This window comes from Azospirillum sp. TSO35-2 (assembly GCF_003116095.1).
In the GTDB taxonomy this organism is placed as follows: Bacteria; Pseudomonadota; Alphaproteobacteria; order Azospirillales; family Azospirillaceae; genus Azospirillum.
Genome location: NZ_LGRA01000008.1, coordinates 992,601 through 1,047,630 on the forward strand (window position 1 = coordinate 992,601; position 55,030 = coordinate 1,047,630).

Annotated in this window: 57 protein-coding genes and 2 tRNA genes (1 of these 59 running past the window's edge); 26 read left to right on the forward strand and 33 right to left on the reverse strand. The window is 68.5% G+C overall.

Annotated elements, in window-relative coordinates; all coding sequences use genetic code 11:
* Together TSO352_RS05960 and TSO352_RS05965 are read left to right on the forward strand one after the other, a co-directional pair.
* A partial coding sequence (locus TSO352_RS05960) for a glycosyltransferase (protein WP_109106694.1) occupies positions 1–759 on the forward strand: 759 nt, incomplete at its 5' end.
* A 135-nt stretch (positions 760–894) separates the two neighbouring features.
* Positions 895–1,362 (forward strand): helix-turn-helix transcriptional regulator, encoded by a 468-nt coding sequence (locus TSO352_RS05965; RefSeq protein ID WP_109106391.1) that lies wholly within the window; start codon positions 895–897, stop codon positions 1,360–1,362.
* Here TSO352_RS05965 and TSO352_RS05970 read toward each other — a convergent pair.
* Genes TSO352_RS05970 through TSO352_RS05990 form a run of 5 tightly spaced genes read right to left on the reverse strand, consistent with a single transcriptional unit; the run spans position 1,272 to position 6,421 of the window.
* A complete protein-coding gene (locus tag TSO352_RS05970) occupies positions 1,272–2,261 on the reverse strand; it encodes a glycosyltransferase family 2 protein (RefSeq protein WP_247871915.1) in 990 nt (329 codons plus the stop codon). The two genes, TSO352_RS05965 and TSO352_RS05970, sit on opposite strands and share 91 nt — an antisense overlap.
* A complete protein-coding gene (locus TSO352_RS05975; RefSeq protein WP_247871916.1) occupies positions 2,258–3,259 on the reverse strand; it encodes a hypothetical protein in 1,002 nt (333 codons plus the stop codon). Before TSO352_RS05975 ends, TSO352_RS05970 begins: the two co-directional genes overlap by 4 nt.
* On the reverse strand, positions 3,252–4,586 hold the full coding sequence (locus TSO352_RS05980; RefSeq protein WP_109106392.1) for a glycosyltransferase family 4 protein: 1,335 nt from the start codon (positions 4,584–4,586) through the stop codon (positions 3,252–3,254). The genes TSO352_RS05975 and TSO352_RS05980 overlap by 8 nt, the downstream gene beginning before the upstream one ends.
* Positions 4,587–4,605: 19 nt before the next feature.
* On the reverse strand, positions 4,606–5,871 hold the full coding sequence (locus tag TSO352_RS05985; protein WP_247871917.1) for a hypothetical protein: 1,266 nt from the start codon (positions 5,869–5,871) through the stop codon (positions 4,606–4,608).
* A 46-nt stretch (positions 5,872–5,917) separates the two neighbouring features.
* A complete protein-coding gene (locus TSO352_RS05990) occupies positions 5,918–6,421 on the reverse strand; it encodes a DUF3299 domain-containing protein (protein ID WP_109106393.1) in 504 nt (167 codons plus the stop codon).
* A gap of 367 nt (positions 6,422–6,788) precedes the next feature.
* Here TSO352_RS05990 and hutG point away from each other — a divergent pair, with 367 nt between their 5' ends.
* Positions 6,789–7,613, forward strand: a complete 825-nt coding sequence (hutG, locus tag TSO352_RS05995; protein WP_109106394.1) for an N-formylglutamate deformylase — start codon at positions 6,789–6,791, stop codon at positions 7,611–7,613.
* A gap of 76 nt (positions 7,614–7,689) precedes the next feature.
* On the opposite strand, the gene TSO352_RS06000 is transcribed toward hutG, so the two are convergent.
* The 7 genes from TSO352_RS06000 to TSO352_RS06030 all read right to left on the reverse strand — a co-directional run bounded on the left by TSO352_RS06000 (position 7,690) and on the right by TSO352_RS06030 (position 15,168).
* Complete coding sequence (locus TSO352_RS06000) at positions 7,690–9,327, reverse strand: ATP-binding protein (protein ID WP_247871918.1); 1,638 nt, start codon at positions 9,325–9,327, stop codon at positions 7,690–7,692.
* 619 nt (positions 9,328–9,946) lie between these two features.
* The gene (locus tag TSO352_RS06005) at positions 9,947–10,429 is read right to left on the reverse strand and encodes a MarR family transcriptional regulator (RefSeq protein ID WP_247871919.1); all 483 of its coding nucleotides are present in this window, start codon (positions 10,427–10,429) and stop codon (positions 9,947–9,949) included.
* 255 nt (positions 10,430–10,684) lie between these two features.
* The gene (locus tag TSO352_RS06010) at positions 10,685–11,464 is read right to left on the reverse strand and encodes an SDR family oxidoreductase (RefSeq protein WP_109106396.1); all 780 of its coding nucleotides are present in this window, start codon (positions 11,462–11,464) and stop codon (positions 10,685–10,687) included.
* A 24-nt stretch (positions 11,465–11,488) separates the two neighbouring features.
* Positions 11,489–12,196, reverse strand: a complete 708-nt coding sequence (locus tag TSO352_RS06015; protein WP_109106397.1) for a DnaA/Hda family protein — start codon at positions 12,194–12,196, stop codon at positions 11,489–11,491.
* Between the two features lie 13 nt (positions 12,197–12,209).
* Entirely contained in the window at positions 12,210–13,277 is a 1,068-nt protein-coding gene (locus tag TSO352_RS06020) for an AI-2E family transporter (RefSeq protein ID WP_109106398.1), read from the reverse strand.
* Complete coding sequence (locus TSO352_RS06025) at positions 13,274–13,834, reverse strand: CDP-alcohol phosphatidyltransferase family protein (protein WP_109106399.1); 561 nt, start codon at positions 13,832–13,834, stop codon at positions 13,274–13,276. Before TSO352_RS06025 ends, TSO352_RS06020 begins: the two co-directional genes overlap by 4 nt.
* Positions 13,831–15,168 carry a DUF2066 domain-containing protein gene (locus tag TSO352_RS06030; protein ID WP_247871920.1) on the reverse strand — a complete coding sequence of 446 codons (1,338 nt, stop codon included), beginning with the start codon at positions 15,166–15,168 and terminating at the stop codon, positions 13,831–13,833. Before TSO352_RS06030 ends, TSO352_RS06025 begins: the two co-directional genes overlap by 4 nt.
* Before the next feature lie 142 nt (positions 15,169–15,310).
* Between TSO352_RS06030 and purM the strand changes: the two genes are divergently transcribed.
* The 3 genes from purM to TSO352_RS33160 all read left to right on the forward strand — a co-directional run bounded on the left by purM (position 15,311) and on the right by TSO352_RS33160 (position 17,303).
* Positions 15,311–16,372, forward strand: a complete 1,062-nt coding sequence (purM, locus tag TSO352_RS06035; protein WP_109106401.1) for a phosphoribosylformylglycinamidine cyclo-ligase — start codon at positions 15,311–15,313, stop codon at positions 16,370–16,372.
* A 25-nt stretch (positions 16,373–16,397) separates the two neighbouring features.
* Entirely contained in the window at positions 16,398–17,051 is a 654-nt protein-coding gene (purN, locus tag TSO352_RS06040; protein WP_109106402.1) for a phosphoribosylglycinamide formyltransferase, read from the forward strand.
* Between the two features lie 108 nt (positions 17,052–17,159).
* Positions 17,160–17,303: a hypothetical protein gene (locus tag TSO352_RS33160; RefSeq protein WP_158284538.1), complete on the forward strand. Its 144-nt coding sequence runs from the start codon at positions 17,160–17,162 to the stop codon at positions 17,301–17,303.
* A 262-nt stretch (positions 17,304–17,565) separates the two neighbouring features.
* Here TSO352_RS33160 and TSO352_RS06045 read toward each other — a convergent pair whose 3' ends face one another.
* The 5 genes from TSO352_RS06045 to TSO352_RS06065 all read right to left on the reverse strand — a co-directional run bounded on the left by TSO352_RS06045 (position 17,566) and on the right by TSO352_RS06065 (position 23,572).
* Positions 17,566–20,214, reverse strand: coding sequence for a valine--tRNA ligase (locus TSO352_RS06045; protein WP_199231494.1), 2,649 nt, complete (start codon positions 20,212–20,214; stop codon positions 17,566–17,568).
* Between the two features lie 79 nt (positions 20,215–20,293).
* Positions 20,294–20,821: a DUF2497 domain-containing protein gene (locus TSO352_RS06050; RefSeq protein WP_247871921.1), complete on the reverse strand. Its 528-nt coding sequence runs from the start codon at positions 20,819–20,821 to the stop codon at positions 20,294–20,296.
* A gap of 273 nt (positions 20,822–21,094) precedes the next feature.
* Positions 21,095–22,486: a TolC family outer membrane protein gene (locus TSO352_RS06055; protein WP_109106405.1), complete on the reverse strand. Its 1,392-nt coding sequence runs from the start codon at positions 22,484–22,486 to the stop codon at positions 21,095–21,097.
* 2 nt (positions 22,487–22,488) lie between these two features.
* The gene (locus tag TSO352_RS06060) at positions 22,489–22,815 is read right to left on the reverse strand and encodes a rhodanese-like domain-containing protein (RefSeq protein ID WP_109106406.1); all 327 of its coding nucleotides are present in this window, start codon (positions 22,813–22,815) and stop codon (positions 22,489–22,491) included.
* 100 nt (positions 22,816–22,915) lie between these two features.
* Positions 22,916–23,572 (reverse strand): protein-L-isoaspartate O-methyltransferase, encoded by a 657-nt coding sequence (locus TSO352_RS06065; RefSeq protein WP_109106407.1) that lies wholly within the window; start codon positions 23,570–23,572, stop codon positions 22,916–22,918.
* Between the two features lie 292 nt (positions 23,573–23,864).
* Between TSO352_RS06065 and TSO352_RS06070 the strand changes: the two genes are divergently transcribed.
* From TSO352_RS06070 to TSO352_RS06080, 3 genes are all read left to right on the forward strand, one after another.
* Positions 23,865–23,938: transfer RNA gene (locus TSO352_RS06070), tRNA-Cys, on the forward strand.
* A 433-nt stretch (positions 23,939–24,371) separates the two neighbouring features.
* Positions 24,372–24,447 (forward strand) — tRNA-Asn (locus TSO352_RS06075).
* 252 nt (positions 24,448–24,699) lie between these two features.
* A complete protein-coding gene (locus TSO352_RS06080; protein ID WP_109106408.1) occupies positions 24,700–24,945 on the forward strand; it encodes a hypothetical protein in 246 nt (81 codons plus the stop codon).
* A 39-nt stretch (positions 24,946–24,984) separates the two neighbouring features.
* Here TSO352_RS06080 and TSO352_RS06085 read toward each other — a convergent pair whose 3' ends face one another.
* Entirely contained in the window at positions 24,985–25,224 is a 240-nt protein-coding gene (locus tag TSO352_RS06085) for a hypothetical protein (protein ID WP_109106409.1), read from the reverse strand.
* Between the two features lie 49 nt (positions 25,225–25,273).
* On the reverse strand, positions 25,274–25,450 hold the full coding sequence (locus tag TSO352_RS33435) for a hypothetical protein (RefSeq protein ID WP_199231495.1): 177 nt from the start codon (positions 25,448–25,450) through the stop codon (positions 25,274–25,276).
* A gap of 250 nt (positions 25,451–25,700) precedes the next feature.
* Here TSO352_RS33435 and TSO352_RS06090 point away from each other — a divergent pair, with 250 nt between their 5' ends.
* The 8 genes from TSO352_RS06090 (at position 25,701) to TSO352_RS06125 (ending at position 31,783) form a co-directional block, all read left to right on the forward strand.
* A complete protein-coding gene (locus TSO352_RS06090; protein ID WP_109106698.1) occupies positions 25,701–26,783 on the forward strand; it encodes a S1C family serine protease in 1,083 nt (360 codons plus the stop codon).
* Between the two features lie 82 nt (positions 26,784–26,865).
* The gene (locus tag TSO352_RS06095; protein ID WP_109106410.1) at positions 26,866–27,477 is read left to right on the forward strand and encodes an NUDIX domain-containing protein; all 612 of its coding nucleotides are present in this window, start codon (positions 26,866–26,868) and stop codon (positions 27,475–27,477) included.
* Between the two features lie 174 nt (positions 27,478–27,651).
* Entirely contained in the window at positions 27,652–28,653 is a 1,002-nt protein-coding gene (locus TSO352_RS06100; RefSeq protein ID WP_109106411.1) for a cysteine synthase A, read from the forward strand.
* 18 nt (positions 28,654–28,671) lie between these two features.
* On the forward strand, positions 28,672–29,379 hold the full coding sequence (locus TSO352_RS06105; protein WP_109106412.1) for an alanyl-tRNA editing protein: 708 nt from the start codon (positions 28,672–28,674) through the stop codon (positions 29,377–29,379).
* A 33-nt stretch (positions 29,380–29,412) separates the two neighbouring features.
* A complete protein-coding gene (locus tag TSO352_RS06110) occupies positions 29,413–30,312 on the forward strand; it encodes a rhodanese-like domain-containing protein (protein WP_109106413.1) in 900 nt (299 codons plus the stop codon).
* Positions 30,309–30,764, forward strand: coding sequence for a GNAT family acetyltransferase (locus tag TSO352_RS06115; protein ID WP_109106414.1), 456 nt, complete (start codon positions 30,309–30,311; stop codon positions 30,762–30,764). Before TSO352_RS06110 ends, TSO352_RS06115 begins: the two co-directional genes overlap by 4 nt.
* Positions 30,737–31,357, forward strand: a complete 621-nt coding sequence (locus TSO352_RS06120; protein ID WP_109106415.1) for a GNAT family N-acetyltransferase — start codon at positions 30,737–30,739, stop codon at positions 31,355–31,357. Before TSO352_RS06115 ends, TSO352_RS06120 begins: the two co-directional genes overlap by 28 nt.
* 171 nt (positions 31,358–31,528) lie before the next feature.
* Positions 31,529–31,783, forward strand: a complete 255-nt coding sequence (locus TSO352_RS06125) for a hypothetical protein (protein WP_247871922.1) — start codon at positions 31,529–31,531, stop codon at positions 31,781–31,783.
* Positions 31,784–32,098: 315 nt separating this feature from the next.
* Here the strand turns inward: TSO352_RS06125 and TSO352_RS06130 are convergent, their stop codons facing one another.
* The 5 genes from TSO352_RS06130 to TSO352_RS06150 form a co-directional block, all read right to left on the reverse strand.
* On the reverse strand, positions 32,099–33,184 hold the full coding sequence (locus tag TSO352_RS06130) for a histidinol-phosphate transaminase (RefSeq protein WP_109106417.1): 1,086 nt from the start codon (positions 33,182–33,184) through the stop codon (positions 32,099–32,101).
* Positions 33,185–33,345: 161 nt separating this feature from the next.
* Positions 33,346–34,134 (reverse strand): amino acid ABC transporter ATP-binding protein, encoded by a 789-nt coding sequence (locus TSO352_RS06135; RefSeq protein WP_109106418.1) that lies wholly within the window; start codon positions 34,132–34,134, stop codon positions 33,346–33,348.
* 25 nt (positions 34,135–34,159) lie between these two features.
* Positions 34,160–35,266 carry an amino acid ABC transporter permease gene (locus tag TSO352_RS06140; protein ID WP_109106419.1) on the reverse strand — a complete coding sequence of 369 codons (1,107 nt, stop codon included), beginning with the start codon at positions 35,264–35,266 and terminating at the stop codon, positions 34,160–34,162.
* A gap of 5 nt (positions 35,267–35,271) precedes the next feature.
* Positions 35,272–36,471 (reverse strand): amino acid ABC transporter permease, encoded by a 1,200-nt coding sequence (locus tag TSO352_RS06145; RefSeq protein WP_109106420.1) that lies wholly within the window; start codon positions 36,469–36,471, stop codon positions 35,272–35,274.
* Between the two features lie 207 nt (positions 36,472–36,678).
* Positions 36,679–37,698, reverse strand: coding sequence for an amino acid ABC transporter substrate-binding protein (locus TSO352_RS06150; protein WP_109106421.1), 1,020 nt, complete (start codon positions 37,696–37,698; stop codon positions 36,679–36,681).
* 317 nt (positions 37,699–38,015) lie between these two features.
* Between TSO352_RS06150 and metC the strand changes: the two genes are divergently transcribed.
* The 4 genes from metC (at position 38,016) to TSO352_RS06170 (ending at position 41,503) form a co-directional block, all read left to right on the forward strand.
* Positions 38,016–39,194 (forward strand): cystathionine beta-lyase, encoded by a 1,179-nt coding sequence (gene metC, locus TSO352_RS06155; protein WP_109106422.1) that lies wholly within the window; start codon positions 38,016–38,018, stop codon positions 39,192–39,194.
* A 38-nt stretch (positions 39,195–39,232) separates the two neighbouring features.
* Complete coding sequence (hisI, locus tag TSO352_RS06160) at positions 39,233–39,679, forward strand: phosphoribosyl-AMP cyclohydrolase (RefSeq protein ID WP_109106423.1); 447 nt, start codon at positions 39,233–39,235, stop codon at positions 39,677–39,679.
* A gap of 520 nt (positions 39,680–40,199) precedes the next feature.
* Positions 40,200–40,880, forward strand: coding sequence for a calcium-binding protein (locus tag TSO352_RS06165; RefSeq protein ID WP_109106424.1), 681 nt, complete (start codon positions 40,200–40,202; stop codon positions 40,878–40,880).
* A gap of 137 nt (positions 40,881–41,017) precedes the next feature.
* A complete protein-coding gene (locus tag TSO352_RS06170; protein ID WP_109106425.1) occupies positions 41,018–41,503 on the forward strand; it encodes a hypothetical protein in 486 nt (161 codons plus the stop codon).
* A gap of 115 nt (positions 41,504–41,618) precedes the next feature.
* Here TSO352_RS06170 and TSO352_RS06175 read toward each other — a convergent pair whose 3' ends face one another.
* Together TSO352_RS06175 and TSO352_RS06180 are read right to left on the reverse strand one after the other, a co-directional pair.
* Positions 41,619–43,124, reverse strand: coding sequence for a TRAP transporter large permease subunit (locus TSO352_RS06175; protein WP_109106426.1), 1,506 nt, complete (start codon positions 43,122–43,124; stop codon positions 41,619–41,621).
* 17 nt (positions 43,125–43,141) lie between these two features.
* Entirely contained in the window at positions 43,142–43,759 is a 618-nt protein-coding gene (locus TSO352_RS06180) for a TRAP transporter small permease subunit (RefSeq protein WP_348770553.1), read from the reverse strand.
* Between the two features lie 239 nt (positions 43,760–43,998).
* Between TSO352_RS06180 and TSO352_RS06185 the strand changes: the two genes are divergently transcribed.
* Positions 43,999–45,690, forward strand: a complete 1,692-nt coding sequence (locus tag TSO352_RS06185) for a methyl-accepting chemotaxis protein (RefSeq protein WP_109106428.1) — start codon at positions 43,999–44,001, stop codon at positions 45,688–45,690.
* 37 nt (positions 45,691–45,727) lie between these two features.
* On the opposite strand, the gene TSO352_RS06190 is transcribed toward TSO352_RS06185, so the two are convergent.
* From TSO352_RS06190 to TSO352_RS06205, 4 genes are all read right to left on the reverse strand, one after another.
* Complete coding sequence (locus tag TSO352_RS06190; protein WP_109106699.1) at positions 45,728–46,477, reverse strand: arginyltransferase; 750 nt, start codon at positions 46,475–46,477, stop codon at positions 45,728–45,730.
* A 68-nt stretch (positions 46,478–46,545) separates the two neighbouring features.
* Complete coding sequence (locus tag TSO352_RS06195) at positions 46,546–47,523, reverse strand: alpha-E domain-containing protein (protein WP_109106429.1); 978 nt, start codon at positions 47,521–47,523, stop codon at positions 46,546–46,548.
* Positions 47,520–48,908 (reverse strand): circularly permuted type 2 ATP-grasp protein, encoded by a 1,389-nt coding sequence (locus tag TSO352_RS06200; protein ID WP_247871923.1) that lies wholly within the window; start codon positions 48,906–48,908, stop codon positions 47,520–47,522. The genes TSO352_RS06195 and TSO352_RS06200 overlap by 4 nt, the downstream gene beginning before the upstream one ends.
* 289 nt (positions 48,909–49,197) lie before the next feature.
* On the reverse strand, positions 49,198–50,349 hold the full coding sequence (locus TSO352_RS06205; protein ID WP_109106431.1) for a flagellar motor protein MotB: 1,152 nt from the start codon (positions 50,347–50,349) through the stop codon (positions 49,198–49,200).
* A 301-nt stretch (positions 50,350–50,650) separates the two neighbouring features.
* On the opposite strand from TSO352_RS06205, the gene TSO352_RS06210 reads away from it, so the two are divergent.
* Positions 50,651–51,142 (forward strand): flavin reductase family protein, encoded by a 492-nt coding sequence (locus tag TSO352_RS06210; protein ID WP_109106432.1) that lies wholly within the window; start codon positions 50,651–50,653, stop codon positions 51,140–51,142.
* A 30-nt stretch (positions 51,143–51,172) separates the two neighbouring features.
* Here the strand turns inward: TSO352_RS06210 and TSO352_RS06215 are convergent, their stop codons facing one another.
* Genes TSO352_RS06215 through TSO352_RS06225 form a run of 3 tightly spaced genes read right to left on the reverse strand, consistent with a single transcriptional unit; the run spans position 51,173 to position 52,478 of the window.
* The gene (locus TSO352_RS06215) at positions 51,173–51,457 is read right to left on the reverse strand and encodes a DUF1488 domain-containing protein (protein WP_109106433.1); all 285 of its coding nucleotides are present in this window, start codon (positions 51,455–51,457) and stop codon (positions 51,173–51,175) included.
* A gap of 21 nt (positions 51,458–51,478) precedes the next feature.
* The gene (locus TSO352_RS06220) at positions 51,479–52,132 is read right to left on the reverse strand and encodes a DUF6134 family protein (protein ID WP_109106434.1); all 654 of its coding nucleotides are present in this window, start codon (positions 52,130–52,132) and stop codon (positions 51,479–51,481) included.
* Between the two features lie 43 nt (positions 52,133–52,175).
* A complete protein-coding gene (locus tag TSO352_RS06225) occupies positions 52,176–52,478 on the reverse strand; it encodes an SCP2 sterol-binding domain-containing protein (protein WP_109106435.1) in 303 nt (100 codons plus the stop codon).
* Positions 52,479–52,622: 144 nt separating this feature from the next.
* On the opposite strand from TSO352_RS06225, the gene TSO352_RS06230 reads away from it, so the two are divergent.
* The 3 genes from TSO352_RS06230 to TSO352_RS06240 form a co-directional block, all read left to right on the forward strand.
* The gene (locus TSO352_RS06230) at positions 52,623–54,356 is read left to right on the forward strand and encodes a long-chain fatty acid--CoA ligase (RefSeq protein ID WP_199231496.1); all 1,734 of its coding nucleotides are present in this window, start codon (positions 52,623–52,625) and stop codon (positions 54,354–54,356) included.
* 114 nt (positions 54,357–54,470) lie between these two features.
* A complete protein-coding gene (locus TSO352_RS06235; RefSeq protein WP_109106436.1) occupies positions 54,471–54,875 on the forward strand; it encodes a MerR family DNA-binding transcriptional regulator in 405 nt (134 codons plus the stop codon).
* Between the two features lie 137 nt (positions 54,876–55,012).
* On the forward strand, positions 55,013–55,030 hold the beginning of the coding sequence (locus TSO352_RS06240) for a thioesterase family protein (protein ID WP_109106437.1). 513 nt of this gene lie beyond the right edge of the window; 18 of the gene's 531 nt are visible here — the first part of the coding sequence; it begins with the start codon at positions 55,013–55,015; its stop codon lies off the right edge, out of view.

Below are 55,030 nucleotides of genomic sequence, written 5' to 3' on the forward strand. Positions count from 1 at the left end.
ACCGTGGTCCGCGACGACCGCGCCGGCTTGGCCGACACGTTCGACAGCCTGCGCGGCGGGTTGGGTCCGGACGTGGTCTGGATGGTCGCCGACGGCGGCTCCACCGACGGGACGGCGGACTGGCTGGACGACCATGCGACGCGGCTGCGCTGGTGGCGCTCGGCCCCCGACTCGGGGCTCTACGACGCGATGAACCACGCGCTGGACGCCGCCCGCGCCGCCGGCTGCGGGCACGCGCTGTTCCTGAACGCCGGCGACCGGCTGGCGGCGGACGACACCGTCGCCATGCTGCTCGCCGCCCTCGACCGCCATCCCGATGCCGCCCTGTTGTACGGCGATGCGCTGGAGCGGCAGGGGGACGGACGTATCCTGTTGAAGCGCGCCCGGTCCCACCGCAGCGCGCCACTGGGCATGTTCACGCACCATCAGGCCATGATCTACCGCCTCGCCCCGCTGCAGGGCCTCCGCTACGACCTGAGGTTTCGGATCGCGGCGGACTATGACTTTACGCTGAAGGCACTTTCGCGCGGAAACGCGGCGAGGTTGCCGTTTCCGCTCTGCCTGTTCGCGCCCGGCGGCCTGTCGCAGCGCGACGCGGTGCGGGGGCGCCGGGAACAGGCGACGGTCCGGCGGCAGCTCCTGGGCCACGGCACGATTCGCGAGGCTTTGATCTCCAACACCCAGCGAGTCGCACTGGCGTTGCGCCTTCACTTCCCCACCGCTTACGCGAAATTACGTTTCCGACGCCCGGAAACTTAATGTCTTTCGCACAACCCCTCCTGCTTCCACCGAAACGGACCATTGATACGCACAAATGGTTGCATAGAATTTACTTTCTGAACTAAGCATTCTCGCGGCGCCTTCCCTCCGGCCTTTCCCTTCGAGGTATGACTTATGAGCGCGACCAAGACCAAACTCGCCCCCGCCCACACTCTGTCGCGCCGCGGCGAAGGACCGAACCCCATCGACATCCACGTCGGCGCCCGTCTGCGGCTCCGTCGCACCCTGCTGGGCCTGAGTCAGGAAAAGCTGGGCGAAGCGGTGGGGATCACCTTCCAGCAGCTCCAGAAGTACGAGCGCGGGTCCAACCGCATCAGCGCCAGCCGCCTGTTCAACCTGTCCCAGGTTCTGGGCGTGCCGGTCAGCTACTTCTTCGACGACATGCCGTCGCCGGATCAGATCACCGCCGAGTCGGCGGTCGAGTCCGCCAGCGAAACCGACGAGTTCGAATCGATGGCCCGGCGCGAGACGCTGGAGCTGGTGCGTGCCTACTACCGGATCGAGGATCCGGGCGTGCGCAAGCGCACCTTCGACCTGCTGAAGGCGCTGGGCGGCGACCGAATCGCGCTGGTCGAGGAATAAGCCCTCAAGTCCGGAGCCGGCGCCGGCCCGTTCGCACGGCTGTGCGCGGCGGCCCGCATCTTGAGCCCGACCTGCCAGTAGTAGAACGCGCGTCCCAACGCGTGGTCCAGCCCGACTGCGCCGTCGAGCAGGCCCAGGCGCAGGACGTAGGCGTGCAGGAAGGCCCACAGCGGGCGGCCCGGCAGGCGCTGAAACAGCCGTTTGAGCAGCCGCCGGTCCACCAGCCGCCCGCCGGCCGGTTCGCCGTCGATCAGCCGGTCCATCCGGCCGTCGGCGCGCAGGACCGCCTCCCAATCGGAATAGCGATTGTGGCGGTCGAACCAGGCCGCCGCCGGTTTGGCGTCGCCATGCTCCATCGGGTGGCGCAGCCGGCCGGTCGTGCCGTCGACCCGTGGCTGGTAATGCCCCTCCACCTCCCACATCGTCGCGACGTCGAGGTCGGGCAGGTCGGGAAAGCGGACGCGCCGGTGATCGACCAGCGCCAGCTTGCGGTTCCAGCAGCCGAAGCGCAGGGCCCGGCCGCGCAGCACCGGCCGGCCGTCGATCCAATAGGCGGCGTGGGTTGGCCCCGCCGCCATCAGCCGGGCGATCTCGTCGACCAGGGCGGGGGTCGGCCGCTCGTCGGCGTCGACGAACAGCACCCAATCACAGAGCCCCTCCGTCGTGGCGGGCAGATGGTCCAGGCACCATTGCTTCTTCTTCGGATAGCGGCCGTCCCACCGGAACGGCACCACCCGCGCCCCCAGGGACCGCGCGATCTCCGGCGTGCCGTCGTCGCTGCCGCTGTCGACCACGACGCGATCGGCGAAGCGGGTCAACGCCGGCAGGCAACGCGGCAGGTTGACCGCCTCGTTGCGGGTCATCACCACGACCGAAACGGGGATGGGCACGGGGATCACGCGACGCCCTCCCCCGCGCTCCGGCCGCGCGGACCGTCATGGCCGCCCCAACCGGCGGGTCGGACCGACAGCGCGAAGGACGCCGCCAGGAGCCCGGCCAACCCGGCCAGCGGCACCACCACCGCCGGGTTCGGCCAATCGGGCAGCGACGCGGCGGTCGGCGGCTGGATCAGGTCGGCGGCAAAGGGCAGATCGACCCCGATCATCATCGCCACCCGTTCCTGATCGAGCAGCAGTTCGCTCAACGCCTGCCGATGCTCGGCCGCCATGACGGCGGAAAGCCGCGTCTTGATGTGCGCGATCTGCGCGGCGCTGCGCCGGGCCGCTTCGGCCCGCAGATGGGCGTCGGTGGCCGCCGCGACCCGCCCCAGCAGGTCGAGCGCCGTCGCCCGGTCGGCGTGGCGCAGGGTGATCCGCCGCATCGGCCCCGACCGCAGCATGTCGACCACCAACCGGTCGCGCAGGGCGCGCGCCACCCGCTCGCCGTCCGGTTCGGTCCAGTCGCCCCGCCCGACCAGGGCCAGCAACGCCCGTTTCACCATCGCCGGCAGCCCGGGCGGCGGACGCCAGCGCCCGGCCTCCGCGTCCCAGCGGTCGGGGAACAGCGCGCGCAGGACGGCGGGGTCGCGCTGCAACGCCTCCGCCACCGGGCCGGCGCCGAACAGTTCCAGATAGCGGGCGTAGTCCGACAGCGATTCGTCGCCGGCGCCGGGCTCCGCCACCGACGAGGCCGTCTCGCGCCCGCTCAGCGTCGGCACCCGCGCGCCCATGGCGGCCGACCCGACCCGCGCCGTCGGGCCGACGATGATCGCCGCGCTGTAGCTCGGCGTCACCAGCCACAGCGCGGCGACGGCCAGCGCCAGCCCGCCAAACCCGCCGGCCAGCAGCCAGCGCCAGCCGCCGCGCAGGACACGAACCAGCGTGCGCAGGTCGCTCTCCCCGCCGGCCGGTGCGACGCGCAGGGTCATGGCACTGGGGGAAACGGCGCCGTCAGGCATGCGGCACCCGGCAAGCCGATGCAGAACAATCGGGCGCGGGGCACTCCGGTGCCGTGCGGCCCGGTGCAATCCATTCCCGGGCAGGCCGCGGACCGTGCCGCCGAACGAGCGACGGCACCAGCTGGGCGAAGGCCACCGCGGCCCGATCGGCGGTCCAGTCGGCGGCACGCTGCGCCGCCCGCTCACCCTCCCGCGCGCAACGGCCGGGGTCGGCGGCGTAGGCGCGGACCGCCTCGGCGATGGCCGCGCCGTCGAACGGATCGATCACCACACCGCAGCCCGCCACCCGCGCCGCGGCCTCGCTGCCGTCCGGGCCCAGGAACAGGCAGGGGCGACCGGCCGCCTGTACGCCGGACAGCTTGCTCGGCACCAGCATCCCCTCGGCGGCCGGGTCCATCGCCACCAGATGCAGATCGGGGGCGGACAGGCTTTCCGCCAGACGCTCGGACGGCTGCCAGGGCAGGCGCCGCAAGTTGCGCAAGCGGCGACGGGCGGCCTCCGCCTCCACCGCGGCGAAGCCGCGCCCGTCGCCGACCAGCAGAAACAGAACGCCGGGGTCGCTGTCCTGGAGGCGGGCGGCGGCGTCGAGCACGCCGTCCATCGGATGGGCAAGCCCGAGCGTGCCCGAATAGGCAACGATGAAGCGGCCGCCCTCCGTCCCCGTCTCCGCCGCCAGAGAGCGGCGGAAGCGGTTGTCGGCGTGGCGCACCGGCATGACCGCCGGATCGGGCCAGTTGGGCAGCACCGTCAGCCGGTCCGCCGGGACGCCCATGTCGGTCAGGCGGTCGCGCATGCAGCGGCCGATGGCGACGATCCCGTCATGGCGGCGCAGCGCCCGGCGCATCGCCCGGGCGGCCAGACCGCGCAACGCCTCCGGCACCCGCACCCCCAGCACCGGCAGCAGGTCGGGGTAGAGGTCGTGGCACCAGTGCAGGGCGGCGGCGCCATGGCGGGCCGCCAGCGTCGGCCCGGCGAGCGCCAGCAGCGGCGGATCGGTCATGGTGACGATCACGTCGTGGCGCGGCAGCCGGACCGCGCGCCAGACCAGCCGACCCAGCGACTCGAGATAGGCGCGGGCGTCCGGCCGCTCCCCTTCCGGAACGGCGCTGCCGGTCCGGTGCACGGTCACGCCCGCCGGGGCGTCCCGGTGCGTTCCATCGGCAATCCCATCCGCGACCACGGTCACTCGCCATCCCGCCGCGGCCAGCCGGCCGCCGAGGTCGGCGAGGCAACGCCCGGTGGCTCCGCGGTCCGGCGGAAACACCCGGTTGACGAACAGGATCGACGGGGCTGCGAGCGACACGGCGCACCAGAGCGTGAATTGCACGCGAAAGTATGATCAAGCCTCAGGAGCGCGACAACCCTTTCCTGCATTCCGACGCCAGAAGCAACAGCGACAAGACGACGCCGGTGTCGAGATACTTGAAGCTGGTGTGCAGCCCCAGCGCCATCAGCAGCGGCGGCACCACGGCGAAGGCCAGCGGCGGATCCAGGGCCAGCAGACGGCGCCAGGGCCGGACCAGCAGCGTGCCGAGATAGGCGACCAGCGCCAGCGTGCCGAGCAGCCCGGTCTTCAGCAGGCTGTAGCTGGCCAGCGTGTGGGTGTAGCCGACGCGCCAGCCACCAACCGCCGGGTTGGCGATACGAGCCCCCCAGCCGTCGCCGAGCAGCAGCGTCCAGGGCGAGGCGGTGACATGGTCGATGACCGCCACCGCCTCATCCCATCGGGCGTTGACGCCGGTCAGCCGGGTTTTTTCCGCCGCCTGCTGCCATGCGCCGACCAGCGCGTCGCCGGCCACCAGGGTGGCCAGCCCGAGACCGAGGGCGACCGGCACCGCCAGCCAGGGCCGCCGCCGCACCCACCACAGCGCCGTCATCGCCAGCGACAGCGCCGCCAGCCCCAGCGCCGTCCGGTGCACCGCGCCAGCCAGCGCACCAAGGCACAGCGCGCCGCCGACCGTGCAGAGCGGCACCCCGATCCAGCGCCCCAGCCACACCCAGCGGCCGGTCCCGCCGCCGGCGACCAGCGTGATGGCCAGCGCCGGCAGCGCCACCGCGGCGAACAGCACCGACGGCGCGTTCAGCAGATAGGCGTCGCCGTCGGCCATCGCCCGCGCACCAACGGCGCCGAACCCCCACCGCACCTGATCCCACCAGCGCACCGCCAGCAGCAACCCAGCCAGCGCCAGCCCAGCCGCCAGCCCGCGCACGCCGGACGGGCCGGCGCGGCGCAGCGCCGGCACCAGCAGCAACGGCAGGAACAGGTAGAGCAGCGGGACGACGTCGCGCAGAATCTCCACGCCATCGGCACCGACCGCCGCCCCGCGCAGCAGCGGCACCCACAGCAGCCACGCCAGCGCGGCAACGGCGACCGGTCGGTCGACCGCCTCCCCCTGCTCCGGCGATTCCGCGCGCAACGCGTGGCCGGTGATGACGGCCAGCGGCCAACGCCAACCGACCGCCAGCGCCAGCAGCGCGCCGATGGCGGCCTCCGCCCAGCCCAGCGCCGGCGGCGCCGGCACGCTGAAGCCGCCATAGAGCAAAAGCGCCAGCGGCGGCGCCCACACCGCGATCGCCGACGGGCGGCGGGATGGTTCGCCGGCCATCAGCATGGCGACGCACCGTCCGCCGCTCTGCTACGGCCCGGCGGCGAGCCGGTCAGGCCCAGCGCTGCTCGGCGCGGTCGAGGCGGTAGAACAGCCCCTCCTGCGGGTTCAGGCGCAGGGTGCCGGCGAGGGTCAGCGGCTCCTGCGTCGCGGCCAGCGGGATCTGGCTGTGGACGTGGATCATGCTCGACGGGCCGGGCTTCTGGCAGGCCGGGCAGCCCATCGGGTTGGCCGACAGGATGAAGCGGTTGTGCGACGCCCCGTCCGACAGCGGGATCATGAAGCCGCGAACCGTCACCGGCCGGCCGTCCAGCGCCGACACCCTGGTCGGAAATTCCGGGTCGCCGGCAAGGCCGCCCAGCCGCACGGCACCCAGGTCGCGCCACAGGGCGGTGGTGTCGTCCAGCGGCAGGTGGAACGGGCCGGCCGGATGGGTCGGCACCTCCGCCGCGCCGGCGGCCCAGACCGCCCAGCCGGCGACGGGGGCGAGCGCAAGCGGCAACAACAGCTGGCGCCGACCGGGCATGGTCGGGCCGAACCGGGTGGAGGTGGTCATGGTCGCTTCTCCCCTGCTGCGTTGTTCTCTCACCGGGGCTGCGAACAGGTGGCGCCGTGTGTTGCAGAACGCTTTCGGCCGGTCGCCGGGGGACAGCTTGATCCGGTGCGGGGCGCCGCCTTCTAGGGGGCGGTCGCCGATTGCGCGGAAGTCTCCGGCAAGGGGCGCCGATGGTCAACCGGCAAATCGGCGCGTTCGGATAACCCGACCGGCGCCGACGGACAGGTTCGTCGCCGGGCCGGTCACCGGATCGACGCACAACTGCAATCTGTTTGACGGGATGCCGCACGGCGCTCCATAGTCCAAACGCTGTCTGTGCCGCACCGCACACAGATCCGCGCCAGCCGTTCCGGTGACGAGACGAGCCATGGAATCCATACGCTTCCAGCCGGGCGAAACCCCGGTTCTGCTCAGCATTCCGCATGTCGGGACCATGATTCCGCCGGACATCGCCGCGACGATGACGGATGCGGGGCTGGCGCAGCCCGACGTCGACCGGCATCTGGACCGGTTGTATCATTTCGCTCCGGCGCTCGGAATCGGTTTCCTGACGTCGCTGTGTTCGCGCTACGTCGTCGACCTCAACCGCGATCCCGACGGCAACCGCTCCCACCCCGGCATCGACCCCACCGAGATCTGCCCGCTCACCACCTTCGACCACTCCCCGGTCTACCAGCCGGGGCGGGAACCCGACCAGGCCGAGATCGAACGGCGGGTCGGCGCCTATTGGCGGCCCTATCACGACCAGCTGGGCCGCGAGCTGCGGGCCCTGCGCGACCGGTTCGGCGTCGCCATCCTGTTCGACGCCCATTCGGTGCGCCGTCAGGTTCCGCGCTTCTTCGACGGCACGCTGCCCGACTTCAACCTGGGCACCGGCGACGGCCGCAGCGCCGCCCAGTCGCTGGTCGTCCGGCTGATGAACGTCCTGTCGGCGTCGGAACACTATTCGGCGGCGCTGAACGGCCGCCTGCGCGGCGGCTACATCATCCGAAGCTATGGCCACCCGGACGAGAACATCCACGCCATCCAGCTGGAGCTGACCCAGTCCACCTACATGGACGAGGACGCGCCCTACGGCTTCCGCCCCGACCGCGCCGCCGAAGTCCGCCCCTCGCTGGAGCGGCTGATGAGCGTGATCGTCGAATGGTCGTGGGAAAAAGCCAGCGGCCGGCGCCGGGCCGGGTATCTGTAAAAGCCCCCCTCGCAGAAAGAGAGGCCCCTCCCCGTTGCCGGGGAAGGGCCCGAAGAACGGCCTGATCGGGGATGGATCAGATCTGGCCGCGCTCGCTGGCCTGACGCATCAGGACATACTGGCGCATCATCTGGTTGCGGAAGCGGTAGCGCTCCAGCCCCGGCTCGATCACCGGAGCCAGCACGCCGCCATGGTCTTCGCGCACCAGCCGCTTCAGCAGGTCGAGCGTGGCGGCGCTGGGCGGCACGCCGTCCTCGCCCGCCAGATCGACCGGGTCGAAGGTGCCGTAGGCATCGGCCGGGCACAGCGCCGCGGCCAGCAGCGCGTCCTCCAGCTCGGTCCGGCGGTCGGCGGCCAGCGCGCGGGCATAGCTGTCGACGATGCCGCGTTCGGCCTCCTGCAGACAACGGGCAACGGCGTAGGCGAGGTCGGGGCGTTCCACCAGCTTGCTGCCCCGGCTGACCGCGCTGCGCGCCGCGTGCAACCCGAGAAGCTGGGCGTAGTACGGCAGACCACGCACGAACTCGGCGATGCGCCGCACCACGTCGGGCGCGAACTCGATCCCGGCGTTCTGGGCGCCGGCCTGGATCAGCCGGCCGATCTCCTGGTCGGTCATCAGCGGCAGATGCACCGGCACCAGCGAGCGCTGGATCGACGGGTGCTTGCCGAGCAGCTGGTCGAGATTCTCGGCGACGCCGACCACCAGCAGGGTCACCGGGATGGAGCTGTCGGTCAGGTTCTTGAACAGCTCCGCCAGCTTGTTGCGGAAATCCTCGTCGGTGACGCGGTCATACTCGTCGAGGATCAGCAGCACATGGGTGGCGTGGATGCCGGCCAGCACCTCGTTCAGCTCGGTGACACTGAAGGTGCCATCCGGCAGCAGCTCGTTGAAGCTGGCGAAGTTGCGCCGCGCCGCGAACGGGTTGTCGAGCGCCGAGCGGTAGTAGGTCGACGGGATCTTCTTCAGGAAATGGCGGAAGATCTCCTCGAAGCTCAGCTCGCCGCTGCAGGTCAGCTTCAGCGACAGGTAGCCGGCCTGCCCGGCGATCTTCTCGATGGCGTTGGCGACCGACGTCTTGCCGCGCCCACGGTCGCCGTAGAGGATGACGTGCGCCCGCTCCTCCTCGATGGCGGAGATGATGCGGCGCAGCGTGTCGTTCCGGCCGATGAACAGGCCGTTCAACTGCTGCTTCGGCCGCGTCGGCGTGAAGGCCTCGCGCAACAGCCCGTTCAGCTCCGGCGTCAGACCCTTCAGCATGGCCGGGGCGTTGCCGCCACCGACACCGGCACGATAGCCGCCGTTCACCGTCATGGTGAAGCGCGGCAGCTCGAACTCACCCTCGGCGTCGCGGCCACCGGGCTGCGGGAACATCAGGCCGCGGCGGTCGCCGGTGGCGTCGCCGTCGATGATGTCGGGCGGCGGCGGTGCCGCCGGACCACGCATCGCCTCGAACCCGCCGCGAGCGCCGTCGATCGGCCGCAGATGGGACCCCACCGGCCGGCCGAAGCCGGGCGCGTTGGGAAAGCCGGTGTTGGACGGAGCGGGGCCGGCCATGCCTGGGCCGGCCATGCCTGGACCGCCCTGAAGCGGCGCGTTGTAAGCCTGGTTGTTGTGCAGCGGCCCGCCATGCACGGGACCGCCATGAGCCGGCGCGGCGGCCAGACCATTGCCGGTGATGCCGCCGCCGAGGCCAACGCCTCCGGCCGCCGGCATCCGCTCGTCCGTTTCGGCGGCCGAGCGACGCTTTCGAAAGAAATTCCGCATCCGTCCCAATCCCCACGCGTTGTCGGCGTTCGCGGAACCGGACCCGTTTCGGCTTCTCGGGTGGGCCAGGGTCGGTTCCGCGTGTTCCCGATGTAAGCGCTGAGCCGGCCGGGGTGGCCTGGGATTTCGGATATCATACCGACGCGGCATCCCCCATCCGGGGATCTCTTCCGAAGGAGGCATCCCCCTCCGCCCGCCGGACCATCTCCGCATCGCCGGGCATCGCCCGCCCCTGGGCGGGTCAGCCCATCAGGATCGGGCCGACGGTCGCCCAGCCGTAGAGAACGGCCAGGAAGAATGCCAGGGTCATGCACTCGCGCAGGAAAGCCAGAACCGACATGCCAACCTCCATCGTTCGTGTCTTGTTCCAACATACCTAACAGAACGCATGGAGAACGGCAACGCCTACGTTCGTTATACGTTCTTCTTGTGGTCCCGCATGTTCTCCTCCGCGCACAGATCGCAAAGCTTGAACATCACATAATGTCGTGATGCGGCGTATGGGCACAGCCAGGGAAGCGGACCGGAAACAGCCGGTGGCGCGACGGCAACGCGTCGAGCGGACGGGTCAGACCGGGTCGGGGTCGTCGTAGCGGATCAGGTCGGTCCAGGCGCGTTCCAACCGCCGCAGCGTGCGGTAGGTGGTTTCGAAATCGGCGCCGTCGGTGTCGGAGCGCAACAGGCTGTCGGCGCGCATCGCCTCCAGCCGCTTCAGCGCCTCGCAGGTGGCCAGCCCCTGGTCGGACAGCCTCAGCCGGGCGGCCCGGCGGTCGCGCTGCGAGGCGGTGCGGTCGACATAGCCGGCCTCCACCAGATGCTTCAGATTGTAGGAGGCGTTGGAGCCGAGATAATAGCCGCGTTCCAGCAGGTCGCGGACCGACAACTCCTCGCCGCCGATGTGCAACAGCATCAGCGCCTGGGTCGGGCTGAGGTCGGTCACGCCGACTCGGGCCAGTTCCATCCGCAGCACGTCGAGGAAGCGCCGGGTGATGCTTTCCATGACGCGGCCAAGGTCGGTGTAGACCGCCGGGATCGCCACACTCTGCTGCATGCTCATCGTTCCTATCGCCCGTTCCTATCGCCGTCGGCCGGCCGCGGCGGCGCATGGCCGCGATGCGGACCGGCAGGACATGGGGGGAGCGGCGCCAACCCGGCGCCCTCCCCAATCCAATCCTTTAAGGCCTGTGACGATGAGCGGATTTTGAAACGAATTGGAGGGACAAACTTGAGACGCTAACCCTTTCGGTGTTTCTCGGAGACAGTCCAATGCGGTCGGGCGGCAAGCCGGAACGTTCCGGACCCGGTACTACAGCGTCCCGGCGAAGGCCCCGCCGTCCAGCAGCATGTTCTGCCCGGTCATGTAGCCGGCCTGCGCCGAGCACAGGAAGGCGCAGGCGGCACCGAACTCCTCCGGATCGCCGAACCGTCCGGACGGGTTGCCCTTGCGGCGCACCTCCAATTCCTCGTCGATGGTCCGGCCGGCGGCCTTGGCGCCGCCCTCCATCGTCATGCGCAGGCGGTCGGTCTCGAAGGGGCCGGGCAGCAGGTTGTTGATGGTGACGTTGTGCCTCACCGTCTGGCGCGACAGGCCGGCGACGAAACCGGTCAGCCCGGTCCGCGCCCCGTTCGACAGCCCCAGGATCGGGATCGGCGCCTTCACCGCGGCGGAGGTGATGTTGACGATGCGGCCGAACCGCCGGCCGATCATGCCGTCCACCGTCGCCTTGATCAGGAAGATCGGCGCCAGCATGTTGGCGTCCAGCGCGCGGATCCAGTCGTCGCGGTCCCAGTCGTGGAAGTCGCCCGGCGGCGGCCCGCCGGCGTTGTTGACCAGGATGTCGGGCTCCGGGCAGGCGGCGAGCGCCGCAGCCCGCCCCTCCTCCGTCGCGATGTCGCCGACCGCGGTGGTGACGGTCACGCCGGTGGCGGCGCGGATCTCCGCCGCGGTGGCCTCCAGCGCGTCGGCGCTGCGGGCGGTCAGCGTCACATGCACCCCTTCACGGGCCAGCGCAAAGGCGCAGGCGCGGCCCAGCCCCTTGCTGGCGCCGCAGACGATGGCGTGCCGGCCGGCGATTCCCAGATCCATGATTGTCCCTTTCCCTCCCTATGGTCAGCGGGTCGTTTTGCTGCCGGATCGTTGCAGGTCCGCAAGGACCTCGCGCGCCAGCGGCACCGTCACCCCACGATGCGCGGCGAGCGAGGCGTGGTCGAGCGCCGCCACCAGCCGGCGGGCGAAATCCAGCGAGCGCTCCATCCGCGCCAGCAGATAGGTGATGACCTCCAGCCCCGGCCGCAACTGGCGGTCGGCGAACAGCTTGACCAGCACCGCGGCGAGCAGCGCGTCGTCGGGCGGCCGCACCTCCACCGCCGGGGCGCCCTTGATGCGCGACCGCAGGTCGGCCAGCCGGGCCCGCCAGCGCGACGGCGCCTTGCGCGACAGCAGCAGCAGATGGCCGTTCTGCTCGCGGGCGAGGTTGTAGAGGTGGAACAGCGCCTCCTCCCGCGCCGGGTGACCGGCGACTCGGTCGGCCTCCTCGACCACCACGGCGTTGGCGGCGGCGAGCAGCCCCGGCAGGTCCGCCTTGTCGAGCGCGTCACCACCGGTGACCACGGCGCGGCTGCGGGCGCGCCAGACCTGGGCGAGGTGGGTCTTGCCGCAGCCGGCGGGACCATGGACGGTCAGCGCCGGGGCCGGCCAGGACGGCCAGCGGTCGAGCCACGCCACCGCGTCGGCGTTGCTGGGCGCCACGAGGAAATCCTCGCAGCCCATCGCCGTCCGGTGGCCGAGGTCGAGCGGTATCTGCGCCGGCAAGCTCATGCGGACACACCCATCAGCGTTCCGCGTCGATGCCGCGGTAGTACGGGCTTGAGAGATACTGGCGCAACGCGAAGCGGGTCAACACGCCGATCACCGCTGCCACCGGCACCGCCAGCAGCACACCGACGAAACCGAACAGGCTGCCGCCCGCCAGCAACGCGAACATCACCCACACCGCGTGCAGCCCGACCTTGTCGCCGACCAGCTTGGGCGTCAGGACGTTGCCTTCCATCGCCTGCCCGAACAGGAAGACGCCGATGACGATGGCGACCCGCCAGAACTCGTCGAACTGCAACAGGGCCAGCCCGGTGCTGGCGACAAAGCCGAACAGGCTGCCGACATAGGGAATGAAGGACAGAAGCCCGGCGACCAAGCCGATCACCAACCCAAAATCCAGCCCGGCCGCCGACAGCGCCAGGGCGTAGAACACGCCCAGCACGACGCAGACCGTCGCCTGCCCGCGCACGAAGCCGGACAGGGTGACGTTCACCTGCCGCGCCTGCTCGCGCACCGTCTCGACGTGCTGGCGCGGCAGCCAGCCGTCGACCTTCGCCACCATCACGTCCCAGTCGCGCATCATGTAGAAGGCGACGATCGGCGTGATGAACATCAGCGTCACGATGTCGAACAGCGCCAGACCACCCGACAGGATCCGCGTCACCACCCGGCCGACCAGCCCGGCCACCTCGCCGGCGTAGCTGCCGGCGGCGGCGCGCAGCCGCTCCACGTCGTCCGGTGGCAGCCGGTGGATCAGCCGGTCGAGCGCCGGGATCAGCCGCTCCTTCACCACCGTGGCGTAGCTCGGCAGAACCTCCAGCAGATGCGACACCTGCCCCTGCACCAGGGGCAGCAGCAGCAGCGACATCAGCACCAGCACCAGCAGGAAGGACAGCAGCACCAGCGTGGTGCCGAGCCAGCGCGGCAACCCCAGCGCCTCCAGCCGGTCGACCATCGGGTCGAGCAGATAGGCGATCGCCAGCCCGACCACGAAGGGCAGCAGCATGTCGGCCAGCAGCCACAGCGCCAGGATGAACAGCCCCAGCCCGATCAGCCAGAACCGCAGCTGCTTGGCCGACGTCACGAAACGCCACCCAGCCGGTTGAACAGCAGCGCCCCCCGCCGGGCGTAGGCGAGGCCGGAGGCCACCGTCGTCGCCGTGCAGGCGTAGACCAGCGCCTCCACCAGCTCCCAGCCGAACAGGTGGATCTGCGGCAGGCCCAGCGCCGGCGGCGCCAGCACCGCGGCGGCAAGCGCGATCTGCACCACCGTGTTCACCTTGCTGATGTAGAGCGGCTGCATCGCCAGCGTCTCCTTCAGGGTGAACAGCAGGATGACGCCGCCGATGATCATGATGTCGCGGAACACCACCATCATCGCCAGCCACAGCGGGATCGCGCCGACCCAGGCCAGCGCCACATAGACGCCGACGATCAGCGCCTTGTCGGCCAGCGGGTCGAGATAGCCGCCCAGCACGGTGCGCGCCCGGAACATCCGGGCGATGGCGCCGTCCAGCGCGTCGGACAGACCGGCGGCGACGAACAGGGCGAAGGCCCATTCCATGTTGCCGATCAGGATCATGTACATCGCCGCGGGAACCGCAACGATGCGCAGGAAGGTGATGATGTTGGGAACGCTCACGGCACGCTCTTGCCCGGCAGCGTTCCCAGATTGCGCGGCGCGGCGCCCATCACGCCGGTCGCCGGCGCGGTGGCCATCGGATCGGACGGCGCCAGGGCGCCCGGAGCGGTGCTGCCACCGCCGGGGGCCACGGCGCCCGTGGCCGAGGCGCCCGACCCGCGCGGCAGCAGCGTCAGTTGCCAGTCGGCACCGCCGGTCGCGGCGGCCACCGGCACCGGTGCGCCCGGATAGGCGCCCTGCAGCGGAGCCGACCCGCCGGCCCGCGTCAGGCCGAGGTCGTTGCGGCCCAGCGCCTGGGCCAGTTGGTCGGGCTCGCCGCGGTGGGTCAGGCTGACCAGCGCCTCGCTGCGGCTGATCGACAGCAGGGTGCTGCGCGACACGGCGTTGACGCCGGCCAGCCGCTTGCGCGTCTCGACCCAGTCGTTCACCGCGGTCAGCGGCACGCGGACCAGCGTCGTCTGCTCCGGCCCGGTCGGGGTGGTGTGCTCGCGCCGCCAGGAATCGTCGAGCTGGTTGCCGACCGCGGCGACGGCGCGGGTCAGCAGGTCGCCGGCGGTGCCACCGCCCTTCACCTGGACGGTCTGGCTGTCGCGCGTGCCGTCCAGCCCATAGCGGGTGACGTCCACCGTCAGGCCGCGCGCCGGATCGGCGCCGGCCGCCGGCAGCTCGGTGCGGGCGACGACGACGCCGCCGGCCTTGTAGCGCTGGGCCATGCGGGCGATGGCGTCGGCGTTGCCGCTCACCGCGTCGGCGGCGCCGATCGCCTGGGCGTCGGCCAGCTCGCCGTCCGGCACCACCAGCGGCACCAGCGAGGCGGCGGGCTGCCGCGCCTCCCACGCCTCGCGCCAGGGGGTGCGGTCCTCCCACAGGATGGTGCGGCCGTCGGTCATCGTCACCGGCAGCACGACGAAGGGACGGGCCGGCGGTTCCACATACTGCGCGGTGCCGCCACCCTGGCCCAGCGCGTCGCGCACGGCGTTGGGGCGGAAGCGCACGGTGATGGAGCCGACATAGCGGGTGGCCGACACCTTCTCGTCGTCGATCTCGAAGCCCTGGACCAGCCGCGCGACATCGTTGTCCGACAGGCGCGGCGGGTTGCCGCCACCGGGGACGAGACGCCGGTACAGCTCCGCCCACGCCTTGGCCTGCGCCTCGCGGATCGCCTGGTCGCGGACCGTCGTCGGGTTGGAGCCGTTGATGTCGACCGTCACGCCGGACACGGCGAACGCGTCGGCCGAGGACGGGGTGGCGGCGGAGGTGGCGGCGGCCGGCGGCGGGGAACCGGTCTGCGCGAACACCGGCCCGGCCGTCGAGACGGCGAGAACGGCGGACATGGCAGCAAGACCGGCGAGGAGCGGCGCGCGGCGGCGGTGGAGCATTGCAAAGCCTTCCGATTCGAGTATGTTCGGCCCGAGCCCAAGGCCCGGTATATAGCTCAGCCCAAGCGAGGATACCATCAGCACCCAGTCCTATAACATGTCCGACGCCTACAAGCAGGCCGGTGTGGACATCGACGCTGGCAACGCGCTTGTCGAAGCGATCAAGCCCCTTGCCCGTTCCACCGCGCGTTCCGGCTCCGACGCGGGCCTGGGCGGTTTCGGCGCGCTGTTCGATCTGCGCGCCGCCGGCTACCAGGATCCGCTTCTGGTCGCGACGACCGATGGCGTCGGCACCAAGCTGAAGGTGGCGATTCTCGCCAACCGGCACGACACGGTCGGCATCGACCTGGTGGCGATGTGCGTCAACGATCTGGTCGTCCAGGGCGCCGAGCCGTTGCTGTTCCTGGATTATTACGCCACCGGAAAGCTTGACGTCACCGCCGGCCGCGCCATTGTCGCCGGCATCGCCGAAGGCTGCCGTCAGGCCGGCTGCGCGCTGGTCGGCGGCGAGACCGCCGAGATGCCGGGCATGTATTCGGATGGCGACTACGATCTCGCCGGCTTCTCGGTCGGTGCGGTGGAACGCCAGCACGCCCTGACCGGCTCGACCGTCCAGGCCGGCGACGTGGTGCTCGGCCTCGCTTCGACCGGCGTGCATTCCAATGGCTATTCGCTGGTGCGCAAGCTGGTGGAGAAGTCCGGCCTCGGCTACGACTCCGCCTGCCCGTGGGACGCGTCAAAGACCCTGGGCGAGGCGCTGCTGACCCCCACCCGCATCTATGTGAAGAGCACGCTGGCGGCGGTGCGCGCCGGCACGGTGCGGGCGCTGGCCCACATCACCGGCGGTGGCCTGATCGAGAACATTCCGCGCGTCCTGCCGGACGGGCTGGGTGTCGCGCTCGACGCCGCGACCTGGACCCTGCCCCCGGTGTTCTCCTGGCTGATGAAGACCGGCGGCATCGCGCCCTACGAGATGGCCCGCACCTTCAACGTCGGCCTCGGCATGGTCGTGGTGGTTCCGGCCGACAAGGCCGACGAGGCGGCCCGGATCCTGCGCGAGGGTGGCGAGACGGTCTACACCGTCGGCACCGTCACCGCGCTGAAGGACGGCGACGCCCGCGTCACCGTGGCCGGCATGGACGCGGCCTGGGCGTCGTAAGGGACCGCGTAAAAAGGGTCGGGTGATGGGTAAGTTGAAGCTCGGCGTCCTGATTTCCGGACGCGGCAGCAATCTGCAGGCGTTGATCGACGCCTGCGCCGCGCCGGACTTCCCGGCCGAGATCGCGCTGGTGCTGTCGAACAAGGCCGACGCCTTCGGCCTGGAACGAGCCGCCAAGGCCGGGATTTCCACCGCGGTGGTCGGCCACCGCGACTTTCCCGGCGACAAGCCCGCCTTCGAAGCGGCGATGGACGCGACCTTGAGGGAGGCCGGTGTCGAGCTGGTCTGCCTCGCCGGCTTCATGCGCATCCTGTCGGAATGGTTCGTCGGGCGCTGGCAGGATCGGTTGATCAACATCCACCCGTCGCTGCTGCCCTCCTTCAAGGGGCTGGACACGCATGAGCGGGCGCTGGCCACCGGCGTCCGTTTCCACGGCTGCACCGTGCATTACGTGCGGCCGGCGATGGACGACGGCCCCATCGTCGCCCAGGCCGCCGTGCCGGTCCTGCCCGGCGACGACGCCCACCGGCTGTCCGAGCGCGTGCTCGAGTCGGAGCACCGGCTCTACCCCCACGCCGTCCGTTTGATCGCCGAGGGCCGCGCCCGTGTCGACGGCGACCGGGTGCGGATCGAGGGACCGGCGCCGGAACTGGCGTCCGTCATCAACCCACCGCTCTGAGCGCTCCGCGTCTCCGACTTGGTTGACGATTCCACTCGGAATCTGTTGCGTTTCTAGACGCCTGCGGCAAGATCGTCGGCAAAAGAAACAGTTGGAGGGCTTATCGATATGGCAGCCGTCGGTTCCAATCCGGTCAGCGAAGAGACCGTCCGCGCCCACATGGCGAACTGGATCGCCTTCACCAAATTCATGAAGCTCAGCATCACCGGCATCATCGCGGTGCTGGTGCTGCTGGCGGTGTTCACGCTGTAGGCGGCGTTTCGCGGCGCGTTGCCCCCTCCCCATCCCTCCCCCTCTTCAAGGGAGAGGGGACTGCCGCCGCTTTGACAATTTCGTGCCGCCGACAAGCGTCCTGCCCCCTCTCCCGCAACGCGGGGGAGGGATGGGAAGGGGGCACCCGTGGCCACAACTCCCCACACCCCAAAACAAAAAGCCCCTTCCCCGCTCCCGGCCGACCAAAGGTCGTCCGATCGCGAGAAAGGGGCTTCTTCACCTCATTCCCGGCGGGCTACCGTCACCCCGCCAGCATCTCCAACGCCTTCTGCAGCTTGTCGCGGGCCTGGTCGGCGGCCTCGCGGCGGTCGCGCTGCTCCTCGATCACCTCTTCCGGAGCCTTGGCGACGAACTGCTCGTTCGACAGCTTGGCGTCGATCTTCTTGATCTCGCCGGCCAGCTTGTCGATCTCCTTGGACAGGCGCGCCCGTTCCTTGTCGAGGTCGACGATGCCTTCCAGCGGCAGCACCAGCGTCGCTTCGTCCTGCACCGCCTGAAGCGCGCTCTTCGGCACCGGGCCGGACAGCGGTTCGGCGCTCGACAGCCGGGCCATGCGCAGGATCAGGTCGCGGTGGGTGTCGAGCCGCTTCAGGCTGGCCTCACCGGCGTCCTTCAGCTTCAGCGCGATCTGCGCCGCCGGCGGGACGTTCATCTCCGACCGCATGGAGCGGACCGAGGTGATCAGCCGCACCACCCAGTCCATCTCGTCACGCGCCGCCGGGTCGACGATGTCGGCGGCGAACTCCGGCCATTCCGCCGAGATCAGGCGGTTGGCGCGGGCCGGCGACAGCTGTTCCCACAGCTCTTCGGTGATGAAGGGCATCAGCGGGTGCAGGACGTGCAGGATCTGGTCAAGCACCCAGGCCGTGGTCGCCCGGGTCTCCGCCTTCGCCGCCTCGTCGGTGCCGGCCAGGATCGGCTTGGTGAACTCCATGTACCAGTCGCAGAAGGTGCCCCAGGTGAACTGGTAGGCCGCGCCGGCCGCCTCGTTGAACTTGTAGGCGTCGATCGCCTCGGCGACCTTCTTCGACGCGTCGGCCAGGGTGCCGACGATCCAGCGGTTGACCGTCTGGGTCAGGCCGACCGGCTGGTAGCCGGCAACCGGCTCGCAGCCGTTCATCTGGCAATAGCGGGCGGCGTTCCACAGCTTGGTCGCGAAGTTGCGGTAGCCCTCGACCCGGTTCACCGCCAGCTTGATGTCGCGGCCCTGCGCCGCCATCGCCGACAGGGTGAAGCGCAGCGCGTCGGTGCCGTACTGGTCGATGATCTCCAGCGGGTCGATGACGTTGCCCTTCGACTTCGACATCTTCTGGCCCTTCTCGTCGCGGACCAGGGCGTGGATGTAGACGGTGCGGAAGGGGACATCCTTCATGAAGTGCAGGCCCATCATCATCATCCGGGCGACCCAGAAGAAGATGATGTCGAAGCCGGTCACCAGCACGTCGGTCGGGTAATAGCGGTCCAGCTCCGGCGTCTGGTCGGGCCAGCCGAGCGTCGAGAACGGCCACAGCGCCGACGAGAACCAGGTGTCGAGCACGTCGGCGTCGCGCGTCAGCTCGACGTCCCGGCCGTAATGCGCCCGCGCGGCGGCCCGCGCCTCCTCCTCCGTCTCCTCGACGAAGAAGATGCCGTCCGGACCGTACCAGGCCGGAATCTGATGGCCCCACCAGATCTGGCGGCTGATGCACCAGGGCTGGATGTTGCGCATCCATTCGAAATAGGTGTTTTCCCACTGCTTGGGCACGAACACCGTCTTGCCGGTCTCGACCGCCTCGATCGCCGGCTTGGCGAGAGTCGCGGCGTCGACATACCACTGGTCGGTCAGCCACGGTTCGATGGCGACGCCGGAGCGGTCGCCGTGCGGCACCATGTGGGTGTGCGGCTCGATCTTCTCCAGAAGCTCCAGCGCCTCCAGCTCAGCCACGATCCGCTTGCGCGCCTCGTAGCGGTCGAGCCCGCGGTAAGCCTCGGGAACGTTGTCGTTCAGCCGGGCGTCGCGGTCCATGATGTTGATCTGCTCGAGCCCGCAGCGCTTGCCGACCTCGAAGTCGTTGAAGTCGTGGGCCGGCGTGATCTTCACCGCACCGGAGCCGGTCGCCGGATCGGCATACTCGTCGCCGACGATCGGGATCAGCCGGCCGACCAGCGGCAGCCGGACCATCTTGCCGATCAGGTCCTGGTAGCGCTCATCCTCCGGATGGACGGCCACGCCGGTGTCGCCCAGCATGGTTTCCGGACGGGTGGTGGCGACGGTGATGAAGCGCCCCTCCTCGCCATCGATCTGGTAGCGGAAGTGCCAGAGGTTGCCCTTGACCTCCTTCTGCTCGACCTCGAGGTCGGAAATGGCGGTGTGCAGCTTGGGGTCCCAGTTGACCAGCCGCTTGTCCTTGTAGATCAGCCCCTGGCGGTGCAGCTCGACGAACACCTTGCGAACGGCGCGGCTCAGCCCCTCGTCCATGGTGAAGCGCTCGCGCGGCCAGTCGGGCGAAGCCCCCAGGCGGCGGAGCTGGCGGGTGATGGTGCCGCCCGATTCGGCCTTCCACTCCCACACCTTGTCGATGAAGGCGTCACGGCCGAAGTCGTGGCGGGTCTTGCCTTCCTTCGCCAGATTGCGCTCCACCACCATCTGGGTGGCGATGCCGGCGTGGTCGGTGCCCGGCTGCCACAGCGCGTCGCGACCGCGCATGCGGTTGTAGCGGGTCAGCACGTCCTGGATGGTGAAGGTCAGCGCGTGGCCCATGTGCAGGCTGCCGGTGACGTTCGGCGGCGGCATCATGATGGTGTAGGGCTTGCCGTTCCCCTGCGGCTGGGCGGCGAACGCGCCCGAGTCTTCCCACAGGCGGTAGTGCTTCTCCTCGACCTCGGCGGGCCGGTACGTCTTTTCCAACATCACCAGAAACTTTCGCTAGAAACGTCTCGATCAGGCCTAGAAAGGGCGGGCTCAGAACAGCGGGCTTGGACAGGCGGAGTTAGAATTTCTGCGACCGCCGGATCATCCGGTCGATCTCCTGCTGCACGAGTCGCTCGACGACGGTCGGCAGATTCTCGTCCAGCCACTCCTTCAACAGCGGCTTCAGCAATTCGCGCACCACCTCTTCCACCGTGCGGATGCCGATGGGCATCGGGCCGATCGACAGGTCGTCGCCCAACTCGCGCGCCAGATGGGTCAGATGGTGCGACGCATCCTCCGCCGTCCGGCGGGAGATCAGCCCGATGTCCGGGTCAACCGTGCGGCGACGGGGCCGCGGCGGCGGCGGCGGTTCGTCGTCCTCGAAATCATCGAAGGCCGGCGTCGGCGGACGCCGGGCCGGACGCGGCGGCGGCGGCGGTTCGGGCTCCGGCTCGTCCCAGCGCGGCGGCGACGGAGGCTCCGGAAAGGCGGGCTCGTCCGGCCATGGCTCGGGCTCCGGCCGACCGAAGTCGGGCCGGTCGTCGACCGGTTCGTCCTCCACCATCTGGGTGAGTTCCAGCACGTCGTCGTCCTCGTCCTCCATCATCGGAGGCGGGGGTGGCGGCGGAGGCGGCGGAGGTGGGGGCGGTGGCGGCGGAGGTGGAGGCGGCGGTGAAGGCGCCTGAGTTTCCGACTTGGCGGGTTCGCCGTCCTCGGAAATGATCCGCCGGATGGAGGCGAGGATCTCCTCCATCGAAGGTTCTTGCTGGCCCTTATCGCTCATCGTGGCAACCCGAGACGTCAACCTGCCCCAAACCTAGGGCAGGACTGGCTAAAAAGCCACAATACAAAAACGGCCCGCTTGCGCGGGCCGTGTCGTTCATTCGGTCACCGAAGTTCCGAACCACTTGCCCCGCGTCTTGTCGTAATTCGCCTGCGGGTCGTAATACTGAACCGGAAGATTGAGCCGGTCGGCGGTCAATTGTCCGCTGGCCGCCAGCACATTGAAGGCCGCGACCATTTCGTCGTGCTGGGCGCGGACCAGGAACACACGGGCGTTCAACAGTTCCTGTTCCTGGTTCAGCACGTCGAGCACGGTGCGCGAGCCGACCTGCGCCTCCTGCCGGACGCCTTCCAGGGCGATCTGCGCCGCCTTGATCTGCGCCTTGTAGGACTCGATGCTGGCGCGGGCGGTCTGCAGGCTCTGCCAGGCGCTGATCGCCGATTCGGTCACCTGCCGACGGGATTCCTCGATCTGCAGGCGGGCCTGGTTGGCGGTCTGCTTGGCCTCGCGGACCAGGGCTTCCGGCTGGCCGGCCTGATAGAGCGGGATGGTCACCTGGGCGGTGACCTGCGCGCTGTCGGACCGGTTCAGGTCGATGCCCGACGACCGGCCGGGGTCGTAGGTGCGGGTGCCGGAGGCCGACAGGCTCACCGACGGCAGCAGGCGGCCATATTGCTGGTCCACCGCCTCGCGCTGCGCCGCCTCGGTGTAGGAGGCGGACAGGACGTTCGGGTTGTTGGCGCGCGCCAGCTCGACCAGTTCGTCGATCGTCTTCGGCAGCTTGAACGCCGGCTTCGGCGCCTTCAGCTCACCCGGCATGGCGCCGACCAGACGTTCGTAGGTCGCGCGCGACGCCTTCAGCTGCCCTTCGGCCGAAATCTTCGAGGCGATGGCGGCGGACAGGCGCGACTCGGACTGGCTGACGTCGGTGCGGGTGTACTCGCCGACGCGGAAGCGGTCGCGGGCGGCGTCGAGCTGACGGCGCAGCACCTGCTCGTTGTTGGTCTGGAGCTGCAGGATCGCCTGGTTCTGCACAATGTCCAGGTAGGCCTGGGCGGCAGCCAGCAGAACCGACTGTTCCGACGCGATCAGGGTGGCGCGCTGCGCCTCGATCAGCCGTTCGGCACGGCGGACCGCCGGAGCGACCGTCGCGTCGTAGATCGGCTGGGTGGCGGTGACGCCGAGCTGCTTGGGGTTCGACTCCGATCCGGTCGAACCGCCGTCATACTTGCTCTCGCCCATCGACCGCGAGATGCCGGCGGTGACGCGGGCCGTCGGGCGATAGCCGGACATGGCCTGCGGCACGCCTTCGTCCACCGCACGCAGGCGGGCACGCTGGGCGCCGATCGTCGGGTTGTTGGCGTAGGCCTGAGCCAGCGCCTGTTCGAGGGACTGCGCCCAGGCGACGCCGGACCCGCCACCCACGGTGACGGTCAGGGTCAAGGCCGTCGCCAGCCAGCGGCGCGCAAAACGGCTTCGCACGGTCATGTTCAGTAGACCTTCATGTTCGGGTCGATCAGGCGCGCCCAGGCATCCACGCCGCCATCCAGGTTGATGGCGCGGTCGAAACCCTTCGAGCGCAGCCACATGGTGACCTGCGCGCTGCGGCCACCGTGATGGCACACGACGACGATGTCGCGGTCCTTCGGCAGTTCGTCCACCCGGGCGGGAATCCCGCTCATCGGGACGTGGAGGCTGCCGTCGATGGCGCACAGCGCGAACTCCCACGGCTCGCGCACATCGAGGACGAGCGTGTCGTCGCCGGCCTTGCGGCGGCGGTCCAGTTCGTCGACCTCGATCTCAAACGGTGCGGCCATGGGTGTTCACTTTCGTGCAAGTGCGGCGACGACGGTAACGCAGAACCGCGCGAATGTGAACTGCACGGTTCAGTTCAAAGCACAAGAGACCGAAAAATGCTTAGAACACGAACGACGCCTTCTTTTCGAAGCCCGGCAGCGCGTGCGGCTGGGCCTCGAACAGGATTCGGCTCGACACGACTCCGCCGGAGCGCTGGAACAGGCGCACCTCGCCGACGCCGCGGTGGTCCTGGACGACGGCGACCAGACGGCCTTCTTCCGCGAGCTGCCCGGTCAACGCGGCCGGGACCTCCGGAACGGTACCTTCGATCACGATGACATCGTAAGGGGCGCCTTGGGCGTACCCCTCCGCCAGCGGACCGGTGACGAGCTTGGCGTTGGCGATGCCCTGCCCGGCCAGCGCGGTGCCGGCGGCGGCCGTCAGGTCGGCGTCGCAGTCCAGCCCGACCACCGAGGCGGCCAGACGGGCCAGCACCGCGGTGGAGTAGCCGCCGGCGGCGCCGACGTCGAGCACGCGGTCGGTGTCCTGCACCGACACGGCCTGGAGCATGCGGGCGAAGACCATCGGCTCCAGCAGGAAGCGGCCCTTGCCGATGGGGAGATCGTCGTCGACATAGGCGACGCCGCGCGCCGACTCCGGCACGAAGGCTTCCCGCGGAAGCTCCGACAGGACATCGACGAGACGATGGTCCGTCACCTTGTTCGGACGGATCTGTCCCTCGACCATGAAATAGCGTGCGGCGGCGAAATCGGTCATGGCGGTCGCTTATTTGATGTGTTGTGACGACACCGGCACCAAGCCGAACAGCGAACGGCTTCCTGCCATGGCGGTATATAGCCGCAAAGCCCCGGCGAACACAACGTCACAAGGCAGCGCAGCCGCGGCCTTCCCGCCGACGGACCGCGGGTCCCCGCGGGGGCCCCGACCGTCGCCGATCCCCTTGGACAAAAAAGCGTCACCATTCGCCTTGACCACCCGGTTCGGTGTCGTTATACCAGCGCTCCACACGACGGCGCACCGGCAACGGACGCGCCGGTGCCGATAGGATGGCGCGGTGGCAGAGTGGTGATGCAGCGGACTGCAAATCCGTGTACGTGGGTTCGATTCCCGCCCGTGCCTCCATCCTAACGAATCAGTCCGACCATACGACCAGCCCCGCTCCGGCGGGGCTTTTTGTTTGCCCGGCTCGGGCGCCCCTCCCAATCAGTGGCTTCCCGCGCCCATCGGGGTTCGGTCCCGGGCCTCATTGTAGCCTTGACCGTCTGGGCGGAAGGGGCAATGTCGGGGGTAGGCGGGTCGAGGTTGCAGCCTCGGCCCCGTGCCGAACATGCACCACCAGAAGCTGCGCTTTGAACGAACTCGGCTGCGGCATTCCCGCAAGCCGGCACGGGTTTCCCGTGCCGATTCCGCGGGCGACCCCGTCCAGCCCCACCCCTTCGCCCGGTTCGAAAAAAGAAGTGCGGATTTCTGTCGGAATGGGCTTGGCAGGGTCGATCGGTTCGGCTATACAGCCGCCCACGCCAACAACGGCGGCCGCCGAAAGGTCGGTCACCGATCCCGGTTAGCTCAGTTGGTAGAGCAGCGGACTGTTAATCCGCTTGTCGCTGGTTCGAGTCCAGCACCGGGAGCCAGATTGAAAAAGCCGGATGCCCAGCGCATCCGGCTTTTTCGTTTATGGCTTGTCTTGCCGCTTGACTGTGACTTAACGGCATCCGCATTCGGTTTACAGCCACCGGCTTAGATCCAAAAGTTGGCCACTAGGCCCAAAAGACGATCCTGACTTGCCGGAAGCGAAGTCCTCAGCACCGCGGCACAGGCGTAGACTTGATAACAATTCCGGGCCGTATTGTCGGCCGGGCGTCTCCAGCCGATGGAGGACCGCCGTGCTTCTACCGCTTCACTCCAACCCGTTCCGCCCGGCCCCGCTGATCGACGGCTCGGGCGGCCCGAACACCAGCCACCGGCCAATGCGGGCCAGCGACTGCGTGTCGGCCGTCCTGCTGTTCCTGGCCGCGGCCATGCTCGCCCTGCTGGTGCTCAGCGCCAACTGGCAGGATCTGGTGTCGGACGCCCGTCCGCCCGCCTACGAGAACACGCCGATGCTGGTCATTCCGCCCCACCCGCGCTGACGGGTCCGGCGGTCATCACATGGCGGTCATAGATGGCGGTCATTCGACCAGATCGTCGTAGATGCTGTCGGCCGGATCACCCGTGCCCGGGCTGGGCTGGCTGGCGACCCGTTTCCACTCGCCGCACCAGTCGGTGGACAGGGTGATGGGAAAGTCGCCCTCCGGACTGCGCGGGGTCACCACCGGCGGATAGCGCCGGCAGGTGCCCTTCGGCCCGCGCTGGCGGAGCCCCTGCCCCTCCCAGAAGCGGCAGGTGTAGCAGGTGTCGAGTCGCTTCATGGCGGACCGGTCTCCCTTCGGTTCCCGATCGCGCGAGCGCCGGGCCGCGTCAGGTGGCGGGCGGTTTGGCGGGTCTCAGCGTGTCGGCGCACGTGGCGTAATACGCCTTGATGTCCGCGTCCAGATCCCTGCGGCGGCGTCCGTCCGCCGACTCCTCCGGCGCGTCGGCCAAACGTTGGAACTCCTGGACGGCACGTTCCAGCTCGCGTTCGCTGGTGATGGGCATCGCATCGCCTTTCCTGCTGATGTCGCGGTGTGTCGCCAAGGACAACAGCAGCCGGCACCGGTATGTTTCCGCAATTCGGGCGGCGCAACCCGGCACGACGGGCGACGCGACGGGGCCATGCCGCAACGATGACGGCTTGATGCGCCGCGACTCGAGCCAATGTCATCAGGGTGTCACCCGAGTCGCGGCGGCCGGGGCTGCGCCCAACCCGGGTTCCCTTCGAACCTGCCTCGTGCGGGAGGGCGGCGTCATGCGGGTCGTCTCAACACCGGTCGGGCTGCGGGGTGCCGCCGGCATCCTGATTCTTCTGGCGGCGCTGATGCTGGCGCTCTCCGGCGCGCGGGCACCGGCGGCGGAACCCGAGCCCGGACCGTCGAAGGCTGAACCGCCGAGCAACGCCGCCCCCGCTGCCCCGGGCGGGCTCGATCCCGAGCGGGTGGTCCGCGCCGTCGTCGGCATCCGCGCCGTGGTGCCGCCCGACAGCCAGAGCGCGGCCACGCTGGGCACCGAGCGCAACGGCAGCGGCGTGGTGATCGACGGCTCCGGCCTGATCCTGACCATCGGCTACACGGTGATGGAGGCCTCGCAGATCGAGGTCACCGCCGCCGACGGCAAGAGCTGGCCGGCGACGATGATCGCCTACGACCCGGTCAGCGGGTTCGGGCTGCTGCGCGCCGGGCTGGGCTTCGCGGCGCCATGGCTGCGGCTGGGCGACTCGAACGCGGTGGCGGAGGGCGACACGCTGCTGGTGCTGAGCGGCGGCGAGAACCGCGGCGCGACCGCGGTGCACGTCGTCGGCAAGCGCGAGTTCGCCGGCTATTGGGAGTATCTGCTGGACGAGGCGCTGTTCACCTTCCCGCCGGTCCGCGCCTTCAACGGGGCGGCGCTGGTCAACCGCGACGGCCGTCTGGTCGGCGTCGGATCGCTGCTGGTGATGGAGGCGGTGCAGGGACGTGGCCTGCCCGGCAACATGTTCGTGCCTGTTTCGGCGCTGGAGCCGATCCTGGCCGACCTGCTGGCCTATGGCCGGCGGCAGGACCCGCCGCGCCCCTGGCTGGGCGTGACCCTGCGCGAGGAGATGGGGCGGCTGCTGGTGGAGAAGGTGTCGCCGCGCGGTCCCGCCGAGTCGGCCGGCATCAAGGCCGGCGACTGGATCGTCGGGGTGGGCGGGCAGCGCTTTTCCGGTCTGGCCGACTTCTACCGCAAGCTCTGGGGACTGGGGCCGGCCGGGACCGTGGTGCCGCTGGAGGTCATGCGCGGCGCCACGCTGACCCCGGTGCCGGTGCCGTCGGCCGACCGCGTGCGTTTCCTGCGGCTCAACCCGACTCTCTGAACGGATGGCGGCCGGTGGTGCTTGTGATGCGCGGACCGCCGTTGCACCCTGCTGGCGACAGACATCGCGGGACAAGCGGACCATGAACCATCCGGACATCGAGATTCTCGACAAGAAGACCGCCTACAAGGGGTTCCTGACGGTCGACGTCTACCGCCTGCGCCACAAGAAGTTCGACGGCACCTGGACCGACGTGCTGCCGCCGCGCGAGGTGTGCGATCGCGGACCGGCCGTCGGCGTGCTGCTGTACGACCCCGACCGCGAGGCGGTGGTGATGATCGAGCAGTTCCGCGTCGGCTCCGCCGCGGCCGGCGGCCCGGCCTGGATGACCGAAATCGTCGCCGGCATGGTCGGCGAGGGCGAGACTCCGGAACAGGTCGCCCGCCGCGAATCGATGGAGGAGGCCGGCTGCACCGTCCAGGAGATCGAGGAGATCTGCGACTATTACGTCAGCCCCGGCGCCTTCACCGAGGTGGTCACCGTCTTCTGCGGCCGCGTCGACAGCCGTGGCCTCGCCGCCACCGGCGGCCTGGAGGAGGAGCATGAGGATATTCGCATCCTGGTCCTGCCGACCGACGAGGTGATCCGCATGATGGACGAGAACCGGTTGCGGAATTCGGTCGCGATCATCGCCGTCGGCTGGCTGGCGCGCCATCGCGACACGCTGCGGAAACGCTGGCTGGGCGAGGGATGAGCGTTCAGATACGGCGCCCCTCCCCTCCAGCGGGAGAGGGCAGCGCCGGCCGCTCCACAAAAATAACACTAGTTCCTCGTTCAATGCAGCATTTCACACCGCCACCTTGAAACCGGTTCCGGCAACCCTGATAGTATCCACAACAATCCACATCAGACGTCAGGAGTACCCGTCTTGGACATCCGCAACGGCTTCATCGGCGCCATCGGCAACACGCCGCTGATCCGCCTGGAAGGCCCCTCGAGGGCGACGGGCTGCGACATCCTGGGCAAGGCGGAGTTCCTGAACCCCGGCGGGTCGGTGAAGGACCGCGCGGCGCTGGCGATCGTGCGCGACGCGGAACAGCGCGGCCAGCTTCGCCCCGGCGGCACCATCGTCGAGGGCACCGCCGGCAACACCGGCATCGGGCTGGCGCTGGTCGGCAACGCGCTGGGCTACCGCACCGTCATCGTCATGCCGGAGACGCAGAGCCAGGAAAAGAAGGACATGCTGCGGCTGATCGGCGCCGATCTGCGGCTGGTCCCGGCGGTCCCCTACTCCAACCCCGACAACTACGTCCGCTATTCCGGCCGGCTGGCCGAGGAGTTGGCGAAGACCGAGCCGAACGGCGTGGTCTGGGCCAACCAGTTCGACAACACCGCCAACCGCGAAGGCCACCGCCTGACCACCGGGCCGGAGATCTGGGAGCAGACCGGCGGGCGCGTCGACGCCTTCACCTGCGCGGTGGGCAGCGGCGGCACGCTGGCCGGCGTCGCCATGGCGCTGAAGGAGCGCAACCCGAAGGTCCGCATCACGCTGGCCGACCCGATGGGCGCCGCGCTGTTCAGCTACTACACCAGGGGTGAGCTGAAATCGGAAGGCAGCTCGATCACCGAGGGCATCGGCCAGGGCCGCATCACCGCCAACCTGGAGCAGGCGCCGATCGACGACGCGCTGCAGATCCCGGATGACGAGGCGCTGCCGATCATCTTCGACCTGATCAAGACGCAGGGGCTGGTGCTGGGCGGGTCGTCGGGCATCAACATCGCCGCGGCGATGCGGGTGGCGCGCGACCTCGGCCCCGGCCACACCGTCGTGACCATCCTGTGCGACGGGGGGCAGCGTTACCAATCGAAGCTCTTCAATCCCGACTTCCTCCGTGAGAAGAATCTCCCGGTGCCAGACTGGCTGGCCTGATTCTTCCCGAGGGGGTTCATGGACGCGCTTTTCCGCGAGGATTCCTACGCCCGCAGTTGCGTCGCCACCGTCACCGCGGTGGACGAGCGCGGCATCCGGCTCGACCGCACCATCTTCTACCCGACCGGCGGCGGTCAGCCGGGCGACAGCGGCGTGCTGCGCTTCGACGGGCTTGAGGTCCGCATCACCGACACGGTGAAGGGCGACGGCGGCCCCGACGACGTCGTCCATGTGCCGGCGGACGGGCAGGAGTTGCCCGCCCCCGGCACCGCGGTGGAGGCGGTCATCGACTGGGAGCGCCGCCACCGCCACATGCGCATGCACACGGCACTGCATCTGCTGTGCGCGGTGGTGCCGGGATCGGTCACCGGCGGCCAGATCGGGGCGGACAAGAGCCGGCTGGACTTCAACGTGCCGGCCGAAAGCCTGGACAAGGACGCCATCGCCGCCGCGGTCAACGCGCTGATCACCGCCGACACCCCGGTCGGCACCCGCTGGATCACCGACGACGAGATGGCGGCGACGCCGGAGCTGGTGCGCACCATGTCGGTGAAGCCGCCGACCGGATCGGGCCGCGTCCGCCTGCTGAACGTCGAAGGCGTCGATCTGCAGCCCTGCGGCGGCACCCATGTCGCCCGCACCGGCGAGATCGGCGGAATCGAGGTGACGAAGATCGAAAACAAGGGCAAGCAGAACCGGCGCGTCGTCATCGCGCTGAAGGACTGAACCGGCCCGAATAAAAGCGGAAGGACGCGCACCATGACCGACAGCACCGCCAGCGCCACCCTTGAGGGCCTGCCCGGCCCGGTGGTTTCCACCGAATGGCTGGCCCGCAATCTCGGCCGGCCGGGCCTGAGGATTCTCGACGGCTCCTGGCACATGCCGGCCCTCAAGCGCGACATCCGCGCGGAGTTCGCGGCAAACCACATTCCCGGCGCCCGCCTGTGCGACGTCGACGACGTGGCGGCGCCGGACACCCACCCGTTGCCGCACATGGCGCCCGACGAGGCGACCTTCGCCGCGAAGATCGGCGCGCTGGGCGTCGGCGACGGTGACACGGTGGTGGTCTATGACAGCGCCGGGCTGGCCACCGCCGCGGCGCGGGTGTGGTGGCTGTTCCGGCTGTTCGGCTTCGACCGGGTGGCGGTGCTGGACGGTGGACTGCCGAAATGGGTCGCCGAAGGGCGGCCGACCGAGTCGGGCGCGGTGCCGCCGGCCGAACCGGCGCGCTTCACCGCCCGCAAGCGGCCGGAGCTGATCCGCAGCGCCGATCAGGTGCTCGCCAACATCGATGGCAAGGCCGACCAGGTGACCGACGCCCGCGCCCAGCCGCGCTTCGAGGGCGCGGTGGCGGAACCCTGGCCCGGACGCCGCAGCGGCCGCATCCCCGGCAGCTTCAACCTGCCGCACAGCGACCTGATCGATCCCGAGGCCAAGACCCTGCTATCGCCGGACGTCATCACCGCCAGGGCGCGGGCCGCCGGGCTGGACCTCGACCGGCCGGTCGTCGCGTCCTGCGGCAGCGGCATCACCGCCTGCGTCCTCGCGCTCGGACTGGCGACCGCCGGCAAGACCGACGTGGCGATCTATGACGGCTCCTGGGCCGAATGGGGCCTGCGTCCGGATCTGCCACTGGAAACCGGGCCGCGGCAAGGATGAGCGGCGAATCCGGCGTTGGTGAGCCGGTTGCGGTCCGCCCCTGCACCGCGGCGGACGGCGACGCGGTGGTCGCGCTGTGGGCCGCCTGCGGTCTGGTGGTGCCGTGGAACGACCCGGCCGCCGACTTCGCGCTGGCGCTGTCGAAGCCGAACGCAACGGTGCTGGCCGCCGTCGCCGACGGCCGCATCGTCGCCAGCGTGATGGTCGGGCAAGAGGGCCACCGCGGCTGGATGTATTACGTCGCCGTCGATCCGGCGCGGCAGGGCCAGGGTCTGGGGCGCCGCATGGTGGCGGAGGCCGAAGCGTGGCTGACCGCCGCCGGCATGCCCAAGGTCCAGCTTCTGGTGCGCGATACCAACCAACGGGTGCTGGCCTTCTATGAACGGCTGGGCTATGCCACCTCGCCCGTCACGATGATGCAGAAATGGCTGAAGACCCCTCCTTCTCCTTGACCCGCCCCGCCCTGCCCGCGGCCAGCAAGCCCGGGCACCTGTCGGTGATCGTCACCTATCTGGAGATGACCGCCCCGCCCGCCCACGCGCCGCTCACCCGGCCGAAGGGCGATCTGGCGCTGGTGCGGGCCAACCCGCCGACCTGGTCCTTCTACCGCTACCTCTACGACACGGTGGGCGAGCCGTGGCTGTGGCACGAACGCCGCCGCCTGCCGCGCAAGGAGCTGGAGCGCAGCATCCTCGACCCGCTGGTCGAGGTGTGGGTGCTGCAGGTCGACGGCACCCCGGCCGGTTTCTTCGAACTGGACCGGCGGACCAGGGAAACCGACCTCGCCTATTTCGGGCTGATCCCGGACTTCATCGGGCACAAGCTCGGTCCCTGGCTGTTGGACAGCGCGATCCGGCGGGCCTGGGACGGCGGGGCGCGGAAGCTGGTGGTCAACACCTGCAGCTTCGATCACCCGAAGGCGCTGCCGCTGTACCAGAGCATGGGCTTCGTCCCGACGCGCCATGTCGTCCGCGAGATCCGCGACCCGCGCATCGGCGGCCCGCTGCCGCGCAGCGCCGGAACGCACATCCCGATCGTGGAGTGAGCGCCGGCGACGGGGCTTGGCTCCACCCTGCCCCTTGACGCCCTCCGCCACCGCTTCCCATCTACCGCGGACGCGCCGGAACCGTCCGCGGGCCGGCGCGTTCCTGCAAGGACCGCGGCCGGGGCGCCGTATCGCCGTGAGGACCACGAGGGTATGACACGAGGGTATGCCTTGGGCTGGATCATCCGAACGCTGTTTCTGTGCTTCGTCGTCGGCCTCGTGCTGTCGTTCCTGCGCATCGATCCGGCGGCCATTCTGACCAACAGCTGGCAGACGCTGCAGGACATCGCGACGCTGCTGATCGACGCCGGCCGCTGGGCCCTGCCCTACATCCTGATCGGTGCGGTGGTGGTGGTGCCGCTGTCGCTGATCGGACTGGTTCTGCGCTGGAACCGCTCCCGCACGCCGCCCGACCGGCTGTCCTGACGGTTTTTGGGCAAAAAAAACAGGAGGCACCGGAACCGGCGCCTCCTGGTGATCAGGGAGGGTTAGAGACAACGACTGGTTTAGGCCAATCCGGCCGCCCCCGCGTTGATTCAGGTCAACCCTGCGCATCGTCGCCGCCTTTTTCCCAAAAGAAAAAAGCCGGAGCGATCCATGGGAGCGCGCCGGCTTGAGTGATACAGGGAGGTTTAGAGACAAGAAGGACCTTATGCCAAAGCTCATAGGTCGTTCGTTGATCTGTATCAAATCCGGCGAAAATCCCTGGCAATTTCTCGCATGGGATCCCCGCCCCGCTGGTCAGCCGAGGATCTCGGCCATCGCGGCGACCAGTGCCTTGTTCTCCTCCTCGCGGCCGACGGTGATGCGCAGGCAGTCGGTCAGGCCATAGTCGGCGACCGGTTTCACCAGGATGCCGCGGTGGGCCAGATGGTCGACCACCGCCTGGATGCCCAGCGACGGGTCGGTCGGCACCCGCGCCAGCACGAAGTTGCAGACGCTGGGATAGACGCGCAGCCCCACCCGTTCCAACTCGCGCGACAGCCAGGGCAGCCATTGCGCGTTGTGGGCGTAGGTCGCCTCCTCGTGCCGGGCGTCGCTCAGCGCGGCGGCGGCGGTCAGTTGGGCCGGCAGCGAGACGTTGAAGGCACCGCGGATGGCGTTCACCGCCTCGATCACCGCCGTCGGGCCATAACCCCAGCCGACGCGCAGGCCGGCCAGCCCGTGCATCTTGGAAAAGGTGCGGATCATCAGCACGTTGTCGGAATTTTCGACGATCTCCGTCCCGTCGCTGTAGTCGGGCTGGCGGCAATAATCGGCGTAGGCGGAATCGAGCACCAGCAGCGTGTGGGACGGCAGGCCGGCGCGCAGGCGCTGCACGGCCTCGGTCGGGATGTAGGTGCCGGTCGGGTTGTTCGGGTTGGCGAGGAAGCAGATCCGGGTGTGCTCGCTGGCGCGGTCGAGCAGCGCCTCCACATCGACCACCATGTCGCGCTCCGCCGCGACGACGGCGGTGGCGCCGCTGGCGCGGATCGCCTTCAGGAAGCCGCGATAGCCGCGCTCGTGGCACAGCACCTCGTCGCCCGGCCCGGCGAAGGCCTGGGCGACCAGATGGATCAGTTCCTCCGACCCGGCGGTGCAGACGATGTGGTCGACGTCGATGGAATGGCGCCGGGCGATGGCGTGGCGCAGCGGATCCTGGTCCCAGTCGGGGTAATGATGGATCCGGCCGGCCGCCTCGCAATAGGCGTCGAGCGCCAGCGGGCTGGGGCCGAGCGGGTTGTGGGTGAGCGAGAGGTCGATCCAGCGGCGGCCGTCGCGCGGCGGGCGGGCGGGCCGGTACGGCTTGATCTGGCAAACGCTGGGACGGGGGCTGAGCAGGTCCATAACCTCGGTCTCCGTGGGCGATGCGGTCGACAGCACGTCACGGGACCGATTGAAGCGCAAACCGGCGCGCGACGCCACAGGACATTGCGCCGCGCACCGGTAGGCGAGGTCTTTTGTTTCCGAATGGCGGACCGGTCAGAACCGCCGGTCCCCCACATCGGTCAGTGGTTTAGAATTTGGCTGAGGAAGAGGCGCGTGCGGTCCGACTTCGGATTCGAGAAGAAGGCGTCGGGCGTGTCCTGCTCGACGATCTCGCCGCGGTCCATGAAGATGACACGGTCGGCCACCGACTTGGCAAAGCCCATCTCGTGCGTCACGCACAGCATGGTCATGCCGTCCTCGGCCAGCCCGATCATGACGTCCAGCACCTCCTTCACCATTTCCGGATCGAGGGCGGAGGTCGGCTCGTCGAACAGCATCACCTTCGGGCTCATGCACAGCGACCGCGCGATGGCGACGCGCTGCTGCTGGCCGCCCGACAACTGGCCGGGGTATTTGTGGGCCTGCTCGGCGATGCGCACCCGCTTCAGGTAATTCATCGCGATCTCTTCCGCCTCGGCCTTGGGCTTCTTGCGGACCCAGATCGGGGCGAGGGTGCAGTTCTCCAGCACCGTCAGGTGGGGGAACAGGTTGAAGTGCTGGAACACCATGCCGACCTCGCGCCGGACCAGCTCGATGTTCTTCAGGTTGTTGGTCAGCTCGATGCCATCGATGACGATGGTGCCCTTCTGGTGCTCCTCGAGCCGGTTGAGGCAGCGGATCATCGTCGATTTGCCGGAGCCCGACGGGCCGCAGATGACGATGCGCTCGCCCTTGTGGACGTTGAGGTTCACGTTCTTCAGGACGTGGAATTCGCCATACCACTTGTTCACACCGGTGCAGCGGATGATCTCCGCGCCGTCGGGGAAGTGCCGGGCCTGGGTGGCAGCCGAAGAAACGGCCTGGGACATGGATGATACTCCCTTGACGGCAGGTCTAGCGGCGATGGCCGCGGTTCAGGTCGCGTTCCAGCTTCTGGCTGTATTTCGACATGCTGAAGCAGAAGACCCAGTAGATCACGCCGATGAACAGGTAGGCCTCGCGGTAGAAGCCACGCCAGGACGGGTCGGACAGCGCCGCCTTCGCGGTGCCGAGCAGATCGTACAGGCCGATGATGATGACCAGCGAAGTGTCCTTGAAGAAGCTGATGAAGGTGTTCACCAGCGGCGGGATGGCGATGGCCAGCGCCTGCGGCAGGATGATCTTGCGCATCTTCTGCCAATAGGACAGGCCAAGGCCGTCCGCGGCCTCGTACTGCCCCTTGGGGATCGCCTGCAGGCCGCCACGGATCGCTTCGGCCATGTAGGCGGCGGCGAACATGATGAAGGCGATCTGGGCGCGCAGCAGCTTGTCCACCGACACGCCGTTCGGCAGGAACAGCGGCAGCATCACCGACGCCATGAACAGCAGGCTGATCAGCGGCACGCCGCGGATCAACTCGATGTAGGTGACGCACAGCACCTTGACCGCCGGCATGGTCGACCGCCGGCCGAGCGCCAGCAGGATCGCCGCCGGGAACGCCACGGCCAGGCCGACCACCGACAGGATGATGGTCAGCGGCAGGCCGCCCCACAGCGTGTTCTCGACATAGGTCAGGCCGAAGACGCCGCCCCACATCAGGATCGCCACCACCGCCAGCCCGACGGCCCACACCAGCCCGAGCCAGGGTTTCCAGAACCGGCGGTCGCAGCTCGCCACCAGCAGCGCGATGATCACGGCGATGGTCAGCAGCGGACGCCACTGCTGTTCCCATGGGAACATGCCGAACATGATGAAGCGGAGCTTCTCGCTGATGAAGCCCCAGCAGGCGCCGCCACCGCCCTGGCGGCAGACGGTCGAGGTGGCGTCGAAGCCGTAGGCCCGGAACACCAGCCAGTTGAGGAACGACGGGATCGCCGTCGCCAGCAGGGCCAGCACCAGCACGGTGAGGATGGCGTTGTACCAGCTGTTGAACAGGTTGTTCCGCAGCCACGCCAGCGGGCCGACGGTGTTGGCCGGCGGACGTTCGTCCGGCAGGCCGACGCTTTGGACGTTGTCGGTCATGGCCGTTACCGCTCCACCAGCGCGATGCGCTTGTTGTACCAGTTCATGAAGATCGAGATGCTGAGGCTGATGATCAGGTACGTCCCCATGATCATCGTCACGCCTTCGATCGCCTGGCCGGTCTGGTTCAGCGTCGTGTTGGCGATCGACACCAGATCCGGATAGCCGATGGCGAGCGCCAGCGAGCTGTTCTTCATCAGGTTCAGATACTGGCTGGTCAGCGGCGGCACGATCACCCGCAGCGCCTGCGGCAGGATCACCATCCGCAGGGTCGGCCCGCTGGGCAGGCCAAGCGCGCGCGCCGCCTCCGTCTGGCCCCAGTTGACCGCCGTGATGCCGCTGCGCACCACCTCGGCGATGAAGGCCGCGGTGTAGATGGTCAGGCCGGTCAGGATGGCGAAGAATTCCGGCGAGATCGCCGCGCCGCCGACGAAGTTGAAGCCGGCCAGTTTCGGCACGTCCAGCGCCATCGGCGCCCCGCTGAGCAACCAGGCCAGCAGCGGCAGGCCGATCAGCAGCCCCAGCGTGCTCCATCCCGTCGGGAAAGGCTGCCCGGTGCGCGCCTGGCGCGCCTTGGCCCAGCGCCGCAGGCCCCAGGTCAGCGCCAGCGCCAGCAGCAGGGCGATGCCCATCGCGGTCCAGGCGGGGTCGGGCGCCGGCACCGGAACGCGCAGGCCGCGCTGCGACAGGAACACGCCCGGAATCGGGTTCAACGCCTGGCGCACCGGCGGCAGGCCGTCCGACACCAGCGCGTACCAGAAGAACAGCTGGAGCAGCGGCGGGATGTTGCGGACGATCTCGACATAGGTCGAGGCCAGCTTGGCGACCAGCCAGTTGCTCGACAGCCGGGCGACGCCGACGATCGTGCCGATGATGGTGGCCAGAAGGATGCCGACCACCGACACCTTCAACGTGTTCAGCACGCCGACCAGGAAGGCGCGGCCGTAGGTGTCCCTCGGCGTGTAGTCGATCAGCGATTCGCCGATGCCGAAGGAAGCCTCACGCCCCAGGAAATCGTAGCCGGTCGCGATCGACCGCCGCGCGAGGTTGTCGAGCGTGTTGGAAATCAGGAACCAGCCGACCAGGACGACCGCGCCGACCACCAGGATCTGGTAGACGATGCCGCGGAACGTCGGGTCGCTGAGGGAAAACGATATGCCACCCGGCGGCGGAGCGCCTTGGGTGGTCCGGGTCTCGGTCGCCACGGACTACTCTCCCCCAAATGTCGCGCTCCGTGCGGTGCCCACGCGGTCCCGGACGTTCTTCCGGGCATTTCCCACACCGGCGGATGCGACATGTCTCCCAATGCGGCCTGATGCGCGGGTGCTTCGTCGACACCCTGCGCGGCCACTCGTCTCAATCGGAAGGCCGCCCTTGCTCCAACAGGAATGGGCGGCCTTCGACCGACAGGCTTACCGGAACGGCTGGGCGTACATCAGGCCGCCCTTGGTCCACAGCGCGTTCAGGCCGCGCTCCAGCTTCAGCGGGGTGCCCGGGCCGACGTTGCGGTCGAAGATTTCGGCGTAGTTGCCGACCTTCTTGACGACGTTGTAGGCCCACGCCTCGTCCAGGCCCAGCGCCTTGCCCAGGCCGGGCGAAACGCCGATGAAGCGCTGGATGTCGGGGTTCTTGGTGCTCTTGAACTCGTCGGCGTTCTTGGAGGTGATGCCGAACTCTTCCGCCTGGATGGTCGCGAAGACCGTCCACTTGACGATGTCGAACCACTGGTCGTCGCCATGGCGCACGGCCGGGGCCAGCGGCTCCTTGGAGATGACTTCCGGCAGGATGACGTGGTCGTCCGGAACCGGGGCGACACCGGCGCGGGTGCCGGCCAGACCGGACACGTCGGTGGTCAGCACGTCGCAGCGGCCGGCGAAGTAGGCCGCGTTCACCTCGTCGTTCGACTCGATGACGACCGGATTGTAGGTCATGTTGTTGGCGCGGAAGTAATCCGCAAGGTTCAGTTCGGTCGTGGTGCCGGACTGGACGCAGACGGTGGCGCCGTTCAGCTCCTTGGCGCTCTTCACGCCGAGCTTCTTCGGAACCATGAAGCCCTGGCCGTCGTAATAGGTGACCGGGGCGAAGTTCAGGCCGACCGAGGTGTCGCGGGTCAGCGTGGCGGTGGTGTTGCGCGACAGCAGGTCGACTTCGCCCGACTGGATGGCGGGGAAGCGCTGCTGGGCAGACAGCGGGGTGAACTTGACCTTGTTCGGGTCATTGAAGATGGCGACCGCCACGGCACGGCAGAAGTCGACGTCCAGTCCGGTCCAGTTGCCGGCGCTGTCCGGGTTGCCGAAGCCCGGCAGACCGGCGTTGACACCGCACTGCACGAAGCCGCGCTGCTTCACCGTGTCCAGCGTGGCAGCGCTGGCGGCGAAGCTGGCGGTAACGACCACGGCCGCCGCGGCGGCGGCCAGGAATCCGGATTTCATTATTTAAACTCCACCCTGTTCTTGCATTCTTCGCATTGGAGCGGTCTGACGACGCGCTTGGCTTTGCGCCAGCCACCCGACCCGTCTGGATCGCGAGGCAGCCATGCGCGTGTGACAAGAGTGCATCAACTTGATCCGCCTTGTCGAATCCTCTGTGCACCGCTGGTGTTACCAGAAGAACCGGCTGGCGGAAGGGTCATTTTGCGGAATCCGCGATGGCCGTCCGCCGCCGGGAGTGACAAGATGTTCGGCTCCGCCGCCGCTCGGTCGTTGCAGGGCCGAAACGGGGACCGCCGCTCCAGCCAAACGGACAGTCGATGAAGGACGTCACCCAGGACACGATTCTCGTTCACGCCGGCCGCGACCCGCGGAACAACCACGGCATCGTGAACCCGCCGGTCTACCATTGCTCGACAGTGCTGTTCCCGACGCTCGACGCGTTGGAGGAGAGCGACCGGAATTCGTTCGAGATCGTGAATTACGGCCGCGTCGGCACCCCGACCACCGCCGCCTTCGAAACCGCGGTCGCGGAACTGGAGGGCGGCTTCAAGGCGGTTAACACCGGCTCGGGCCTGTCGGCCATCGCCATCGCGCTGTCGGCCTTCACCAAGGCCGGCGACCATGTGCTGATCACCGACAGCGCCTATGGCCCGACCCGCCGATTCGCCAGGGAGACTCTGGCCGCCTACGGCGTGGAGGTCGAGTTCTTCGACCCCTGCATCGGCGCCGGCATCGCGTCGCTGCTGCGTCCCGACACCAGCGTGGTGTTCCTCGAATCGCCGGGCTCGCTGACCTTCGAGATCCAGGACGTGCCGGCCATCGCCGCGGCGGCCAGGACGGTCGGCGCCACGGTGCTGATGGACAACACCTGGGCGACCCCGCTGTTCTTCCGCCCGTTCGACCATGGCGTCGACGTGTCGATCCACGCCGCGACCAAATACATGGTCGGCCACGCCGACGCGATGCTGGGCGTCATCACCTGCCGCGACGAGGCGACCTGGAGCGTGGTGAAGAAGACCGCGGTCCGCTTCGGCGTCTGCGCCGGGCCGGACGACCTCTATCTCGGCCTGCGCGGCCTGCGCACCATGGCGGTGCGGCTGCGCCAGCACCAGGACAGCGCGCTGGCGCTGGCCGACTGGCTGGCGGCCCGGCCGGAGGTGACGCGCGTGCTGCACCCCGCCCGCCCCGACTTCCCCGGCCACGCCCTGTGGAAGCGCGACTTCACCGGGTCGAGCGGCCTGTTCTCCGTCATCGTCAACCCGGTGCCGCGCAAGGCGCTGGCGGCGATGCTGGACGGGATGGAGCTGTTCGGCATGGGCTATTCCTGGGGCGGCTTCGAAAGCCTGATCCTGCCGACGCGCCCGGCCGCGGTGCGGTCCGCCACCCGCTGGACCGATCCCGGCCAGGTGCTGCGCCTGCACGCCGGGCTGGAGCACCCCGACGACCTGATCCGCGACCTCGACGCCGGCTTCCGCCGGATGAACGCCGCGCTGTGAAACCCGAGAACGCCATAGGGCACCCAGGGAGACTTGCCATGACCGACCGGCCGACGGCACCGGACGCCGCTTTCGAGGAGGCGCTGGCCGCCATCCGCTTCAACGCCGACGGGCTGGTGCCGGCCATCGCCCAGGCCGACGGCAGCGGCGAGATCCTGATGATGGCCTGGATGAACCGCGACGCGGTGGTGGAGACGCTGACCACCGGCCGCGTCTGCTACTGGTCGCGGTCGCGCGGCGGGCTGTGGCGCAAGGGCGAAACCTCCGGCCAGGTGCAGCGGCTGAAGGACTTCCGCGTCGACTGCGATGGCGACACGCTGCTGCTGATCGTGGAGCAGGACGGCGTCGCCTGCCACACCGGACGGCGCAGCTGCTTCTACCGGGCGTGGCGCGACGGCCGGCTGGAGACGATCCAGGCGGTGGAGACCGACCCCGCCATCCTGTACGGCGGTCATGGTGGCGGACACGGTCACAGCCACGGCTGATGGCGTGGTGGACCGGTCGTTCGCGAGACGGACTGTTGATCCATGTCAACGCGGCGCCCGGCCGAACAGGATAGACATTCGGCTGTCTCTAACCCTCCCTGTATATGACTGCACCGGGCGTTCTCAGGAACGCCCGGTAATTTTTTGCGCCGACACCGCCGCGGCTCCGGGCTTCTTTCGGCCGATCCAGTCCGGCCGGTCGCCGGGTGATGGGCATAGCGCTCCCCGCAGGGCGGGTTGGCGTTTGGATGGCTCCCGTGCGCCGTTCCGCCGATGATGCGGTGCCCGGCTACCGCTCCGCAGTGCGCCTGTCACAAGAAGTGACCCATGATGGCCACAGATGATTCAAAACAAGAAATATAAACGGTCCGATATTTAACTAAGATATGAATATCTGTGTCATTTCCTCAAATCCCATTTGTATTGCTCCTTTTCCTCTTTCCGGGCGGCCCTGGCTCGTGGTTAACATCTGGTTAACGCGGATGAACACATCCGGTTGATGCACTGATGGAGAGACGCCATGCGCCAGTTCTGGGGGACTTCCACCAACGACGTCGTGATCGGCACCGCCTACGACGACCGCATGGACGGTCTGGACGGTGACGATCGGTTGGACGGCGGCGCCGGCAACGATCAGCTGTATGGCGAGCGTGGCAACGACTCGCTGATCGGCGGGCTCGGAAACGATCAATTCCACGGCGGCGACGGCAACGACTGGCTGGGCGACCCGTACGGCAACGAAGCCGGCGACGACAAGATGTGGGGCGACGCCGGCAGTGACCAGCTGTTCGGCGGGGCCGGCAACGACTGGCTCGACGGCGGGACCGGCGACGACATTCTCAAGGGCCAGCGCGGCAATGACACGATGATCGGTGGCGCCGGCAACGACATCCTGACCGACACCTACCGCGACGACGGCAGCGACCTGTTCCAGCCCGGGACCGGCAACGACACCATGGTCAGCTACACCGACGGGCAGGTCGACCGCTTCCTGATGGAGCAGGCGCCCGGCGGGTTCGGCCACGACGAAATCCATTACTTCGAAAAGGGCATCGATCAGATCACCTTCAGCGGCTATTCCGCGTTGGAGATGACGACGACCGTCAACGGGACGGCGACCACCTTCGCCTTCACCGACGGCTCGTCACTGACGGTGGATCAGATCGGACTGACCGCCGGGCACGACTACCTCTTCGCCTGAGGCCCCGCCACCCGGATGGGGGAGGCGTCGCCTCCGATCGGATGACTCCGTCGGCGCGCGGAAACCAAGGCCACGGTCACGCTGTTGCCGACGGAGACATCCGTGCACCCGTGCGCCAGCCAGAGAGGCCGAAACCGATGGATCACCGCCGCTCCCCCCTCCGACCGCTCGTGCCGCTGCTGGCGGCCGGGGCCGTGCTGACGCTCGCGGCCTGCTCCCATTACACGGAGATCGGCGGCGTGCCGGCGGCCGAAGTGGCGACGCAGCCACCGGTCGAACTGGTCGGGCTGACCGTGCAGCCGCCCGACGGCAGCCGCATCCTGGGCAATGTCAGCGATCTGGTGATCGGGCCGGGCAACCGGGTGGAGCAGGCGATCGTCACCTCCGGCGCCCCCATGTACCCGACCGAACACAGGGTGACGGTGAACAGCGCCAACCTGCGTTACGCAAAGGAACGGCAAGCGGTGATCCTGGTCGGGATGACGCCGGACCAGTTCACCGCCCTGCCGGTGGTTGCGGCCGACAACCGCATGCTGTCGCTGGGCAACGGCACCACCCTACCCGCCTCCGCCGCCAACGGCCCGGCGCCCACCAACTGGTCCGGCGCCACCCGACCGCGCTGAGCACGAACCGTCCGGACCGGAAACGCACCGCAAAGAAAAAGGGGGCCGGATGACCGGCCCCCTTCGTCTTGTCGGCACCGGGCTTGGCGCCGGGTGTTCCGGCGCCAAGCCCCACTCACTTGGCCTGGAACTGCTTCATGATATCGTCGCCCGGATTGTCCGCCGGCGGTGCGCCGAAGGGCGGAGCGACGTCCTGGTTCTCGAGCGCCGGAATTTCGATCTTCACCTTGTCCAGGTCGATCACCGGTCCCTTGTCGCGGCCGGCGTCGACCAGCTGCGGGAAGCCGATGACCAGCCCGACCATGATGATCTGGATGATCACGAAAGGCACCGCACCCCAATAGATCTGACCGGTGGTGATCCTGGCGATCGTCTTGCCGGTGACCTTGTCGAGGTAATCGATCTTGGGCGCCACCGACCGCAGGAAGAACAGAGCAAAACCGAAGGGCGGGTGCATAAAGCTGGTCTGCATGTTCACGCCCAGTAGCACGCCGAACCAGATCAGGTCGATGCCCAGCTTGTCCGCCACCGGACCCAACAGCGGCACGATGATGAAGGCCAGCTCGAAGAAGTCGAGGAAGAAGGCCAGGACGAAGACCAGGATGTTGCAGACGATCAGGAAGCCCAGCTCGCCGCCCGGCAGGCCGATCAGCAGATGTTCGACCCACAGGTCGCCGTTGACGGCGCGGAACACCAGGCCGAACACGGTCGAACCGATCAGGATGAACACGACGAAGGACGACAGCTTGGCGGTCGAATCCATCGCCTGCCGCATCAGCGACCAGCCGAGTTGCCGCTTGGCCAGCGCCAGCAGGATCGCGCCGGCGGCCCCCATGGCGCCGCCCTCCGTCGGGGTGGCGATGCCGAGGAAGATGGTGCCCAGCACCAGGAAGATCAGCACCAGCGGCGGCACCAGCGTGGTGGCGACGCGCAGCAGCAGCTTGGCGCCGCGCAGCGTGCGCGCCTCCGGCGGCAGGGCCGGCACCGCCGACGGGCGGATTATGCTGGTCAGCAGGATGAAGCCGGCGTAGAGGGCGGTCAGCACCAGACCGGGGATCAGGGCGCCGGCGTACATGTCGCCAACCGAACGGCCGAGCTGGTCAGCCAGCACGATCAGCACCAGCGACGGCGGGATGATCTGCGCCAACGTGCCGGACGCCGCGATGACGCCCGACGCGATGCTGCGGTCATAGCCGTAGCGCAGCATGATCGGCAGCGAGATCAGGCCCATCGAGATGACCGACGCCGCGACCACGCCGGTCGTTGCCGCCAGCAGCGCGCCGACGAAGATCACCGCATAGGCCAGACCGCCGCGGATCGGTCCGAACAGCTGCCCGATGGTGTCGAGCAGATCCTCGGCCATGCCGGATCGCTCCAGGATCAAGCCCATGAAGGTGAAGAACGGGATGGCGAGCAAGGTGTCGTTGCGCATGATGCCGAACACGCGTTCGGGCAGCGCCTGCATCAGCGCCGGGGTCAGCAGCCCAAGTTCGATGCCGATCAGGCCGAAGACCAAGCCGTTGGCCGCGAGGGCGAAAGCGACCGGGAAACCCAGGAGAAGGAACAGGACCAACGCGCCGAACATCAGCGGCGCCATATTGGCGGATACGAACTCGACCATCAGGGGGCTCCCGGTCCTTAGGAATGGCTGTGCATCTTCTCGCCCGGCTCGTCGCGATGGCCGGTGAGATAGGCGATGCGCTTGATCAGTTCCGACACACCTTGGGCGGTGAGCAGGAAGAAGCCGGCCGGGATCAGGAACTTTGCGGGCCAGCGGATCAGCCCGCCCGCGTCGCTCGACATCTCGTTGGTGTGGAAGCTGTCCATGAACATCGGCCAGGACAGCACCATGATGATGAGCGTCATCGGGAACATGAAGACGATGATGCCGAACACGTCCACCGCCGCCTGGACCTTCTTGGAAAAGCGGCCGAGGATGATGTCGATGCGGATGTGTTCGTTGCGCTGGAACGTGTACCCCGCACAGAGCAGGAACACCGCCGAGAACAGATACCATTGCAGTTCCAGCCAGGCGTTGGAACTGGTGTTCAGCGCGTAGCGGATGACCGCGTTGGCCGAGCTGACCACGACGGCGACGAGCACAAGCCAATAGACAAGTTTGCCGATGCCGTCGTTCACGGCATCGATCAACCCGCTTAGTCTGAGCAGGACTCTCAACGGAGCAACCTCCCTGTTGCTGGGGCGCGGCACCGCCGTCCCCTTTTGCTTTTGTTGCCGCCGCAGTGGGCGCAGCAAGGCGCAACCCTCTGCGGAAAGAGGGTATACCAAAAGATAGGATCGGGCGGGACTATTCCTTTCCCGCCTCCGACCGGCAAGGGCTACGTTGGAGCTACGTAGAATCACGTAGATGACCGGAGGTTGCACTCGCGGTCAGCGGTGGCTTCGGAACATGCGGGTTTCCCCGACGCACGGAAATACGAATTTTAGATGCAATTCCGTTCCCCTGACAGCCAATCAGACTACGGAGCATCGCAATGAACTGGCTCACCAACACGTCGGTCCGGACGAAGGCGGTTGCGTCCTTCGCCTGCGTTACGTTGCTGGTCGCAGCGCTTGGGGCTTTCGTGCTGATGCGCATGGCGGCAATCAACGAGGATGCGTTCGAGATTCGAAACAACTGGTTGCCGTCGGTGACGGCGGTCGCCAGCCTCTACACGTCTTTCGACTCCTTCCGCATCGTCGAAGGCGCGCACATCATCGCGCGCGGCGACGACGAGATGAAGGAGCAGGAGCGGAGAATGGCCGAAGCCACCCGATCCTTCGACGCAAACGCGAAGACGTACGAAGCCATGCTGACGCCGGGTTGGGAAACCGACACCTACCGGAAATTCACGGCCGCCTGGACCAATTACCTGACCGTCCACCAGAACGCGCTCATCCCGGCATCGCGCAAGAACGAAACGGACGCGGCCTCCCGCATCTACAACGGAGATTCGCGCACCGAATACGACAAGGCGAAGGCCCTCCTGCAGCAGCTGATCGATTTCAACACGCGGGAGGGGATGAAGGCTGCTGACCACGGCAACGAGGTCTACCAGTCGAGTTGGTACTGGCTGATCGGGGCGATGATGATCGTCTCCATCATCTGCGTCCTGGCCGGCTGGGTCATCGTCACCACCGTCGCCCGCCCCATCGGGACCATGACCGATGCCATGGGCCGCTTGGCCAACCGCGAGCTTACGGTCGTCGTTCCCGGCACCGGCCGCGGGGACGAGATCGGCGCGATGGCGCGAGCGGTCCAGGTCTTCAAGGACGGGCTGATCGAGGCCGACCGCCTCGCCAAGGCGGAGGCCGCCGAACAGCAGGTCAAGCTGCGCCGGACCGAGACGGTCGAACGGCTGCTGGCCGAGTTCGAGTCCTCGTCCGGCGCCGCGTTGCGCACGGTGGCCACGGCGGCGTCGGAGCTGGACGCCACGGCCCACAGCATGTCGGCGATGGCGCAGCAGACCAGCACCCAGGCGACCGTCGTCGCCTCGGCGGCCGAGCAGACCAGCGCCAACGTGCAGACCGTCGCCACCGCGACAGAGGAAATGGCCAGCTCGATCCGCGAGATCGGCAGCCAGGTGGCGCGGTCGGCCGACATCGCCGGCAAGGCGGTGACCGAAGCGGCCCAGACCAGCGATGCCGTGCGCAGCCTGGCGGACGCGGCGCAGAAGATCGGCGAGGTCGTCGGCCTGATCACCTCCATCGCCAGCCAGACCAACCTGCTGGCCCTGAACGCGACCATCGAGGCGGCGCGCGCCGGCGAAGCCGGCAAAGGCTTCGCCGTGGTGGCGTCGGAGGTCAAGAGCCTCGCCGGCCAGACCGCCAAGGCCACCGAGGAGATCGCCTCGCAGATCGGCACCATCCAGCAGACGACCCAGGGGGTGGTGACGGCCATCACCGGCATCGGCGGGACCATCGGCAACATCAACGACATCACCACCGCGATCGCCGCCGCCATCGAGGAGCAGGGGGCCGCGACCAACGAGATCTCCCGCAACGTCCAGCAGGCCGCCGCAGGAACTCAGGAGGTGACCGGCAGCATCATCCAGGTCACCCAGGCCGCCGGGGAAGCCGGCAGCGCCGCCGATCAGGTGCTGAACGCCGCCGGCGAACTGTCCAAGCAGGCCGAAATGATGCGCCAGGACGTCGAGACGTTCCTCAGCCGCATCAAGGTGGCCTGAGCAGGCGCGGCATCATCGCCCGCCCGCGGGGCGGCGCTCAGCCCTCGTCGGGCTCCGGCTCGATGACGGTGGGGCGCCAGCCCTCCTCGCCCAGGCATTCCAGCGGGTGGAAGCGGGCCTTGTAGGCCATCTTGCGGCTGTGGGCGATCCAATAGCCCAGATACACATAGGGCATGCCGTCCAGCCGTGCCCGCTCGATCAATCCCAGGATCATGAAGGTGCCCAGGCTGCGGCGGTCCTGGGCGGCGTCGTAGAAGCTGTAGACCGCCGAATAGCCGTCGGCCAGCCGGTCGGTCAGCATGCAGCCGACCAGCCGGCCCTGGTCGTCGCGCGCCTCCAGCAGGCTGGTGTCGGCCCGCCCCTCGTCGACCATGGCGGCGAAGTCGCCCATCGCCATGCGGGCCATGTCGGAATCGCCGTGGCGGGAGTTCTGGTAGAGCGCGAACAGCCGGTACTGCTCCGACGTGGCGTAGGCCGGGCGTTCGCTCAGCGTCACCCCTTCGTTCAGCTTCAGCACCCGCTTCTGCGAGCGCGTCGGCGTGAAGTCGGCGACCGGCACCCGCACCGGCACGCAGGCCTGGCAGTTGGGGCAGACCGGCCGGTAGATGATGTCGTGGCTGCGCCGGAAGCCGGCGCGCGACAGGGTGGAGTTCACCTCGGTCGCGTACGGACCGACCAGGCGGGTGAACAGTTTGCGTTCCACCCGGCCCGGCAGATAGGGGCAGGGCATCGGCCCCGACCGGAAGAACTGCTGCAAGGGCCGCTGCGGCGGCTGGATGACCGACATGCTGACCGACAACCGACGCAGGGAAAGGGAGTGGGAGGGGCGTCGCCACCCCTCCACGGTCGCTGAGCTTACTGCGACTGGCTCTGAACCGCCAGAGGCGGCTGAACGCCGAAGAAGGCCTGCGCGATCTCCATCGTGATGCCGCTCAGTTGCAACTGGATCCAGTCGAGGTACTCGTGCAGGCCGTCGCGCAGCACCGCGTCGATCGGGCGGGACAGCAGGGCGGCCAGCAACTCGTCCACCCGCTCCATCGCCGCCGCCCCGCCGCGCAGGTCATAGCGCGAGCGCAACCGCGTCAGCACGCCGTCGATCTGGCGGACGCACATCACCACCGACCGCGGGAACCCCTCGTTGAACAGCATGAAGCCGGCGACCGTCGTCGGCGACATGCCGCGCGGGTAGACCCGGCGGAAGGCGTGGTAGCCGGCGGTGCTGCGCAGCACCGTCGTCCACTGGCTGACGTCGAGCGTGGAACCGACGTCGAGCGGCGACGGCAGCAGCGTGTGATACTTGATGTCGAGCAGCCGCGTGGTCTGGTCGGCCCGCTCGATGTACTTGCCCAGCTGGTAGAAATACCAGCCCTGGTCGCGGTAGAAGGTGCCCTCGGTGATGCCGGTGTGGGCCTGGCACTCCTCCTTGATCCAGGTGCAGACCTTGGACAGGTTCTGCGCGGCGACGTCCTTGACCGACATCTCCAGCAGCTTGTTGTGGAACACGTTGATCTGCGTCCACATCTCGGTCGAGATCCAGGGGCGCAGCGTCCGCGCGTTCTCCCGCGCCATCCGCAGCATCGACAGCAGCGAGTTCCGGTTCTGCGGATCGAACATGTAGTAATGGATCACCGCATCCGACGTCGGACGGTCGTGGCGGCTGAAGAAATCCTTCTCGTCCGCGTTCAACTGGACGACGGAGAACCAGTTGGTGGCCCCGCGGGTGTCGCGCGCGAAGGTTTCATGGACATCCAGGATGCGGGCCATGTTCTCGGCCCGCTCCATGTAGCGGGCCATCCAGAAAATGCACTCGGCATAACGGGAAAGCAGGTTCATGCCGCACCACCTTCCAGAACCCAGGTGTCCTTCGAGCCGCCGCCCTGGGACGAATTGACGATCAGCGTGCCCTTCTTCAGCGCCACGCGCGACAGGCCGCCGGGCAGGACCCAGGTGCTCTTGCCGGTGATGGCGAAGGGGCGCAGATCGACGTGGCGCGGTTCGATGGCGTCGTCGCACACGGTCGGGCAGACCGACAGGTCGACGACCGGCTGGCTGATGTAGTTGGACGGATCGGCCAGCAGCTTGGCCCGGCAATCCTCCAGCTCGGCCTTGCTGGCGCGCGGGCCGATGGTGATGCCGTAGCCGCCGGCCTCGCCAACCGGCTTGACCACCAGTTCGTCCAGGTGGTCCAGCGTGTATTGCAGGGCGTCGGGCTCGCGGCAGATGCGGGTGTCGACGTTGGGGATGATCGGCTCCTGGTCCAGGTAGTACTTGATCATCCGCGGCACGTAGCAATAGACCGCCTTGTCGTCGGCAACGCCGGTGCCGATGGCGTTCGCCAGCGCGACGTTGCCCTTGCGGTAGGCCTCCAGGATGCCGGGCACGCCCAGCAGGCTGTCCGGGTTGAACGCCTTGGGATCGAGGAAGGCATCGTCCAGCCGGCGGTAGATCGAGTGCACCGGGGCCAGGCCGTTGGTCGTCTTCATGAAGACGCGGTCGTTGTCGACCACCAGGTCGCGCCCTTCCACCAGCGGCACGCCCATCTCGCGCGCCAGGAAGATGTGCTCGAAATAGGCCGAGTTGTAGGTGCCCGGCGACAGCAGGACCACCTGCGGGTCGTCCACCCCCTGCGGCGCGATCTCCATCATCGCGTCCAGCAGCTTGTGGCCGTAATTGTCGACCGGGCGGATGCCGATGTCCTGCAGCAGGTCGGGGAAGACCCGTTGCATCATGTGGCGGTTTTCCACCACGTAGGACACGCCCGACGGCACACGGCCGTTGTCCTCCAGCACCCGGAAGGTGCCGTGGCGGTCGCGCACCAGATCGGTGCCCATGATGTGGATGTAGGTGTTGAAGGGAACGTCCACCCCGATCATCTGCGGGCGGAAATTGTGGTTGCCCTCCACCAGGTCCCGCGGGATCACGCCATCCTTCAGGATCTTCTGATCGTGATAGATGTCGTGCAGGAACAGGTTCAGCGCCGTGACGCGCTGCGTGACACCCGCCTCCAGATGCGACCATTCCGGCGCGGAGATCACGCGCGGGATGACGTCGAACGGCAGGATGCGGTCGACGGCGTCCTTGTCGGAATAGACGATGAAGGTGATGCCGAGATTGTACAGCTCCCGTTCCGCATCCTGCGCGCGGCGGCGCAGTTCGTCGAAGTTGAGCGCGCCCAGTCGTCGCCGTATCAACGCCGTGTGTTCGGCCGGCAACGCCATGGACCCGAACAGTTCATCGAAGTACAGCCCGGGATCGTAGGATGACAAAAGGTCTGACGGTTTGCCCTCGGGTACGCTCACAAACACCCCCGCGCTTGGATCTGACCGGTCATCGCACGGCGGTCGGCATCGCCCCGGCCGTGTCGCTTTGTGCAGGAAGTATGACCCATCGTCGCGCGCTTTGAACAGAGGCAAACGCGCACTCCGTTGTGCGGTGCATCGACAACGCAAGAATTCGGACGTGGAGGCTTCAAGAAATTAGCGCTTAAGTGCCGGCCTTCGCCGGCCTTTATCGTGCTTTGGTAGCAGCGGGTGGCGCGCCGCCGCCGGATTGCCCGCCGGAAGCCGGCGCGGCCTGCGCCTCGCGCAGCAGAACCATGGTGATGCGCCGGTTGCGCGGGCTGTTGGGCTGGTCCGGCACCAGCGGGTCGCGGTCGGCCTTGCCGACGACGTCCTGGACCCGCGCCGGGTCGATGCCGCCGGCCAGCAACGCGCGCCGGGTGGCGTTGGCGCGCTCGGTCGACAGGTCCCAATTGTCGCGGCCGGCGCCCGCGGGGAAGGGCGTGCTGTCGGTGTGGCCGCTGATCGACAGCTTGTTGGGCAGCTTGGCCAGCGCCTTGGCGACCTGCTGCACCAGCTGGCGGGTCTGCGGGTACATCTGGCCGGACCCGCCGGGGAACATCGACACGCGGTCCTGGTCGACGATCTGGATGCGCAGGCCTTCCGGCGTCTGGTCGATCATCAGGTTCTGGGCCAGCGGCTCCAGCTCCGGCACCGACTGGATGGCCTGCCGGATCTCGGTGGCGGCCTGCTGGAACTGCCGCGCCTCGCGGGCGGCGCCCTGAAGGCTTTCCGTCGCCTCCTTCACCCGTTCGGCGAAGTCGGACAGCTTCTCGCCCGGCTTCTGCCCGGGGATGCCGAGCTGCTTGGCCAGCTCCTCCATCCGCTTCTGGAACTCGGCGCGGGTCTCGTTCGTCTTCTGGTCGGTAACCTCGCCGGCGCTGCCGTTGGCGGCGGCGTTGCTGCCGGACTTGCCCGGTCCGGTGCCCTGTCCGGGGCCGGAGGTCGACTCGGTGGGATCGTCGGCGTCCTCGCTCTGCTGCGACGAATAGCCGGGGGGGCCGGACACCGGCACGTCGGCCGACATCGGCGAGCTGGGGGAGATCTGCGCGCCCGGCACCGTGATGGTCTTGCCGCCCAGCATGCCGCCGGAGCCCGACTGTTCACGGCTGACCGACACCGGCGAGAAATAGTCGGCGATGCCCTTGCGCTGGTCCGAGGTGGTGACGTTGAGCAGCCACAGCAGCAGGAAGAAGGCCATCATCGCGGTCACGAAGTCGGCGTAGGCCACCTTCCACGCGCCGCCGTGATGGCCGCCGTGTCCGCCCTTCTTCTTCTTGATGATGATCGGCCGCTCGTTGGCGCCGGAATTCCCGCTCATGCCCTGGCCGTGGCGAAAGGTTCGCAGCCCGAAGGCCGATGTCCGCGACCGCGGGCCGCCGATGCACCCTGCCCCGGTTTCATTAATATCCGTTTAACGACGTTGCCGGGTGCCCCTCCCCAGGCGGTTGCGCCATCGCGCCCGGGATGCGGCCCCACGCCGCTGCGTCGGAGATGCGGCTTGCACCGCTGGGCCTGCTGGATTAATTCCCGGTGTCTCCTACCTTGAGTGTTCCGCCCTTCGTCAGTGTTCCGCTCCGGCCATCGCCCGGCCACCGCCACGGCCCACACCACAGGACGTCATGACCACCGACCAGCCGATCGACCCCCGCGCGTTCCGTTCCGCCCTCGGCTGCTTCGCCACCGGCATCGCCGTCATCACCACCATCGCGCCCGACGGGCTGCCGCTGGGGGTCACGGTGAACTCCTTCTCGTCGGTGTCGCTCGACCCGCCGCTGGTGCAGTTCTGCCTGGGCCGTGCCGCGATGTCGTTCGACGCCTTCCACGCGGCGCCGCAGTTCGCGGTCAACATCCTGGCCGCCGACCAGGAGGACCTGTCGAACCGCTTCTCGCGCCGCGACCTCCAGGAACGCTGGAGCGGGCTGGAGACCACGACCGGGCGCGGCGGCGTGCGGCTGCTGACCGGCTGCCTCGCCACGCTGGAGTGCGACCGCGAGCATCTGCTCGACGGCGGCGACCATGTCATCGTGCTGGGCCGCGTGCGCAACATCGCTTCCCGCGAGGACGGCGACCCGCTGCTGTATTTCCGCGGCCGCTACGCCCGGCTGGGCTGACGCGGCCCGCCTGCCCTACCCGCCTCTGCCCTACCCGGCCGCCCGGTGCAGGTCGCGGCCGGTCAGGTGGATGTTGGCGTCGGGATCCAGCGCGCGGTCCATGATGCGCTGTTCCACCGCGCGTTCGAACAGGGGGCGGTTCATGCAGACCTGCTGAACCGCCTCCTCCGGCTGCGGGGTGTGGCCGACGATGCCCTGCAAGGTGCGGCGGGTGACGAAGACGCGGCCGATGTATTCCCCGACCTGCACCGGAAACTCGACGGCGTCGGCTTCCTCGTTCCAGGTCGGATCGTCGGGGAACACGAATATCGGCATCACGTCCTCAGTCGGCAGAACTCACTTCAGGACATAGGTGATATCATAGCCGCTGCGTTTGAAGCGCGTCTTCAGCAGCGTGCCGTCGGCGGCGAACCACAGGTCGCGTTCCACGTCGCCGTCGATGCGGTGGTGGGTGGCCTCCACCGGCTTGCCGCCGGTCTCCACCGTCTCGGTCCCGACCTTGCGCACCGCCACCTTGTAGGGCGCGCCGTCGATCACCGACAGCAGTTGCGAGTGCTTCAGCACGTCCGGAGTCCACAGCGTCAGCGGCAGGGCGTTGGCCGCAACCTCCTGGGTCTTGCCGTCGACCGTCAGGCGGTAGCCGCCGGCGTCGCGGGCCATGTCCAGGCTGTGCGGCGTGCCGTCGTCGTCGGTGGTGGCGGTCATCCGGTCCAGCACCCCGCCCTTCCACAGCTCCTCCCGCTTGTGGTCGTAGCGGAAGTTGATGAACAGCACCTTCACCCGGGTCGTCGCGGTGACGGTGACCTTGGTCCGGTCGCCCTGGGGCTCCAGCCGCACCTGCTCGGTGCCGATCGGATCGTCGCCCATCAGGATCTGGTAGGTCAGGGTGCGGGCGCCGCCCTGCGCCGCGGCGGCGCCGGACAGGCCGAGCAGAACAGCCGCCGTCAGGGCAGCGGTGAGGGTGGCGCTCTTCGCGCGTGTCTTGGTCATGCGTTTTCTCCCGGTTGAAGTGGTCGGCGGCTCTTGCGGCCGCTCAGTCGTCCAGCAGCTGCGCCAGCTTCATCGCGACGCCCATCGAGCCCTCGACCTTCAGCTTGCCCATGGTGAAGGCCAGCATCGGGTTCAGCCGGCCGTCGATCAGCTTCGCCAGATTCTCCGGCGAAATGCGGATGGTGCAATCGCTGTCGGCGTCGTCGCGGGTGATGCTGATCGGGTTGGCGCGGGCATCGACCCGGATCACCTCGCCCTCCTTGTTCAGCAGGAACCGCACCGAGGCGTTGAGCGCGCGCAAGGTGGCGGCGCGGCTGCGCATCTCTTGCAGAATGTCGTCGACCATGAAAGCGGGCCTTCAGGATTGTTCGTAGGACTGGTCTTGACAGTAGGCTCGCATTACGTTTACGTCAACGTCATAACGAAAGCGTTTCCGACACCGACCGAACCGGCGATCCGGAACGCGCCACCGCCAAGGGGAGCGATACCGATGCCCGAGCCGCTGACGCAGCCAGCCCAATCGCCGTGCGGCCAGACCGACACGCCGCACCACCCCTGGCTGGCCCATTATCCCGAAGGGATCGCCTGGGATCAGGCCTTTCCGCCGAAGCCGCTGCACATGCTGTTCGAGGATGCGGCCCGGCGCTTCGCCGACCGTCCGTGCCTGGACTTCCTCGGCCGTCGCTACAGCTACGCCGAGGTGCTGGATCTGGTGAACCGCGCCGCCCGTGGCTTCCAGGATCTGGGGGTCGGTCCGGGCGTGCGGGTGGGCTTGTGCCTGCCCAACTCGCCGACCTACGTGGTGTCCTATTTCGCGGTGCTGAAGGCCGGCGGCACCGTCGTCAACTACAACCCGCTCTATGTCGAGCGCGAGCTTGAGCACCAGATCACCGATTCGCAGACCGAGATCATGGTGACGCTCGACCTCAAGCAGATCTACCCGCGGGTCGCGGCAATGCTCGGCCGCACGCCGCTGAAGCGCGTCGTCGTCTGCCGGATGCCGACCATCCTGCCCAAGGTGAAGGGCGCGCTGTTCCGCGTGCTGAAGCGCAGCGAGGTCGCCAGCGTGCCCCGCGATCACCAGCATGTCGATTTCGACAGCCTGCTGGCCAACGACGGCAGCCTGCGCCCGGTCCGCATCGACGGCCTGCGCGACATCGCGGTGCTGCAATACACCGGCGGCACCACCGGCGTGCCGAAGGGCGCGATGCTGACCCACCACAATCTGCTGTCCAACGCGCAGCAGGTGCAGGCCTGGTTCCCCGGCGTGGCGCTGGGCCAGGAGCGCGTGCTGGCGGTGCTGCCCTTCTTCCATGTCTTCGCCATGACCGTGGTGCTGAACATGGGGCTGGCCTGCGGCGCCGAGCTGATCATGCTGCCGCGCTTCGAGACCGAGCAGGTGCTTAAGACCATCGCCCGGCGCAAGCCGACGCTCGTCCCCGGCGTGCCCACCATGTACAAGGCGCTGCTGGGCCACCCGCAGGTCGCCCGCTACCCGATGACCTCGATCCGCTACTGCATCTCCGGCGGGGCGCCGCTGCCGATGGAGCTGAAGCGCCAGTTCGAGCAGGCGACCGGCTGCGTGCTGATCGAGGGCTACGGCCTGTCGGAGGCCTCGCCGGTCTGCGCCGCCAACCCGCTGACGGGCATGAACAAGGAGGGGTCGATCGGCCTGCCGCTGCCCGGCATCGCCATCGAGATCCGCGACCTGGAGGATCCCACCCGCAAGCTCGGCATCGGCGAGAAGGGGCAGGTGGCGATCTCCGGCCCCAACGTCATGGCCGGTTATTGGGGCCGGGCGGAAGAGAGCGACCGCACCGTGGTCGACGGCTTCCTGCTGACCGGCGACGTCGGCACGATGGACGAGGACGGCTACGTCTTCCTGCTCGACCGGCTGAAGGATCTCATCATCTGCAGCGGCTACAACGTGTACCCGCGCATGATCGAGGAAGCGATCTACCAGCACCCGGACGTCGTCGCCGCCTGCGTCATCGGCCTGCCCGACGATTACCGCGGCCAGACGCCGAAGGCGTTCGTGCAGCTGACGCCCGGCTCCGCCCTGACGGCCGAGGCGCTGCGCGACTTCCTGCGCGACAAGATCTCGCGCATCGAAATGCCGACCGCCATCGAGTTCCGCGAGGAACTGCCCAAGACCGCCGTCGGCAAGTTGTCGAAGAAGGAATTGATCGCGGAAGCCGCGCGCAACCAATCGAACGGAGGATGACCCGAAGTCACCACGTTGACCCGGACGTTAAGGGAAGCCTTATCACGCGACGGCACCTGTGCTACCAAACGGCAGGCGCATTGTGCTGAACGCGAACAAAAGGTCTTCCCTGGGATGGAACAGCTCTACACGGTCAACCAGCTTGCGGAGGAGCTGGGCATCACGCCGCGGGCTCTGCGCTTCTACGAGGTCAAGGGGCTGCTGGCGCCCAACCGCGTCGGCAACAACCGGGTCTACACCAAGCGCGACCGCGCCCGGCTGAAGCTGATCCTGCGCGGCAAGCGGCTGGGCTTCTCGCTGGCGGAGATCCGGGAGTATCTGGACCTCTACACCGTCAACGGCGGGCTGGAGCAGCAGAAGAACCTGCTGAAGCGGGTGCAGAAGCGGTTGAAGGACCTCGCCCAGCAGCGCGAAGACCTGGAAGCGACCGTGCAGGAACTGCGCGACATCGAAGTGCAGGTGACCAACAGCCTGGTCGAATTGAAAGCGGTCGAATTGAAAGCCGCCAAGGAGAGCTGACCGGACGATGCCACGGCACTCCGGTCGGCCGCGACGCCCGCGGATGGGCCGGAGGAGGATCGGAGCATGACGGGACAGCGACAACTGCACGCGACGGCCGGTGTCTGGGCCGGGGTCCGCCGGGACGGAGGACGGGCATGAACCTGATCTTCCGC

Coding starts and splice junctions, on each gene's coding strand:
- TSO352_RS05965 (WP_109106391.1), top strand. CDS start 895: ATGAGCGCGACCAAGACCAAACTCGCCCCCGCCCACACTCTGTCGCGC.
- TSO352_RS05975 (WP_247871916.1), bottom strand. CDS start 3,259: ATGCCTGACGGCGCCGTTTCCCCCAGTGCCATGACCCTGCGCGTCGCA.
- TSO352_RS05985 (WP_247871917.1), bottom strand. CDS start 5,871: ATGCTGATGGCCGGCGAACCATCCCGCCGCCCGTCGGCGATCGCGGTG.
- TSO352_RS05990 (WP_109106393.1), bottom strand. CDS start 6,421: ATGACCACCTCCACCCGGTTCGGCCCGACCATGCCCGGTCGGCGCCAG.
- hutG (WP_109106394.1), top strand. CDS start 6,789: ATGGAATCCATACGCTTCCAGCCGGGCGAAACCCCGGTTCTGCTCAGC.
- TSO352_RS06000 (WP_247871918.1), bottom strand. CDS start 9,327: ATGCCGGCGGCCGGAGGCGTTGGCCTCGGCGGCGGCATCACCGGCAAT.
- TSO352_RS06005 (WP_247871919.1), bottom strand. CDS start 10,429: ATGCAGCAGAGTGTGGCGATCCCGGCGGTCTACACCGACCTTGGCCGC.
- TSO352_RS06010 (WP_109106396.1), bottom strand. CDS start 11,464: ATGGATCTGGGAATCGCCGGCCGGCACGCCATCGTCTGCGGCGCCAGC.
- TSO352_RS06015 (WP_109106397.1), bottom strand. CDS start 12,196: ATGAGCTTGCCGGCGCAGATACCGCTCGACCTCGGCCACCGGACGGCG.
- TSO352_RS06030 (WP_247871920.1), bottom strand. CDS start 15,168: ATGTCCGCCGTTCTCGCCGTCTCGACGGCCGGGCCGGTGTTCGCGCAG.
- purM (WP_109106401.1), top strand. CDS start 15,311: ATGTCCGACGCCTACAAGCAGGCCGGTGTGGACATCGACGCTGGCAAC.
- purN (WP_109106402.1), top strand. CDS start 16,398: ATGGGTAAGTTGAAGCTCGGCGTCCTGATTTCCGGACGCGGCAGCAAT.
- TSO352_RS33160 (WP_158284538.1), top strand. CDS start 17,160: ATGGCAGCCGTCGGTTCCAATCCGGTCAGCGAAGAGACCGTCCGCGCC.
- TSO352_RS06045 (WP_199231494.1), bottom strand. CDS start 20,214: ATGTTGGAAAAGACGTACCGGCCCGCCGAGGTCGAGGAGAAGCACTAC.
- TSO352_RS06050 (WP_247871921.1), bottom strand. CDS start 20,821: ATGATGGAGGACGAGGACGACGACGTGCTGGAACTCACCCAGATGGTG.
- TSO352_RS06055 (WP_109106405.1), bottom strand. CDS start 22,486: ATGACCGTGCGAAGCCGTTTTGCGCGCCGCTGGCTGGCGACGGCCTTG.
- TSO352_RS06060 (WP_109106406.1), bottom strand. CDS start 22,815: ATGGCCGCACCGTTTGAGATCGAGGTCGACGAACTGGACCGCCGCCGC.
- TSO352_RS06065 (WP_109106407.1), bottom strand. CDS start 23,572: ATGACCGATTTCGCCGCCGCACGCTATTTCATGGTCGAGGGACAGATC.
- TSO352_RS06085 (WP_109106409.1), bottom strand. CDS start 25,224: ATGAAGCGACTCGACACCTGCTACACCTGCCGCTTCTGGGAGGGGCAG.
- TSO352_RS33435 (WP_199231495.1), bottom strand. CDS start 25,450: ATGCCCATCACCAGCGAACGCGAGCTGGAACGTGCCGTCCAGGAGTTC.
- TSO352_RS06090 (WP_109106698.1), top strand. CDS start 25,701: ATGCGGGTCGTCTCAACACCGGTCGGGCTGCGGGGTGCCGCCGGCATC.
- TSO352_RS06095 (WP_109106410.1), top strand. CDS start 26,866: ATGAACCATCCGGACATCGAGATTCTCGACAAGAAGACCGCCTACAAG.
- TSO352_RS06105 (WP_109106412.1), top strand. CDS start 28,672: ATGGACGCGCTTTTCCGCGAGGATTCCTACGCCCGCAGTTGCGTCGCC.
- TSO352_RS06110 (WP_109106413.1), top strand. CDS start 29,413: ATGACCGACAGCACCGCCAGCGCCACCCTTGAGGGCCTGCCCGGCCCG.
- TSO352_RS06115 (WP_109106414.1), top strand. CDS start 30,309: ATGAGCGGCGAATCCGGCGTTGGTGAGCCGGTTGCGGTCCGCCCCTGC.
- TSO352_RS06120 (WP_109106415.1), top strand. CDS start 30,737: ATGGCTGAAGACCCCTCCTTCTCCTTGACCCGCCCCGCCCTGCCCGCG.
- TSO352_RS06130 (WP_109106417.1), bottom strand. CDS start 33,184: ATGGACCTGCTCAGCCCCCGTCCCAGCGTTTGCCAGATCAAGCCGTAC.
- TSO352_RS06135 (WP_109106418.1), bottom strand. CDS start 34,134: ATGTCCCAGGCCGTTTCTTCGGCTGCCACCCAGGCCCGGCACTTCCCC.
- TSO352_RS06140 (WP_109106419.1), bottom strand. CDS start 35,266: ATGACCGACAACGTCCAAAGCGTCGGCCTGCCGGACGAACGTCCGCCG.
- TSO352_RS06150 (WP_109106421.1), bottom strand. CDS start 37,698: ATGAAATCCGGATTCCTGGCCGCCGCCGCGGCGGCCGTGGTCGTTACC.
- metC (WP_109106422.1), top strand. CDS start 38,016: ATGAAGGACGTCACCCAGGACACGATTCTCGTTCACGCCGGCCGCGAC.
- hisI (WP_109106423.1), top strand. CDS start 39,233: ATGACCGACCGGCCGACGGCACCGGACGCCGCTTTCGAGGAGGCGCTG.
- TSO352_RS06165 (WP_109106424.1), top strand. CDS start 40,200: ATGCGCCAGTTCTGGGGGACTTCCACCAACGACGTCGTGATCGGCACC.
- TSO352_RS06170 (WP_109106425.1), top strand. CDS start 41,018: ATGGATCACCGCCGCTCCCCCCTCCGACCGCTCGTGCCGCTGCTGGCG.
- TSO352_RS06175 (WP_109106426.1), bottom strand. CDS start 43,124: ATGGTCGAGTTCGTATCCGCCAATATGGCGCCGCTGATGTTCGGCGCG.
- TSO352_RS06185 (WP_109106428.1), top strand. CDS start 43,999: ATGAACTGGCTCACCAACACGTCGGTCCGGACGAAGGCGGTTGCGTCC.
- TSO352_RS06190 (WP_109106699.1), bottom strand. CDS start 46,477: ATGTCGGTCATCCAGCCGCCGCAGCGGCCCTTGCAGCAGTTCTTCCGG.
- TSO352_RS06195 (WP_109106429.1), bottom strand. CDS start 47,523: ATGAACCTGCTTTCCCGTTATGCCGAGTGCATTTTCTGGATGGCCCGC.
- TSO352_RS06200 (WP_247871923.1), bottom strand. CDS start 48,908: ATGGCGTTGCCGGCCGAACACACGGCGTTGATACGGCGACGACTGGGC.
- TSO352_RS06205 (WP_109106431.1), bottom strand. CDS start 50,349: ATGAGCGGGAATTCCGGCGCCAACGAGCGGCCGATCATCATCAAGAAG.
- TSO352_RS06210 (WP_109106432.1), top strand. CDS start 50,651: ATGACCACCGACCAGCCGATCGACCCCCGCGCGTTCCGTTCCGCCCTC.
- TSO352_RS06215 (WP_109106433.1), bottom strand. CDS start 51,457: ATGCCGATATTCGTGTTCCCCGACGATCCGACCTGGAACGAGGAAGCC.
- TSO352_RS06220 (WP_109106434.1), bottom strand. CDS start 52,132: ATGACCAAGACACGCGCGAAGAGCGCCACCCTCACCGCTGCCCTGACG.
- TSO352_RS06225 (WP_109106435.1), bottom strand. CDS start 52,478: ATGGTCGACGACATTCTGCAAGAGATGCGCAGCCGCGCCGCCACCTTG.
- TSO352_RS06230 (WP_199231496.1), top strand. CDS start 52,623: ATGCCCGAGCCGCTGACGCAGCCAGCCCAATCGCCGTGCGGCCAGACC.
- TSO352_RS06235 (WP_109106436.1), top strand. CDS start 54,471: ATGGAACAGCTCTACACGGTCAACCAGCTTGCGGAGGAGCTGGGCATC.